Annotated in this window: 53 protein-coding genes and 2 pseudogenes; 44 read left to right on the top strand and 11 right to left on the bottom strand. The window is 46.4% G+C overall.

Annotated elements, in window-relative coordinates:
* The first annotated feature begins 89 nt into the window (after positions 1-89).
* The 8 genes from JGK22_RS12530 (at position 90) to JGK22_RS12495 (ending at position 13,755) form a co-directional block, all read left to right on the top strand.
* Positions 90-2,327 carry a PAS domain S-box protein gene (locus JGK22_RS12530; RefSeq protein ID WP_293183176.1) on the top strand — a complete coding sequence of 746 codons (2,238 nt, stop codon included), beginning with the start codon at positions 90-92 and terminating at the stop codon, positions 2,325-2,327.
* Between the two features lie 149 nt (positions 2,328-2,476).
* Positions 2,477-2,806: a hypothetical protein gene (locus JGK22_RS12525; RefSeq protein ID WP_293143313.1), complete on the top strand. Its 330-nt coding sequence runs from the start codon at positions 2,477-2,479 to the stop codon at positions 2,804-2,806.
* 521 nt (positions 2,807-3,327) lie between these two features.
* On the top strand, positions 3,328-4,857 hold the full coding sequence (psbB, locus tag JGK22_RS12520) for a photosystem II chlorophyll-binding protein CP47 (RefSeq protein ID WP_293183178.1): 1,530 nt from the start codon (positions 3,328-3,330) through the stop codon (positions 4,855-4,857).
* A 409-nt stretch (positions 4,858-5,266) separates the two neighbouring features.
* A complete protein-coding gene (locus tag JGK22_RS12515; RefSeq protein ID WP_083622085.1) occupies positions 5,267-5,362 on the top strand; it encodes a photosystem II reaction center protein T in 96 nt (31 codons plus the stop codon).
* Between the two features lie 394 nt (positions 5,363-5,756).
* Positions 5,757-6,368: a transcriptional regulator NrdR gene (gene nrdR, locus JGK22_RS12510; protein WP_293183214.1), complete on the top strand. Its 612-nt coding sequence runs from the start codon at positions 5,757-5,759 to the stop codon at positions 6,366-6,368.
* A 343-nt stretch (positions 6,369-6,711) separates the two neighbouring features.
* Positions 6,712-7,899, top strand: a complete 1,188-nt coding sequence (locus tag JGK22_RS12505; protein WP_293183180.1) for a 30S ribosomal protein S1 — start codon at positions 6,712-6,714, stop codon at positions 7,897-7,899.
* A gap of 635 nt (positions 7,900-8,534) precedes the next feature.
* Positions 8,535-12,737, top strand: coding sequence for a chemotaxis protein CheB (locus JGK22_RS12500; RefSeq protein WP_293219061.1), 4,203 nt, complete (start codon positions 8,535-8,537; stop codon positions 12,735-12,737).
* A 274-nt stretch (positions 12,738-13,011) separates the two neighbouring features.
* On the top strand, positions 13,012-13,755 hold the full coding sequence (locus JGK22_RS12495; protein ID WP_293192233.1) for an HAD family hydrolase: 744 nt from the start codon (positions 13,012-13,014) through the stop codon (positions 13,753-13,755).
* 130 nt (positions 13,756-13,885) lie between these two features.
* On the opposite strand, the gene JGK22_RS12490 is transcribed toward JGK22_RS12495, so the two are convergent.
* Positions 13,886-14,377 carry a GNAT family N-acetyltransferase gene (locus JGK22_RS12490; protein WP_293183186.1) on the bottom strand — a complete coding sequence of 164 codons (492 nt, stop codon included), beginning with the start codon at positions 14,375-14,377 and terminating at the stop codon, positions 13,886-13,888.
* Positions 14,378-14,783: 406 nt separating this feature from the next.
* The gene (gene tsaD, locus JGK22_RS12485) at positions 14,784-15,866 is read right to left on the bottom strand and encodes a tRNA (adenosine(37)-N6)-threonylcarbamoyltransferase complex transferase subunit TsaD (RefSeq protein WP_293183188.1); all 1,083 of its coding nucleotides are present in this window, start codon (positions 15,864-15,866) and stop codon (positions 14,784-14,786) included.
* A gap of 342 nt (positions 15,867-16,208) precedes the next feature.
* Between tsaD and JGK22_RS12480 the strand changes: the two genes are divergently transcribed.
* The 4 genes from JGK22_RS12480 to ilvN all read left to right on the top strand — a co-directional run bounded on the left by JGK22_RS12480 (position 16,209) and on the right by ilvN (position 19,018).
* Entirely contained in the window at positions 16,209-16,697 is a 489-nt protein-coding gene (locus JGK22_RS12480; RefSeq protein ID WP_293183190.1) for a Photosystem I reaction center subunit III, read from the top strand.
* A gap of 122 nt (positions 16,698-16,819) precedes the next feature.
* Entirely contained in the window at positions 16,820-16,948 is a 129-nt protein-coding gene (gene psaJ / locus JGK22_RS12475; RefSeq protein WP_293183192.1) for a photosystem I reaction center subunit IX, read from the top strand.
* Positions 16,949-17,260: 312 nt separating this feature from the next.
* Entirely contained in the window at positions 17,261-18,073 is an 813-nt protein-coding gene (locus JGK22_RS12470; RefSeq protein WP_293183194.1) for a carbon-nitrogen hydrolase family protein, read from the top strand.
* 426 nt (positions 18,074-18,499) lie between these two features.
* Positions 18,500-19,018 carry an acetolactate synthase small subunit gene (gene ilvN / locus JGK22_RS12465; RefSeq protein ID WP_293128958.1) on the top strand — a complete coding sequence of 173 codons (519 nt, stop codon included), beginning with the start codon at positions 18,500-18,502 and terminating at the stop codon, positions 19,016-19,018.
* A gap of 301 nt (positions 19,019-19,319) precedes the next feature.
* Here ilvN and JGK22_RS12460 read toward each other — a convergent pair whose 3' ends face one another.
* A complete protein-coding gene (locus JGK22_RS12460) occupies positions 19,320-22,859 on the bottom strand; it encodes a GGDEF domain-containing phosphodiesterase (RefSeq protein WP_293205701.1) in 3,540 nt (1,179 codons plus the stop codon).
* Positions 22,860-23,125: 266 nt separating this feature from the next.
* Between JGK22_RS12460 and JGK22_RS12455 the strand changes: the two genes are divergently transcribed.
* The 5 genes from JGK22_RS12455 to JGK22_RS12435 all read left to right on the top strand — a co-directional run bounded on the left by JGK22_RS12455 (position 23,126) and on the right by JGK22_RS12435 (position 29,968).
* Positions 23,126-24,133 (top strand): zinc-dependent alcohol dehydrogenase family protein, encoded by a 1,008-nt coding sequence (locus tag JGK22_RS12455; RefSeq protein WP_293196658.1) that lies wholly within the window; start codon positions 23,126-23,128, stop codon positions 24,131-24,133.
* Positions 24,134-24,621: 488 nt separating this feature from the next.
* Entirely contained in the window at positions 24,622-27,450 is a 2,829-nt protein-coding gene (locus tag JGK22_RS12450; RefSeq protein ID WP_293196657.1) for a CHAT domain-containing protein, read from the top strand.
* The gene (locus JGK22_RS12445) at positions 27,447-27,911 is read left to right on the top strand and encodes a hypothetical protein (protein WP_293196656.1); all 465 of its coding nucleotides are present in this window, start codon (positions 27,447-27,449) and stop codon (positions 27,909-27,911) included. Before JGK22_RS12450 ends, JGK22_RS12445 begins: the two co-directional genes overlap by 4 nt.
* Positions 27,904-29,274 carry a hypothetical protein gene (locus JGK22_RS12440; protein ID WP_293312968.1) on the top strand — a complete coding sequence of 457 codons (1,371 nt, stop codon included), beginning with the start codon at positions 27,904-27,906 and terminating at the stop codon, positions 29,272-29,274. The genes JGK22_RS12445 and JGK22_RS12440 overlap by 8 nt, the downstream gene beginning before the upstream one ends.
* Positions 29,275-29,398: 124 nt before the next feature.
* A complete protein-coding gene (locus JGK22_RS12435) occupies positions 29,399-29,968 on the top strand; it encodes a Uma2 family endonuclease (protein ID WP_293205705.1) in 570 nt (189 codons plus the stop codon).
* Positions 29,969-30,087: 119 nt separating this feature from the next.
* Here JGK22_RS12435 and argJ read toward each other — a convergent pair whose 3' ends face one another.
* From argJ to JGK22_RS12415, 4 genes are all read right to left on the bottom strand, one after another.
* A complete protein-coding gene (argJ, locus tag JGK22_RS12430) occupies positions 30,088-31,329 on the bottom strand; it encodes a bifunctional ornithine acetyltransferase/N-acetylglutamate synthase (protein WP_293183208.1) in 1,242 nt (413 codons plus the stop codon).
* A 537-nt stretch (positions 31,330-31,866) separates the two neighbouring features.
* The gene (locus JGK22_RS12425; RefSeq protein WP_293312982.1) at positions 31,867-32,007 is read right to left on the bottom strand and encodes a hypothetical protein; all 141 of its coding nucleotides are present in this window, start codon (positions 32,005-32,007) and stop codon (positions 31,867-31,869) included.
* A 66-nt stretch (positions 32,008-32,073) separates the two neighbouring features.
* A complete protein-coding gene (locus JGK22_RS12420) occupies positions 32,074-32,268 on the bottom strand; it encodes a hypothetical protein (RefSeq protein WP_293183210.1) in 195 nt (64 codons plus the stop codon).
* A 161-nt stretch (positions 32,269-32,429) separates the two neighbouring features.
* A complete protein-coding gene (locus JGK22_RS12415) occupies positions 32,430-33,872 on the bottom strand; it encodes a serine/threonine-protein kinase (protein WP_293183212.1) in 1,443 nt (480 codons plus the stop codon).
* 132 nt (positions 33,873-34,004) lie between these two features.
* Between JGK22_RS12415 and JGK22_RS12410 the strand changes: the two genes are divergently transcribed.
* Positions 34,005-34,139: a hypothetical protein gene (locus JGK22_RS12410; RefSeq protein WP_293312966.1), complete on the top strand. Its 135-nt coding sequence runs from the start codon at positions 34,005-34,007 to the stop codon at positions 34,137-34,139.
* 318 nt (positions 34,140-34,457) lie between these two features.
* Here the strand turns inward: JGK22_RS12410 and JGK22_RS12405 are convergent, their stop codons facing one another.
* Complete coding sequence (locus JGK22_RS12405) at positions 34,458-35,462, bottom strand: LysR family transcriptional regulator (RefSeq protein WP_293182570.1); 1,005 nt, start codon at positions 35,460-35,462, stop codon at positions 34,458-34,460.
* Between the two features lie 300 nt (positions 35,463-35,762).
* On the opposite strand from JGK22_RS12405, the gene JGK22_RS12400 reads away from it, so the two are divergent.
* From JGK22_RS12400 to JGK22_RS12365, 8 genes are all read left to right on the top strand, one after another.
* Positions 35,763-36,476 (top strand): NnrU family protein, encoded by a 714-nt coding sequence (locus JGK22_RS12400; protein WP_293182568.1) that lies wholly within the window; start codon positions 35,763-35,765, stop codon positions 36,474-36,476.
* Between the two features lie 45 nt (positions 36,477-36,521).
* The gene (locus JGK22_RS12395; protein WP_293182566.1) at positions 36,522-36,899 is read left to right on the top strand and encodes a thioredoxin domain-containing protein; all 378 of its coding nucleotides are present in this window, start codon (positions 36,522-36,524) and stop codon (positions 36,897-36,899) included.
* A 274-nt stretch (positions 36,900-37,173) separates the two neighbouring features.
* Entirely contained in the window at positions 37,174-37,392 is a 219-nt protein-coding gene (locus JGK22_RS12390) for a hypothetical protein (protein ID WP_293182564.1), read from the top strand.
* A gap of 123 nt (positions 37,393-37,515) precedes the next feature.
* A complete protein-coding gene (locus JGK22_RS12385; RefSeq protein WP_293182562.1) occupies positions 37,516-39,561 on the top strand; it encodes an NAD(P)H-quinone oxidoreductase subunit 5 in 2,046 nt (681 codons plus the stop codon).
* A gap of 508 nt (positions 39,562-40,069) precedes the next feature.
* The gene (gene ndhD1 / locus JGK22_RS12380; protein WP_293219062.1) at positions 40,070-41,656 is read left to right on the top strand and encodes a photosynthetic/respiratory NAD(P)H-quinone oxidoreductase subunit D1; all 1,587 of its coding nucleotides are present in this window, start codon (positions 40,070-40,072) and stop codon (positions 41,654-41,656) included.
* A gap of 440 nt (positions 41,657-42,096) precedes the next feature.
* On the top strand, positions 42,097-42,912 hold the full coding sequence (locus JGK22_RS12375) for a DUF4375 domain-containing protein (RefSeq protein WP_293213041.1): 816 nt from the start codon (positions 42,097-42,099) through the stop codon (positions 42,910-42,912).
* 116 nt (positions 42,913-43,028) lie between these two features.
* The gene (locus JGK22_RS12370; RefSeq protein WP_293219063.1) at positions 43,029-43,292 is read left to right on the top strand and encodes a hypothetical protein; all 264 of its coding nucleotides are present in this window, start codon (positions 43,029-43,031) and stop codon (positions 43,290-43,292) included.
* The gene (locus JGK22_RS12365; RefSeq protein WP_293213039.1) at positions 43,276-43,623 is read left to right on the top strand and encodes a type II toxin-antitoxin system RelE/ParE family toxin; all 348 of its coding nucleotides are present in this window, start codon (positions 43,276-43,278) and stop codon (positions 43,621-43,623) included. Before JGK22_RS12370 ends, JGK22_RS12365 begins: the two co-directional genes overlap by 17 nt.
* Positions 43,624-43,770: 147 nt before the next feature.
* On the opposite strand, the gene JGK22_RS12360 is transcribed toward JGK22_RS12365, so the two are convergent.
* Entirely contained in the window at positions 43,771-44,688 is a 918-nt protein-coding gene (locus JGK22_RS12360) for a LysR family transcriptional regulator (RefSeq protein ID WP_293192200.1), read from the bottom strand.
* Positions 44,689-44,773: 85 nt separating this feature from the next.
* Between JGK22_RS12360 and JGK22_RS12355 the strand changes: the two genes are divergently transcribed.
* The 10 genes from JGK22_RS12355 (at position 44,774) to JGK22_RS12310 (ending at position 50,406) form a co-directional block, all read left to right on the top strand.
* Complete coding sequence (locus tag JGK22_RS12355; RefSeq protein WP_293182542.1) at positions 44,774-45,151, top strand: hypothetical protein; 378 nt, start codon at positions 44,774-44,776, stop codon at positions 45,149-45,151.
* 70 nt (positions 45,152-45,221) lie between these two features.
* A complete protein-coding gene (locus JGK22_RS12350) occupies positions 45,222-45,926 on the top strand; it encodes a DUF4079 domain-containing protein (protein ID WP_293182540.1) in 705 nt (234 codons plus the stop codon).
* A 15-nt stretch (positions 45,927-45,941) separates the two neighbouring features.
* Positions 45,942-46,295, top strand: coding sequence for a cupin domain-containing protein (locus JGK22_RS12345; protein WP_293182538.1), 354 nt, complete (start codon positions 45,942-45,944; stop codon positions 46,293-46,295).
* A gap of 149 nt (positions 46,296-46,444) precedes the next feature.
* Positions 46,445-47,491 (top strand): DMT family transporter, encoded by a 1,047-nt coding sequence (locus tag JGK22_RS12340; RefSeq protein WP_293219067.1) that lies wholly within the window; start codon positions 46,445-46,447, stop codon positions 47,489-47,491.
* Positions 47,492-47,513: 22 nt separating this feature from the next.
* Positions 47,514-48,074, top strand: coding sequence for a DM13 domain-containing protein (locus tag JGK22_RS12335; RefSeq protein ID WP_293219069.1), 561 nt, complete (start codon positions 47,514-47,516; stop codon positions 48,072-48,074).
* Between the two features lie 74 nt (positions 48,075-48,148).
* The gene (locus JGK22_RS12330) at positions 48,149-48,625 is read left to right on the top strand and encodes an ester cyclase (RefSeq protein WP_293192192.1); all 477 of its coding nucleotides are present in this window, start codon (positions 48,149-48,151) and stop codon (positions 48,623-48,625) included.
* 24 nt (positions 48,626-48,649) lie between these two features.
* Positions 48,650-49,111 (top strand): GNAT family N-acetyltransferase, encoded by a 462-nt coding sequence (locus tag JGK22_RS12325; RefSeq protein WP_293219071.1) that lies wholly within the window; start codon positions 48,650-48,652, stop codon positions 49,109-49,111.
* Positions 49,112-49,205: 94 nt separating this feature from the next.
* Positions 49,206-49,628: an ester cyclase gene (locus JGK22_RS12320; RefSeq protein ID WP_293219073.1), complete on the top strand. Its 423-nt coding sequence runs from the start codon at positions 49,206-49,208 to the stop codon at positions 49,626-49,628.
* Between the two features lie 59 nt (positions 49,629-49,687).
* Positions 49,688-50,017, top strand: a complete 330-nt coding sequence (locus tag JGK22_RS12315; protein ID WP_293192183.1) for a TfoX/Sxy family protein — start codon at positions 49,688-49,690, stop codon at positions 50,015-50,017.
* On the top strand, positions 50,014-50,406 hold the full coding sequence (locus JGK22_RS12310) for a VOC family protein (protein WP_293219075.1): 393 nt from the start codon (positions 50,014-50,016) through the stop codon (positions 50,404-50,406). Before JGK22_RS12315 ends, JGK22_RS12310 begins: the two co-directional genes overlap by 4 nt.
* A 62-nt stretch (positions 50,407-50,468) precedes the next feature.
* Here JGK22_RS12310 and JGK22_RS12305 read toward each other — a convergent pair.
* Together JGK22_RS12305 and JGK22_RS12300 are read right to left on the bottom strand one after the other, a co-directional pair.
* Positions 50,469-50,804: pseudogene (locus JGK22_RS12305) on the bottom strand (response regulator); the annotation flags it as partial.
* A 75-nt stretch (positions 50,805-50,879) separates the two neighbouring features.
* A pseudogene (locus JGK22_RS12300) lies at positions 50,880-51,176 on the bottom strand (helix-turn-helix domain-containing protein); the annotation flags it as partial.
* A 129-nt stretch (positions 51,177-51,305) separates the two neighbouring features.
* Between JGK22_RS12300 and JGK22_RS12295 the strand changes: the two are divergent.
* From JGK22_RS12295 to JGK22_RS12260, 8 genes are all read left to right on the top strand, one after another.
* Positions 51,306-52,277, top strand: a complete 972-nt coding sequence (locus JGK22_RS12295; RefSeq protein ID WP_293312963.1) for an SMP-30/gluconolactonase/LRE family protein — start codon at positions 51,306-51,308, stop codon at positions 52,275-52,277.
* 15 nt (positions 52,278-52,292) lie between these two features.
* On the top strand, positions 52,293-52,853 hold the full coding sequence (locus tag JGK22_RS12290) for an antibiotic biosynthesis monooxygenase (protein ID WP_293187077.1): 561 nt from the start codon (positions 52,293-52,295) through the stop codon (positions 52,851-52,853).
* Positions 52,854-53,030: 177 nt separating this feature from the next.
* Positions 53,031-53,687, top strand: a complete 657-nt coding sequence (locus tag JGK22_RS12285) for an SDR family NAD(P)-dependent oxidoreductase (RefSeq protein ID WP_293187076.1) — start codon at positions 53,031-53,033, stop codon at positions 53,685-53,687.
* 244 nt (positions 53,688-53,931) lie between these two features.
* Positions 53,932-54,402, top strand: coding sequence for an SRPBCC family protein (locus JGK22_RS12280; protein ID WP_293187075.1), 471 nt, complete (start codon positions 53,932-53,934; stop codon positions 54,400-54,402).
* Between the two features lie 64 nt (positions 54,403-54,466).
* Positions 54,467-55,369 (top strand): AraC family transcriptional regulator, encoded by a 903-nt coding sequence (locus tag JGK22_RS12275; RefSeq protein WP_293312961.1) that lies wholly within the window; start codon positions 54,467-54,469, stop codon positions 55,367-55,369.
* A gap of 191 nt (positions 55,370-55,560) precedes the next feature.
* A complete protein-coding gene (locus JGK22_RS12270; protein WP_293312960.1) occupies positions 55,561-56,004 on the top strand; it encodes a DUF6640 family protein in 444 nt (147 codons plus the stop codon).
* Between the two features lie 168 nt (positions 56,005-56,172).
* Positions 56,173-56,814: an isochorismatase family protein gene (locus JGK22_RS12265; protein ID WP_293199330.1), complete on the top strand. Its 642-nt coding sequence runs from the start codon at positions 56,173-56,175 to the stop codon at positions 56,812-56,814.
* A gap of 332 nt (positions 56,815-57,146) precedes the next feature.
* Positions 57,147-57,611, top strand: coding sequence for a hypothetical protein (locus JGK22_RS12260; RefSeq protein WP_293207558.1), 465 nt, complete (start codon positions 57,147-57,149; stop codon positions 57,609-57,611).
* Positions 57,612-57,671: the final 60 nt, after the last annotated feature.

Raw genomic sequence — 57,671 nt, 5'->3', positions numbered from 1 at the left:
GCCTTCTCATATTCTTGTATGTTGGGTTAAGACACTCCCAATCAACCTACTTTATGTGAGCCATTTCGTTGATTTTCAAACATAAAAATATGCAGACTCAGCCAAAAAGCAAAGTATTAATCGTAGACGACCAACCCGCTAATATTAACATATTATCATATTTCTTAGTGGAATACGGATTTGAGATTTTTGTAGCTACAACGGGAGAAAAAGCGCTGGATAGAGTCACAAAAATCTTGCCAGATATCATTTTGCTAGATGTGATGATGCCGGGAATAGACGGATTTGAAACCTGCCGCCGCCTGAAATCAATAGATGAAGTTAAGGACATTCCCGTAATTTTTATGACAGCTCTTTCCGAGGCTGCGGATAAAGTGAAAGGGTTGACTTTGGGTGCAGTAGACTACATCACTAAACCGCTGGAGCACGAAGAGACGATCGCCCGCATCAACGTTCACCTACAACTGCGAAACCTCACCAAACAATTAGAACAACAAAATATGCTGTTGCGATCGGAAGTGCGATCGCGCCAATTAGCCGAGTTAGCCCTGCGCTTTTCCGAAGAAAAATTTGCCAAAGCTTTTCGCAGCAGCCCCGCCGCCATGACAATCGCCACACTGGAAAAGGGATACTTAACGGAAGTCAACCAGAGCTTTTGCAACCTCACCGGCTATTTTCCCGAGGAAATCTTGGGAAAAACCGATCGCCAAATCAATTTATGGGAGAATTTGGGCGATCGCGATCGTTTCTTAGAAATCTTGCACATATCCGGCAGTATTTACAAACAAGAATTCCAGTTTCGTACCAAGTTCGACAATATCAAGTGTGTCCTCATATCCGCAGAAATCATTAGCATTGGCGACACCAACTGCATTCTAATGATGACTTACGACATTACCGAGCAAAAGCTTGCACAAGAAACCTCATACCGCCGCGAACAAGAATTCAGGGCCTTAGCGGAAAATTCCCCGGATATGATTGCCCGATTTGACAAGCAACTGCGCCACCTTTACGTCAATCCAGCAGCCGAATTAGCGACAGGAATCCCCGCCGCAGCATTCACGGGTAAAACCCATCGAGAGTTAGGAATGTCTGAGGAAGTGGTGATGCTCTCGGAAGCAGCTTTGTGCGCCGTATTCGCTAACGGCACCGAACAGTGCTTTGAGTTTAATTTTCTCACAAAATCAGGCACTAAATTTTATCAAGTTTGCATGGTTCCTGAATTTAAGCGCGATCGGATAATTGCATCTGTCTTATCTGTCAGCCGCGACATCACCGCTGTCAAACAAGCCGAACTGGAACTGCGAAAAAGCGAACTGCGGGAACGAGAAAAAGCTACTCAATTAAAATTAACATTAGACAATCTCCGACGCACCCAATCCCAACTGATTCAAACGGAAAAAATGTTAAGTCTCGGGAGAATGGTAGCAGGAGTTGCCCACGAAATTAACAATCCCAATAGTTTTATTTTGGGCAATATCAATCCAGCCCGCCACTATTTCCAAGATTTAAACAACCTCCTGGAACTTTACAAAAACAAATATCCAGAACCCGGAGCCGAAATACAACAACTCGCTGAGAGTATAGATTTAGATTTTTTGCAAAAAGATTGGTCGCGGCTAATGCAGTCAATCGAGTCTGGAGCATCGCGCATCCAACAAATTGTTGAATCGTTAAAGTTTTTCACAAAGCTCGACGAATCCGGCATCAAAGAAGTAGATATCAATCAAAATCTCGATCACACTTTACTATTCGTCCAGCACCGAGCGGGAGGTAAAGGTGTTAGCAAAAAAAGCGGGAGCAGCATTATTTCTCAAGAGATTGAGGTAATAAAAAACTACGGCAACCTGCCGGAAGTTCCCTGTTACAGCAGTCAGTTGAATCAGGTGTTTGCCAGTTTGCTAAATAATGCCATTGATGCCCTAGAAACTCAACCTTACCCCAAAATAGAGATTCATACTGAGCTGGAAACAGCAGAATGTTCGGGAGTTGGCAAAGGCAAAGCAGCAAGAGCTTACAATCAGTTGTCAGCGACAATTACTCCCGAAAATTCTCCCAGTCAATTCGCAGTGATTCGGATTGCTGACAACGGTATTGGCATGAGTGAAGCAGTGGTAAAAAAGATGTTTGACCCGTTTTTTACCACAAAACCTGTAGGGAGTGGCACGGGATTGGGTTTATCTATCAGTCACCAAATTGTTGTCGAACAACACGGCGGTCAAATTAGTTGTATTTCTGCTCCCGGTAAAGGGACAGAATTCGTTGTGAAGATTCCTTTACAACAGGTAACTTGCGATCGGGAAACTCGACACCCGGTTTCTTTGTAAGTCAGTCAGTAGGATGCCGATCGCAGGGGAAAATTCTTAAGTAGGCGATCGCCACATTATTGTACCCGCACTCGGCACCCTAACATAACTTCCTTCTTGCTTCGGCCGAATGCTATAACAAAAAAATAATTAACAAGCGCACACAGCAAATGAAATATTTCTTCTTATCCGACGGCTGGAAAGTGGGGCGCGTCTGGGGAGTTGGCGGCGAGTGGACAGCAGCCGGCTGGAGGCGCCAGCCAGACATCCAACAGCTCAAGCTCTCCCTGTTGGATCGCAACGAAAAAATGTGGCTCTACCGCGTAGAAGACGCCGTGCTCATGGTAGAAGTCAAACCCTGTGCCCCTCCCGATCCCGCAGATCCGGCAAAAAATATCGGCAGCGTCACCCTCACCAGACTGATCGATGCCGAGCAAGTCCTCGAACGCCTCGGGACGATCGCCACCCGCTGCGAAATCGAGAACCCGCAATTAATGTAAGGCCGAACATATTGCAATCGGTTCTAACACTCGATACACTTCTTTAAATAACTTTCATTTTTATGCCTCCACCCCTGTGAGGGTTTAAAACAGTAGCCGAAAAATCTAGACTTGTCTAGATTTTTCAGACTTTGACGATCGCCGAGCAATAAATCGTTATAAACTGGAAAAACGCTTGATTGGTGCGGGTTGCTAAAGCTGACTGGGCATGAAAACCACAGAAACACACTTGGCACAAATTAATCATCAAAAAATCAAATATGGAAGTCCTCTGCTAATAAGGGCAGTCTCTAACTGGGAAGATTAGGCCAACCTGAGCAATCAGGAAGCTTATAGCACTTGATCTAGGCTAAACATAGACCGCTAAGTTTGATTTACAGATTTCTGTAGGTTTTTAGAAGCGGTAGAAAGGATTCGGCACTCGTCAGAATTTACAGCCCGCAGGTAACTGCACGGCATTGAGAATCTGATTTTTCCGTCAAAATAGACATCATCACTTACACCTTGGAGAACCGCAGTCAATGGGACTACCCTGGTATCGCGTACACACAGTCGTCTTAAATGACCCAGGTCGATTGATTTCTGTACACTTAATGCACACTGCCCTCGTGGCTGGTTGGGCCGGCTCAATGGCCCTTTACGAACTAGCAGTTTTTGACCCCACAGACCCAGTTCTTAACCCGATGTGGCGTCAAGGGATGTTCGTGCTACCCTTCATGGCTCGCTTAGGAGTCACCGGTTCTTGGGGCGGTTGGAGCCTCACCGGCGAAACTAACGTCGATCCGGGCTTCTGGTCTGTTGAAGGCGTTGCTGTTGCTCACATCATCCTCTCCGGTTTGCTGTTTTTAGCAGCAGTCTGGCACTGGGTATTCTGGGATTTGGAACTCTTCAGAGATCCTCGCACCGGCGAACCAGCCCTCGACTTGCCAAAAATGTTTGGCATTCACTTGTTCCTCTCCGGCTTGCTGTGCTTCGGCTTCGGGGCATTTCACCTTTCCGGACTTTTTGGCCCGGGAATGTGGGTTTCCGACCCCTACGGCTTGACCGGTCACGTCCAACCAGTGGCGCCTGCTTGGGGCCCTGAAGGCTTCGATCCGTTCAATCCCGGTGGCATCGTCGCTCACCACATTGCAGCGGGTGTAGTCGGCGTAATTGCCGGTTTGTTCCACTTGACTGTGCGGCCGCCGGAACGTCTTTACAAAGCCCTGCGGATGGGTAACATCGAAACTGTACTTTCTAGCAGTATTGCTGCTGTGTTCTTTGCAGCTTTCGTGGTTGCGGGTACGATGTGGTACGGTTCTGCTGCTACTCCGATCGAGCTTTTCGGCCCGACTCGCTATCAGTGGGACGGCAACTATTTCCAACAAGAGATCGATCGCAGAGCTCAAGCTAGCTTGGCCGCCGGTCAAAGCTTCCAACAAGCTTACGAGCAAATTCCCGAAAAATTGGCTTTCTACGACTACGTGGGCAACTCTCCTGCTAAAGGTGGTTTGTTCCGTGCTGGCGCGATGGTCAACGGCGACGGTATTGCTAAAACTTGGTTGGGCCATGCAGTATTTACTGACAACGAAGGTCGGGTATTGTCGGTACGACGCCTCCCGAACTTCTTTGAAACTTTCCCAGTAATTTTGACGGACAAAGATGGGGTCGTTCGCGCTGACATCCCCTTCCGCCGTGCTGAATCAAAATACAGCTTTGAACAAAGCGGAGTTACTGTCAGCTTCTACGGTGGCGAACTGAACGGTCAAACTTTTAAGAATCCTTTAGATGTTAAGAAGTTTGCTCGCGCCGCCCAACAGGGTGAAGTATTTGAATTCGATCGCGAAACCTTGAATTCTGACGGTGTTTTCCGTACTTCAACTCGCGGTTGGTTTACTTTCGGACACGTTTGCTTTGCTTTGCTGTTCTTCTTCGGCCATATCTGGCACGGTTCTCGGACTATTTTCCGCGACGTGTTTGCTGGAGTTGAGGCTGACCTGGAAGAACAAGTCGAGTGGGGCTTGTTCCAAAAACTGGGCGACAAGAGCACAAGAAGAGAAGAATCTATCTAGTTTTCTGCCGCCGAAGAGTACATCGGGAAACTTCCCCGGTGCACAAAAACCCGGTTTCTTCAAGAAACCGGGTTTTTTTAGTTATTGACACTCCCCGACCTTAAGGTACGGGGATTCTTAAGACATTTCTGTCAAAATATCCCGCGCAAGCGTGGGTTCCCAGGCTGACTACATTTGCAGCCTAGCTGCGTAGTCATATCTCCTCAAAAATGTTTTGGGCGTAGACTTTCCCCCAGTCCGGGGGTAGGTTTTTACATCTTGTCTGGTCTAGTTATTCTACCATATTCATTTGTTAAGATGGATTTGTTATTTTACTTAACAATGTAAAAAAGTCGTCCGATCGGGACGGGGTTTTCAACCCAATTTTCTGATAAAATAATACGGCAAGGGAAGATAGGGAAAATTTAACATGGAAAGCGTTGCTTACATTTTGATTCTGGCTTTAGCCTTAGGTGTACTATTTTTTGCGATAGCCTTTCGGGAACCACCCCGGATTGGCAAATAATTAGCTATACGCTGGCAGCCAAGGGGTGTCAACAATGGCCTCAAAACCTTTGTATCTCTTGTTTATAGCAGAGTCTCGATCCCCTAAATCCCCCTTAAGAAGGGGGACTTTGAGAGAATTTCCGCCCCCTCGATAGTCAGGGGACGAAAGATAAAACTGCTGTCCTCCCGGATAGTGGGGGGACGCAAGACACTCTTGTCCCCCCGACCTAAGGGGGGCTAGGGGGGATCGGGCCTAGCCATCAAACAGCAGTCTAGAACTAGGTTTTAGCTCAAGTTGAGACACATCCTCAGCACTGTATCCTCAGTAATTTTTCTAGTCCAGCTATTCATCAGACCCCCGGGCGGTTAGATGAATGGCAATTTGCTGGCAACACCTGTTAAAATCAGCAATCATGCGCTGTTCCTCCTGCCAACACACAAATAGCCGCGTTCTCGAATCGCGTTCAGCCGAATCTGGTCAAAGCATCCGTCGGCGGCGCGAATGTTTGAGCTGTCAGCACCGCTTCACAACTTACGAACGCATAGAATTTGTGCCGATTACGGTGATTAAGCGGGACGGGAAGCGCGAATCTTTCGATCGGTCAAAATTAGTCAGAGGACTGGTTCGGGCCTGCGAAAAAACAGGTTTGTCTTCGGGACAGCTCGAAACCCTCGCAGAAGAAATCGAAGCCCAACTGCAAGGTCGATCGCTCCGGGAAGTCACGAGTTCTAACATTGGAGAATTAGTATTATTACATTTGCGGCCACTCAGCGAAGTCGCTTATGTCCGTTTCGCCTCTGTATATCGGCAATTTCGGGGCATTCGAGATTTTGTCGATACCCTGAATCACCTTCAGAGTCCCCTTGACGCAGCTTTGTGCCCAGAAACTGGGCCAGAAAATGAATCGGATTTGTCGGAACCGGATGAGTCGTGCGATCGAGCAAACCAGGAATCCTGCGTTATGTCAATTCCGGTTGCACCCTCAGTTGACTCAGGACACGGCAATGCCGTATCCCTACCCTAAAATAATCCATCGGGTAGGGACACGGCACTGCCGTGTCCGGATGCTTCTCAGGCAACTCAGGACACGGCAATGCCGTTTCCCTACCTAAATTAATTTAAAAGCAGTATGCCGATAAGGTATAATAATCCACTGGACTCTGAATGTTAAAAATCAAACGCTTTAACACAGAGTTGGAATTAAGAGCAATGGCAAGCGCCGGTGTACGGTTGCACCGGGCAAAAGTTGGCAAAAACTGACTTTCGTAAAAGATTTTGCAAGAAGTTAACCACTTTTTCAGCAAAATCTCTAGTATCTGCCTGCAAACGAAAAACATGAAGGAGAGAAATCCTAGGAAACTATTCGCATGGTCAATACCAAAACCACAGTCAAAGACATCGGCTTTACTCACGAAGATTTTGCGGCCTTACTTGATAAATATGACTATCACTTTAGCCCCGGCGATGTAGTAGCGGGTACAGTTTTTAGTATAGAACCGAGGGGCGCTCTGATTGATATCGGTGCTAAAACAGCAGCGTACATTCCCATTCAGGAAATGTCGATCAATCGAGTCGAAAGCCCTGAAGAGGTATTGCAATCAAACGAAACCAGAGAATTTTTCATCCTCACCGATGAAAATGAAGACGGACAATTAACCTTGTCCATTCGACGCATTGAGTATATGCGCGCCTGGGAAAGAGTGCGACAACTGCAAGCAGAAGACGCTACAGTTCGATCGCAAGTATTTGCCACTAACCGTGGCGGCGCACTGGTGAGAATAGAAGGGTTGCGAGGCTTCATTCCCGGTTCTCACATCAGCACCCGCAAACCGAAGGAAGAATTAGTCGCCGAAGAATTACCCTTGAAATTCTTAGAGGTAGACGAAGACCGCAACCGCCTAGTATTAAGTCATCGTCGCGCCTTAGTTGAGCGCAAGATGAACCGCCTCGAAGTCGGGGAAGTGGTCATCGGTACAGTACGCGGTATCAAGCCCTACGGTGCTTTTATCGACATCGGCGGCGTCAGCGGCTTGCTACACATCTCGGAAATTTCGCACGATCACATCGATACGCCTCATAGCGTGTTTAATGTCAACGACGAAGTGAAGGTGATGATCATTGACTTGGATGCCGAAAGAGGCCGGATTTCTCTCTCCACCAAACAGTTGGAACCGGAACCGGGCGCGATGGTCAAAAATCGTGAATTGGTATACGAGAAAGCTGAGGAAATGGCTGCTAAGTTCCGTGAAAAAATGCTGGCCCAAAAGCAAGCTAAAGCTGGGATAGAAGTTCCTGCTGATTCAACTGATGCCGATGAACTCTCCGATGAAATACTCGAAGATGTGCCCTCAGCAATGGAAGAAGATTTGCCGGAAGAAACAACCGCAGCAGTCACGGAAGCTACACCCGAAGTAGTCACGGAAGCTACACCCGAACCAGTCACGGAAGCTACATCCGAACCAGTTACGGAAGCTACATCCGAACCAGTTACGGAAGCTACACCCGAAGCAACATTAGAGGTATCCTCAGAAATACCTCCGGTGACAGTCGAATAATATCGGCATCACCAAGAAATTGGGTTTGAAGCCCCGTCCTTCCAGGACGGCTTTGTGCCAGAATGTAGGTGGTTGAAATCCCCGCCGTATAGTGCAGCGATATATACTCATCAGAGTTGAAACCGGGACTGCTCAAGAAATAGGGAAAGACTGAAGGGCAATGGTTATAATCCAACCTGGAAGCAAAACAAAAGTATTGTTAGTTAAAACAAAACGATACATATAGTCGGGATAGGGCATTGCCACGACTCTAAACGGACATGGAGGAAGAGTAAGACAACCGGGCGTTGCATCATCCGATGAAGTGTCAAGAATCCCCGCTCGTTTACGACGGGGAGTATGTCAATGTTATTAATTAAGGAGGGTATACCCTCTTTTTTTTTAAGTAAATTTTTACAAAGAAAGAATATGAGTCAATCGATCTTCTGTTAACAAAGAGATTGAGAAAATTTGTAGGGGTAGTGGACGGTGCGTGCCTACCCTCCTCTCCTCATCCACTATTTTGTAGGTGTTTCAGGGATGGGGCGGGCACGGGGGCACCGCCCCTACAGGAATAGGGCGGGCACGGGGGCACCGCCCCTACAGAAAATTAAACAGCCCTGATTGACAAATACGGGGTTTTTCAGGAGATTTCTATGAGCACCTCCGAGACAAATATACCCGAATCGATCGCACCATCGGCGATCGACGAGGCAGAGCAAAACACAGTAGAAGCCCCGTTTCCCATCGTTGGGATTGTCGCCTCAGCCGGAGGGCTAGAAGCATTCACAGAGTTTCTGGGCCACTTACCTGCCGATACGGGCATGGCATTTGTGCTAATTCAGCACCTCGATCCCAATTACAAAAGCCTGTTAAGCGAAATCCTCGCCACAAAGACAGAAATGCCTGTTAGTCAGGTGGAAGACGGCACGACTGTAGAGCCAAATCAAGTATATATAATTCCGCCTAACACTAAGATGACTCTCGTGGAAGGGGTGCTGAAACTTACACCCCGCGAGAAAGTTTATGGAAAATATATGCCGGGAGATGCGTTTCTGGTGTCCTTGGCTGTCGATCGCGGACACAAGGCGATCGCCATAATATTATCCGGGGGAGACGGAGACGGTTCGCTGGGAATCAAGGCAATCAAAGCAGCCGGTGGCTTGACATTTGCTCAATGCGAAGCCTCGGCAAAATTCGATAGTATGCCGAATACCGCAGTTGCCACAGGTGATGTAGACTTCGTTCTGCCCCCTCAACAAATTGCTCAGGAATTGGCAAATCTCAGTGGCAATCCCTGGATTTCTTGCCCGATATCGACGATCGCGGTTGCAGTATCACCCGAACAAAGTGATGTCCGGGCAACTATTTTGGGACTGTTGCGATCGACCACAGGCGTTGATTTTACCCACTATAAAGTCGCTACGGTCGATCGACGCATCCAGCGACGGATGCTGTTATACAAGCTGGAACGATTGGCAGATTACGCCCAATATCTGCGAGACTATCCGGCTGAAGTCCATGCTCTGTATCAAGAAATCCTGATCCACGTCACCAGTTTTTTTCGCGATCCAGAAGCCTTTGAACAGTTAAAAGAGCTGGTTTTTCCCACGATTACCCAAAATAAATCGGCAGAAATTCCCATCCGGATTTGGGTGGCGGGATGTTCCACGGGAGAAGAAGTTTACTCGATCGCGATTTGTTTGTTAGAGTTTTTGAGCGATCGAGCTCCCCTACCACAGATCCAGATTTTTGCCACAGATATTAGCGAAGCGGCGATTAGCAAAGCAAGGTCTGGCTTCTACTTAGAAAACCAGATGATCGACGTTTCAGCAGAGCGCCGGGCTCGCTTCTTTCTGGTGGAAGGAGGAGGCTATAAAATCAACAAAACAGTCCGCGAGCTGTGTATATTTGCCAGACAAAACTTAGGCAGCGACCCGCCTTTTTCCAATCTCGATCTAATTAGCTGTCGCAATGTGCTGATTTACTTAGCAGAGCCGTTGCAAAAACGAGTGATTCCGATTTTTCATTACAGTCTTAACCCGACTGGCTTTCTCCTATTAGGCACTTCTGAGAGTATCGGAAAATTCTCATCCTTATTTGATTCAGTACACACAAAGTGCAAAATTTATGCTAAAAAATTGACTGAAAATAGTCCGATATTTTCGTTTTCGACGAGTTCTTATCCCGTCGCTAAAGTAGATGAATCTGAGCAAATGAATGAAAACGATCCAGATTCATTTGACTTACAGCGATACACAGACCAACTGATTTTGAATCGCTATGCCCCAGCAGGTGTGGTTGTCAACGAACAGATGAACATTCTGCAAGTGCGGGGAGACACCAATGCTTACTTGAGACTGACACCAGGGATTCCCAGCTTAAACTTGCTGACAATGGCAAGGAAAGGCTTGCTGATCGAGCTTCGCACTGCAATTTATCAGGCACTGATGCAGAACGTAATTGTCAGAAAAGAAGGGATCGGGGTGGAAACGGGCGATCGATCGAGTCTCGTCAATCTTGAGGTGATTCCGTTCCAGCCTGCGACAGTCGAATCACGCTACTTGTTGATTCTATTTGAAGAAGCTTTAGCCACTGCGATTAACCTCAATAACGTCAATTCTGAGAGTTTGGAGCCTGGTGATTTAGAGGCTGAGATTGTGCGGCTGAGGCAGACGCTTGTCACCGCTAACGAAGAAAAACTTGCGGCTCAAGCGCATCTGCAAGCGGTAATTCATGAGCAGGAAAATCTCAACCAAGATATCAAAGTTGCCAACGAAGAAATCCTATCGAGCAACGAGGAGTTGCAAAGCACCAACGAGGAACTAGAAACTGCCAAAGAAGAGATTCAAGCTACCAACGAGGAACTGATCACCACCAATGAGGAACTTCGCAGTCGAAATATTGAACAACACCAGGTCAATAATGACTTAATAAATTTGCTTGGTAGTATCAATATCCCGATTTTAATCCTGACAAATGATTTACAGATTCGACGCTTTACGCCAATGGCAAAGCAACTTTTTAATCTGATTACTACAGATATTGGACGACCTTTTAGCGATATTCGTTCCTCTCTTGATGTTCCTAATTTGGAAGCAATGATTTTGGAGGTGATTGATACTCTCCAGACGAAAGAACAAGAAGTCCAAACTCTAGCGGGATATTGGTACAACCTCCGCATTCGTCCTTATCGCACGACGGAAAACCTGATTGACGGTGTGGTAATGGTTTGGATCGATATTGATGCTCTGAAACGTAGTGCCAAAACCTTAGAGTTGGCCCGAAATTATGCTGAAACGATCGTCGAAACTGTTCAAATACCTTTAGTCGTGCTGGATGCTAATTTACAAGTGAACACTGCCAATCGATGTTTCTATGAAACATTTCAGGTTTCATCCCCAGAAACAGCGGAATTTTCGCTGTTTGAATTGGGAAATGGGCAATGGAATATCCCGAAACTGCGATCGATCTTGGAAGATATTCTGGTGAGTGATGTTCAGCTTCAAAACTTTGAGTTAGATCACGTATTTGAGCAGATTGGCCAGAAAACTATGCTGCTGAATGCTTGTAAACTGCAACGCGAAGACCAAGGTTTAATGATTTTGTTGTCGATCGAGGATATCACCGATCGCAGACAGTTTGAGATAGAGCGATCGCAGCTATTGATGCAGGAGAAGTCAGCCCGTCAACAAGCAGAAACCAGCAACCGTGCTAAAGATGAATTTCTGGCAAATCTCTCCCATGAACTCCGTAACCCCCTAACTCCGATCCTGGGATGGGCAAAATTGCTGCGCTCTGGCAAGCTGAATGAAGCAACGGCTAGTCGCGCCCTAGAGGTGATTGAGCGGAGTGCGATCGCCCAAAATCAGTTAATTGAAGATATTCTGGATATTTCCCGGATTACGAGCGGTAAGCTTCATCTCGATATTAGTCCGATCGATCTGGTGGTGGTGGCGCAAAATGCGATCGACGGGGTTCAATTATCAGCGGATGCCAAAAACATCCAAATGGTTGCTCAGTTGAGTTCTGCGACTGTTTTAGGCGATGCTGACAGGTTGCAACAAGTCCTATGGAATCTGCTATCTAACTCGATTAAGTTTACCCCATCGGGTGGACGAGTGGAAATTGTCTTAGAGGCGATCGACAGTCATGCTCAAATTCGAGTCAGCGACACCGGAAAAGGCATTCTGGCAGAATTTTTGCCGTATATATTCGATCGTTTCCATCAAGGAGATTCCAGCACTACCAAGGCTAATCAAGGGCTAGGATTAGGTTTGTCGATCGTGCGTCATCTAGTAGAGTTGCATGGGGGAACAGTGCGGGCGGATAGTCCGGGTGAAGGACAAGGAACTACGATAATTTTGAGGTTGCCGCTAGTTTTAATAGCCCAAGAATCAATACAACCTAGTAATTTGCAGCCAACTGTATTTACACTACCCCTAAACACATTGAAAGATAGTAACCGCTGCCTTGAAGGCTTGCATATCTTAAGCGTAGATGATGATATCGATACCCGTGAGTTATTGAAATTTGTGCTGGAAGACTCCGGGGCCGAGGTGTTGACGGTGGGTTCTGCAAAAGAGGCGATCGCGGCTTTGAAGGAAAACCTTGACAAATATGACGTGCTGATATCTGATATTGGAATGCCAGAAGAAGATGGATATTCTTTGATGGAACAAGTGCGATCTCTTGATGCCGAAGCTGGTGGAAATATTCCAGCCATTGCGCTTACTGCTTATGCTAGCGATGGAGAACGGCAAAAGGCGATCGATGCAGGTTTCAACAAGCATATTGCTAAGCCTGTGAAGCCTGTTCAACTCGCATTAATCATTGCGGAGCTAGCGGGAATATCTTAAATAATCTTGGACATAAGAGTCGGCGGTTGAAACCGCGTCTATACAAACAAAACCCGCCTCCGCGGGTTGAAGAATGCCGGTTAAAATTACCTTGTTTTCTTCAGTCCGCGGAGGCGGACATCGTTTGTGTAGACGCGGTTTCAACCGCCGTCTAATCTCAGACATCGTTGATATAGACGCGGTTGCAACCGTACGTCCGATCTAAAAACAATTGCCAAAAATAGCACAATATGAGACAATACAATAAAATACAAAAATTAAGGAGTTTTGATTCTTGGTAACTATTAAATGTCGAGGCATTAGCTTCTCTAATATTCAAGCCGTAATCTTTGACAAAGATGGTACTCTAGAGGATTCTCAAGAATTTTTGAGACATTTAGGGCTGAAACGATCGCGCCTCGTAGATGCTCAAATCCCAGGCGTTGGAGAGCCATTACAAATGGCTTTCGGCATCGAAGTTGGTAAAATCGACCCCACGGGCTTGCTAGCAGTCGGTAGCCGCCGGGAAAACGAAATTGTGGCGGCAGGATATATCGCGGAAACTGGCAGAGGATGGATAGAATCTTTAACTATTGCTCAACGCGCTTTTGATGAAGCCGACCAAATGTTAAAAAGTAGTCCACCTTCTCCTTTGTTTGTTGGCAGTTTGGAAGTATTAAAATCTCTGTGTGAAGCTGGCTTGAAACTAGGAATTCTTTCGGCTGCGACAACAAAAGCGGTAGAAAAACTTGTGAAAGCTCACCAATTAAGCGAATATATTCAGTTAGAAATGGGTGTAGATTCTGTACATCTGAATAAACCCGATCCGAAACTATTTTTGTTAGCTTGTGAAAGACTAGGAGTAAATCCCGCAGAAACTTTGATGGTGGGAGATTCGGCGGGTGATATTCAGATGGGGAAAGATGCTGGCGCGGCTGGCTGCATCGGGATTTGTTGGGGGAATGCCCAGGTTAGTCATTTGGAAAAGGCTGATGTGGCGATCGCATCTTTGGATGAAATTACAATTTTAGCAGATTGAGCAAACATTCAGATCAATGGAGACGGAGGAGACGGCAGTGCCGTGTCCCTACCGCGATCAATTGTAGGGACACGGCACTGCCGTCTCCTCGCTTGTCACCTGACGGCGCAGCCGGAATTGATATCAGTCCCTACAAACAACGCAAACCCAAAATTATCACATCTCTTTCAACGCCATCAAGTTCGGCGACTTGCGGCATATATCCCCACTGCTGAAACCCAAATTTCTGGAACAACGTTAGACTCGGCTGATTGTGAGCAAAAATTATTGCCATCAGGGTTTTAAGTCTCAATTCTGGACTCCGCGCAATTGCCGATTGCAATAATTTTTGTCCAATTCCGCAGCTTTGGCGATCGGGCGCGACGTAGATACTAATTTCTGCGGTATGCTGATAGGCTGCACGTCCGTAGAAAAGCTGAAAACTCAGCCAGCCGACGATTTTTTTTTCTGATTCCATTACCCAAATCGGCAAAGAATAGGGCGAGTGTTCTCTGTACCATGCGAGGCGGCTTTCGACTGAGACTGGTTTTAAATCTGCTGTGGCCATTCTCCCCGGTATTGCTGCATTGTATATTTGGACAATTGCGGATAAATCGCTTTCTACTGCGTCGCGGATTTTCATGATTTAAGAAAGAGTTGACAGTTGACAGTTGAGAGTCGTAGGGTGTGTCGCCCTCAAACATTCCCAAACAAATATCGACAATCTTATGGCGACGCACTTGGTACAATTTATCTCTTGCAAAAATACAAAGCACTCCGCCCCAACCCTCCCCTTGAATCAGGGGAGGGGGTAAGATTATTCTTGTTTCCCCCCTTGATAAGGGGGGACTAAGGGGGGTAAATTTGACTTTTGCAAGAGTTCTAATTTATAAAAAATTTTGCTACCATAAATTTTCGAGTTTGTTGCATCAAATATGGTATAAGGTTCGTCGCTACAAGATTTGCGATCGACTTTTAGGCATTTTTGAGGGCGACACACCCTACAAATACTTCCTTTGTACAGACGCGGTTTCAACTGTACGTCGGATCTAAGCATCAACATTCAGATTGTACAGTTCCATGATATCGCTAACAGCCATCCGCGAATTGGCTCCCAATGTTAGCGGTGATGTGTGTCCTCGCTGAAAGTGTTCTGCCGCCGCACAGCCGATCATTGCTGCGTTGTCCGTGCAATATTTTAATGGGGGAAACAATACTCGCAAGTTGTGCTTAACTGCGGCTGCTTGTAAATGTTTTCGGAGTCCGCTGTTGGCTGCGACTCCGCCGCCGACTACTATGGTAGTGAGTCCGAAATTTAGCGCACAGTCGATCGCTCTTTTGGTTAAACCCTTCGCTACTGTTTCCTGAAAACTCGCCGCAATATCATTAATTGTAGAGGCAGCCAAGACGCCTTCGCCACCGGCATTAATATCTAGTTTTTTGAGTTTCTGCACTAACTGCAAAACTGCTGTTTTCAACCCGCTAAAACTGCTGTCGTAGGGATGATATCCGCCACCAGGTAGGGAAATTCTGCCTTCAGGTAGGGGGTATGCTTGGGGATTTCCCAGGGCGGCCAATTTGTCCATCAGCGGCCCGCCGGGATATCCTAGCTGCAACAGTCTGGCGACTTTATCAAAAGCTTCGCCCGCCGCATCGTCGCGCGTTTGTCCGACTGTTTCGTAAACGCCGCAATCTTTAACATAAATTAAACTGGTGTGTCCCCCGGAAACTAACAAGCACAAAAACGGCGGCTGCAAGTCTGGTTCGATTAAGTAAGAAGCGTAGATGTGCCCTTCGAGGTGGTGGACGCCTAAAAAAGGTTTTTGGTGGACTATTGCCAAGCTTTTCGCCGCTGTCAGCCCGACTAACAATGCACCTACTAAACCGGGGGCACAAGTCGCTGCAATGCCGTCAATTTCTGACCAACTCAGGTTGGCTTCACTCAGACACTGGGCAATTACCTGATTTAGCATTTCTAGGTGACTCCGCGAAGCCACTTCCGGGACTACCCCACCGTACTGCTCGTGGATTTTAATTTGTGATGCTACAACATTGCTGCAAACTTGACGATTCTTAACAATTGCCGCTGCTGTTTCGTCACAACTTGTTTCGATCGCGAAAATGGTTGCCATTAACTGGTAATTTTATTTGATAGGTTAGCTATTGCTAGCTTAACGAATTCGGCGCAAGTCCCCCGGCTCGATCTGTTCTCAGGTTATTGCTTGCGGATATTTGCCAGCCGTTGGAGTGGGTCGGAGGCGATCGAATTATAATGCAAGCTGTGGAATATCCTAGCGGTATTACTAAGCTCTCGCACTGACCTATGAAACCCGAATCCCTCATTCTTTTGGGCTTTGCCGCCTCTATGATGGAGACTTTACACCCTCAGCAAGTGCGGTAATCTGGATTCGCGATCGGCAAGTTGAAATGCTTGTACAAAAACTTATTGTTTTGTAACAAAAGGAAACAATTTCATGCGACGATTGTTTGCTGCAATTTTAGTGGTTAGTCTGTGGATCAGTTTTGTTCCAGTTGCTTCGGCTTACAATTTAGTGCCGTGCAAGGACTCTCCCGAATTCAAGGAACTGGCTAAAAATGCACGTTCTACCAATGGCGATCCGGCATCTGCCAAGGCAAGATTCGAGATGTATTCTCAAGCTATGTGCGGCCCGGAAGGATACCCGCACTTAATCGTAGACGGCAGCTTGGACAAGGCTGGCGACTTTTTGATTCCTAGCGTGCTGTTCTTGTATATTGCTGGTTGGATTGGTTGGGTAGGCCGCGCTTATCTGCAAATTGCCAAAAAATCTGCAACTCCAGAGGAAAAAGAGATTATTATCGACGTTCCTGTGGCAATCTCCTGTATGCTGACTGGCTTTTTGTGGCCTCTGGCAGCACTCAAAGAAATCACCACTGGTGAAATGTTTGCCAAGGACGACGAAATTACTGTTTCCCCCCGCTAAAATAGGGAAATGGAGCCAAGGCTAATAGCTAACAGTTAATCGATTAACTGCAAGTTAGCAATTAGTGTCTTACCGAGCGATCGGCAATTACCAACTGTCTCGAATTTTCAGGAGCAGAATTCATGCAATATTTTCTCAAGTTTCTTTCAAGCGCACCAGTATTGGCAGCACTTTGGTTCTCTATTCAAGCTGCGGGTTTGATTGAATTTAACCGCTTTTTCCCTGACTTGCTTTTCCATCCGATGCCTTAAGATTTGACCGGAATTAGGTCTCAAAAATTAGGGCAAAAAAGTTGAGAGTTTTGAGTTTTGAGTGATGAGTTAAAGGTTAATTTAAAGCTCAAACATCAAAACTCTCAAACTCTATAGACTTTCTCAGTAACATGAAGTGGGCATAGGGCATGGGGCATAGGGCATGGGGCATGGGGCATAGGGTATGGGGCATGGGGCATGGGGCATGGGGCATAGCTACTAAGAACCAAGAACCAAGAACCAAGAACCAATAACAACTAACAACTAACAACTGACAACTGACAACTGACTAATGACTAATATTGTGAATCGATGAAGTCTTATCTCGCCGCAGCAATTCAAATGACTAGCTTGCCTGACCTGCAAAAAAATTTGGTGCAGGCAGAGGAATTAATCGACCTGGCAGTGCGTCGGGGTGCGGAGTTAGTTTCCTTACCAGAAAATTTCTCGTTTATGGGAGAAGAGGAGGAGAAGATTGCTCAAGCAGAGGCGATCGGACTCCAAAGCGAAAAATTCCTCAAAACCATGGCCCAGCGGTTCCAGGTGACGATTCTGGGCGGCGGATTTCCCGTGCCGACGGATGGGGGGAAGGTATACAATACTTGCTTGCTAGTAGACCCAAACGGTAGCGAAGTGGCAAGGTACAAAAAAGTACATTTGTTTGATGTAAATGTGCCAGACGGGATTACTTACAGGGAATCAAACACGGTGAAAGCTGGTGAAGATTTGCCGCCGGTTTATGTGTCGCCGGAGTTGGGGACGCTGGGACTTTCGGTGTGCTATGACGTGCGGTTCCCGGAAGTTTACAGGCATTTGTCGCACAAGGGTGCTGATGTTTTGTTCGTGCCGGCGGCGTTTACTGCTTACACTGGCAAGGATCATTGGAAGGTTTTGTTGCAAGCGAGGGCGATCGAGAATACTTGTTATACGATCGCCCCAGCGCAGACTGGACACCACTACGGCCGCCGTCAAACTCACGGTCACGCGATGATTGTAGACCCTTGGGGTGCGGTTTTGGCGGATGCCGGAGAGGAACCGGGTGTGGCGATCGCAGAGATTAATCCCGATCGGCTAGAACAAGTCCGCCGCCAAATGCCCTCATTGCAACACCGGGTTTTTATGTAAGTTATGGTGGCTTGGTACTTCGCAGTTTTGTCACCAATTGGTGTCAAAATTGCAGTTTTCGCCAGCCACCAGACTTGAAAAGTTTTTTCTGCCATCGAGTAATTGTGTACGTTCGTACACAAAAAACTTGGATCGGGTGCCGTCAGCACCGGGTTGGGGCGGGTTTAAGGTTGAGATCGAGCCGATCCCCCCTAACCCCCCTTAAGAAGGGGGGGACAGGAGTGCTATCAAAGTCCCCCTTGTTAAGGGGGATTTAGGGGGATCGAGACTGCGGTAAAAGCGAAATTTATCAAGAGCTTTTTTCTCGGACATGAAGGGCCAATAACTCGGGATAAAATGTCTAAGGCAGGTTCAATGGGCGTGCACTTCTGCTAAAAGGCGAATGGGCGACAGTAGAATTGCACAAAATGCGTCTTTTTTGGAGAAATGAAACACACTCTTTCGGTTTTAGTTGAAGATGAAGCGGGTGTCCTCACTCGAATTGCTGGTTTATTTGCCCGTCGGGGTTTTAATATTGAAAGTCTGGCAGTTGGCCCAGCAGAGCAAGTGGGAGTGTCTCGGATTACGATGGTTGTACCGGGAGATGACCAGATTATCGAGCAGTTGACCAAGCAACTGTACAAGTTGATTAATGTGCTTAAAGTTCAGGATATAACGGAAATTCCGTGTGTGGAACGGGAGTTGATGTTGCTGAAAGTTAATGCTGCTAGCGGGACGCGATCGGAGATCATTGAGTTAGCTCAGATTTTTAGAGCGCGAGTGGTGGATATTGGTGATGATACGCTGACTTTGGAAGTTGTCGGAGATCCGGGTAAGATGGTGGCGATCGTCCAGGTTCTAAATAGATTTGGGATTAAGGAAATTGCTCGTACTGGAAAAATTGCTATGACTCGGGAGTCGGGCGTAAATACGGAGTTTCTCAAGTCTTTGGAAGCGAAAGTTTAAAGAAGAAGGAAGAAGGAAGAAGGAAGAAGGAAGAAGGAAGAAGGAAAAAGTCAACCCCCATGCCCCCCTGACAGGTGTAGGTTTTCCCCTGGCAAAACCCAGCAAATCTAGACAGTGCAAAGGTTTTGGGCTTTTGCCTCTTAAAATTTCAAACTCTTATGGGATAAGGCTTTTACCCAAAAACCTACACCCGTCAGATGCCCCCCCCAAGGGGGGAAATTCAGGAAGAAGGAAGAATGTTTTAACTTCTAATTCCCAATTCCCGATTCCCAATTCCCGATTCCCAATTCCCAATTCGCGATTACCATTTGGGTTGACTTTCGATCAAACCTGTGGCTGTGATGGTGTCTACAGGCTTTGAGAAAAAGTATCCCTGTCCGTATTCGCATTGCAGCGCTCTGAGCAAGTTAAGCTGTTCGATGGTTTCTATTCCTTCAGCGATCGCATCCATGCCTAAATGACTGGCTAAGATCAAAATAGTCTGTACAATAGCTTCGTTTCCTTCATCTTCAGTCATGCGGCTCACAAAAGCTCGATCGATCTTTAAGGCATCAGTGGGAAAAGTGTGCAGGCGGCTCAAAGAAGAATAGCCTGTGCCAAAATCGTCAATATATAATTCAATTTCTAAATTTTTCAATTGGGAGAGGATAGCGGCGGCTGATTCGGCATTGTCCACGATCACGCCTTCGGTAATTTCTAACTTTAAAGTGCGGGGGTCAAGGTGAGTTTCTTGTAAAATCTCACGAATGCGATCGATTAAATCCGGCTGTTTAAATTGTTCGTTAGAAAGGTTGACGCTGACTGTCAACGGCGGATTTGCGGGGAATTTTTCGTGCCACTCGTGGATCTGACAGCAAGCCGATCGCATCATCCACCAACCAATAGGTACAATCAATCTAGTTTCTTCTGCTACTAAAATAAACTCACCGGGAGCTACTAAACCGCGCTGGGGGTGATACCATCGCAGCAGCGCTTCAAAACCGCTGATTCTACCGCTAGTTAGAGAGACGATGGGCTGGTAGTAAAGCTGAAATTCCTGGGAGTCTAGAGCGCGCCGCAATTCGTTTTCCAGTTGCAAAAGGGCGACGGCGCGAGTGTGCATACTTAAGTCGAAAACTTCGTGGCGAGCTTTGCCCAATCCCTTTGCGTGATACATGGCAGCATCTGCATCTCGCAGCAGTTCTTCTGGTCGATCGTACAATATTCGGAATGGGACGGGAACAGGAGAGTCGGGAGATAGGCAAGACAAAGCAGTTTCCCGATCGACATGGACGAGATTTCCTGGACTAGAAAATTCGGAAAAATTGTTGGGATCCTGTGGCAAACCGGAACAAACAATGCCAATGCTAGCACTGCTAAAAACTTGATATTCGTTGAGGTAAAAAGGCTGTGCCAGTTCCGCTTGCACTCGTTCGGCAATGTGGATCGCATCATCGGTGTTTTTGATATTTTCCAGCAAAATAGCGAATTCGTCGCCGCCGAGACGGGCAACAGTATCTCCAGCCCGCAAACAGATTTCCAGGCGCTGGGCGATCGCGATCAGCAAGCGATCGCCCACTAAATGCCCCAAACTGTCATTAACCACCTTAAAGCGGTCTAGATCGATAAACAGCACCGCAAACAAAACCTCGGGACGGCGTTTTGAAAGCTCGATCGCGTGTCCCAAACGATCCATAAATAAAGCTCGGTTGGGCAAACCCGTCAGCGTATCGTGCAAAGCATCGTGTACTAACTTCTCTTCAGCTATTTTCCGCAGAGTGATATCTTCGACAGTACCTTCGTAGTAAAGCAAATTGCCACCAGCGTCGCGAACAGCCCGGCCGTTTTCGGAAACCCAGATAGTAGTTCCGTCAGCGCGGTAAACTTGGGACTCGAACTCAGACACAGAACCGTGTTTTTCGATCGCACCCAAGAACTCGACGCGGCGGTTGGGATCGAGGTAGAGTTGGTGCTCGATATCGTGGATGTTTGCGATCAGTTGGGTTGCCGACTCGTAGCCGTAAATTCTGGCTAAAGCCGGATTGGCACTGATATAGCGTCCGTCAGCACTCGTTTGAAAAATTCCCTCGATCGCGTTTTCAAAGATGCTGCGGTATTTTTCTTCGGCTTGTTGCAGCGCGAATTCTGCCTGCTTGCGATCGCTGATATCTGTCAGCGTGCCGAGATAGCCCAGAACTGCTCCATTGTTGTCAATTTCCGGCACTGCTTGCCAAAATACCCAGGTTGTGAGGTCGCCGTTGCAAAAGCGGTACTCTAACTTACAAGGCAATTTATCTTTGACAGCGCGATACCACTGGCTCAAAATGCGATCGCGGTCTTCGGGATGCAAACTTTGGGCCCAACCTTCGCCCAATGCCTTTGGCGCAGTCAGTCCCGCCATCTCCAAAAATCGCTCGTTGACATACAAACAATCTCCCGCAGCGTCGGCGCGGAAAATCCCGACTGGCAGTATTTTAGCTAAAGTGTAATAGCGGTATTCGCTTTCTAGCAGGGCGCTGGCAGCTACTTTAGTCTCTGTGATATCAAACATTGCGCCTTGAAGGATGACGGAGTTGCTGGCTCGATCGCGAACTGCGATCGCTCGATCGCGGAACCAGACAATTTTACCGTTGCGGGCGATCGCGCGGTATTCTGACACCAGCGGCCCGTCGCTAAAAATATCTTCTCCCTCGGTAAATTTCTGTGTAGCGTTTTCAACTAACACGCGATCGCGGTCTTCTGGGTGAACGAGTTTCAGCCACAGATCTGGGTCTGCCTTCCATTCAGCTACAGAATAACCGAGAAAAGTCTCAATTTGCGGGCTGATGTAAAGTTTGGCAGCGCTGCGGTTGAGGGGAGAAATGTAGGTGACAGCCGGCATTTGTTCTACAAGCGCGCAGTATTTCGCTTCTACGGTGCAGAGTGCTGCTTCTAGGCGCTGCCGCTCCAATTCGGCAGCCGCCCGTCCGGCAAAGATGCTAATAATTAGCTGAAATTTGGCAAGATGTGATTCTAGTAGGGGGCGATCGTGGAAAATACAAATAATGCCCAAAGGTTCGCCGTAGGAGTTTTTCAGCAAGATTCCCAGGAAGCTGCGCGAACCTGTAACGATCGGTCTGCGGTCTTCAGGAAAGGTTTCCATGAGGCGGTCTGGACAGGAGTACATTCCCTGCTCAAACACCAGCGCTTCGGGAGTATTGGCAGTGTTGCACTCAAAGTTTGGCTGTGGCTGTCCGTCGCTCCAAAAACTGATAACTTGTAATTTATCGGGAGTTAGATCGGCGCGTTCGATCGATTTAATCGATTTGGCAGCAATGGCGCTGCGAACTCCTAGTGCTGAGGCTAAGTGGGGAACTAAGGTATCAAAGAATTGTGTCCCCCCGGGCGAATTAGTACCTGCCAGGATGTCACCTAGCAAGTCTTCCTCTAATTGCGGGGAAGTGGTGGCTTTGGGAGGGTTGTCGTTAGGAGGGCTATCGGCATTTTGGTCGATCGAACCCTCGATGCTCAGACTAACGGTTTTGCTGGTGGAAGGCCCTACAAGAGGCGAAGAATTCACAGTTGGGCGTTGTTGCTGGGCTAAGAATAGATTGTAGCCAATACCTAACAGTTTACCCAAGAAGCTGTCAGCGATCGCCAACAGATTTGAGTTGGGGAAAATCAACAAGTTTTTCCTAATTTTCAATCTCGCAGATAAATCTGGCTGTAATTCTGCCAACTGCGGTTGCTCTTCGGCAGTTGGCAGACTGGGATGCCTTCGGTGCCACTTGAGATAAATCGCGATCGCGAAGACTAAAGTCGCCGATAATCCCAGAAGGTATGCAAGAATCTCAAAGTAAAAAAATAAATCTAGCTCGAACATCGATTAGCACCGCTCGACAATTATAGTAGTTAGCAGAAAGAATTGGTTTAAAGCCGGAATCCCGATCGGGAGAAATTAAAATCAGATTATTCATCACTCCAATCCTCGGACTTCGAGATAGAGGTAGCTGTCCCAAGTCAACTGTCAATTGTCAGTTGAATTAAAGGCAGTCTATATTATTAAAAATAACTAAGTATCGTCACGGATGAGTAACGAATACAAGGTAGGATTGGAGGTGAAGGCGAAAATAGAGTTAATACCCTGCTATGAAAGCGATCGTTTTTGAAACTCCCGGAAGCCCATCCGTATTGAAACTGCAAGATATCTCAGCCCCTACTATACAAACAGAAACTGAAGTTTTGGTGCGGTTGCGGGCGGCGGGGATCAATCCGATAGATACTAAGTTGCGATCGCGCGGCACATTTTACCCCGAGAAAACTCCTCACGTTTTGGGGTGCGACGGTGCTGGAGTGGTAGAAGCTATCGGTGCTGAGGTGCAGAGTGTCCAAGTCGGAGACGAGGTTTTTTTCTGCCACGGGGGTTTAGGCGGGTCGATCGGTACTTACGCTGAGTTTGCCGTTGTAGACGAACGTTTTCTCGCCATCAAGCCTGCTGCTTTAAGTTTTGTTGAGGCGGCGGCTGCACCCTTAGTTCTAATTACAGCATGGGAGTCGCTGTACGATCGAGGGCGCTTGCAAGCCGGTCAGAAAGTGCTCATTCTAGCAGGTGCAGGCGGTGTCGGCCACGTCGCGGTACAGTTGGCTTCGTTGCAGGGTGCTGAGGTTTGCACTACTGTTAGTTCCGAAGCAAAAGCCGAGTTTGTACGGCAGTTAGGTGCAGATTCAGTTATTTTATACAAAAATACGGATGTTGTCGATCGGGTTTTGGCTTGGACTGAGGGCCAAGGAGTTGATTTGGCTTTTGATACAGTCGGGGGAGAAACTTTTTACCAAACTATTCCGGCTGTGAAGATTTACGGAGATTTGGTAACAATTTTGGAACCAGATCCGGCTTTGGGCAATTTGAAAACAGCGAGAATGCGGAATCTGCGGATTAGTCTGGAGTTAATGTTAACTCCGATGCTGCAAAATTTGGTGGAGGAACAGCAACAGCAGGCAAAGATTTTGCAGCAGTGTGCTCGTTTGTGCGATCGTAATTTGCTCAAAATTCACGTCAGCCAAACTTTCCCGCTAGAACAAGCTCAAGCAGCGCATGAGTTGTTAGAAAAAGGTTCAGTAACGGGTAAAATAGTGCTTGAAATTGCGGGCGATTGAGATTCCCGGCGAATCGAATTCGGCCTGGGGCGACTAATAAATGAATTGAGAGAGCGCCGCTCCCCAAAATTCTTACTATAGCGGTTATCAGAAACATAAGGTAAGTTGTTGGGCTTAAGCCCTCTTAGAGGTAAGTTGTTGGGCTTAAGCCCTCTTAGAGGTAAGTTGTTGGGCTTAAGCCCTCTTAGAGGTAAGTTGTTGGGCTTAAGCCCTCTTAGAGGTACGTTGTTGGGCTTAAGCCCTCTTAGAGGTACGTTATTGGGCTTAAGCCCTCTTAGAGGTACGTTGTTGGGCTTAAGCCCTCTTAGAGGTACGTTGTTGGGCTTAAGCCCTCTTAGAGGTACGTTGTTGGGCTTAAGCCCTCTTAGAGGTACGTTGTTGGGCTTCAGCCCTCTTAGTTGAAATGGTTATATAAGCTACCAGTCATACCTCATCTTTTTGAGAAAGGCTATACAATAACAAAAACAAACCGCCTCACCATCTCACCAATGTTAGATAAAATCTGGCGATTCCTCAAACAATTAATTCAGCGGCTATTCGGCACCAATCCTACAATTCAACCGCCACCACCTCAACCTGCGCCAACTTTGACTGATGCGGAATACGAGGCGAAGTTGATGGAACTTCTCGAAGGGGTGAATCAGGGCTGGGGAAGAGGCGATGTTGCGGGATTCTTAATCGCAAAACGGATTAAAAATGGTGATTTGGCGGCTTGGTTGCGGAGGTTTGGGGTGCGATTGTTGGAGGGCGCGCAGGGGAGTACAGCGTCTACGGATGCGGTGGTATCGCTTCAGGAATTGGCGCGCAGGTTGGAGTTGTTGAGTGGAGTTGCGGGTGGGGAATTGGGAGAGGTGGCGGGGAATGTTGGTAGGGAGATTTTGGTTGAGTTTCCGCTAGTTTCGGATGAGGGGGAGGAGGATGTTGATGGAGAGGCTGAGAAATGGAAAAAGCGAGGAACTGAGCAATTTATGAAAGGGGATTTTGAAGGGGCGCTGAACTCCTGTGACAAAGCCTTAGAATTCAAACCAGATTTTCACGTTGGCTGGTACAATCGGGGCTGTGTACTGGGTAAATTAGGCAGATTTGAAGATGCGATCGCCTCCTACGACAAAGCCTTAGAAATCAAACCAGATTTTCACTTTGCCTGGGACAATCGGGGCATTATACTTTGCGATAATTTAAACAAATATGAAGAGGCGATCGCCTCCTTCAAAAAAACCTTGAAATTCAAACCAGATTCTTACGAAGCGTGGCACAATCAGGGCGTTGCACTTCGTAATTTAGGCAGGCTTGAAGATGCGATCGCCTCCTACGATAAAGCCTTAGAAATCAAACCAGATAAAGACGAAGCCTGGATTAATCGGGGTGTTGCAGTCAGTAACGCACCTGGATATAGCCAGCTAGTTTATGAAATATTACAAGCAAACTTCCCTAAATCTCCACCAGTAACCAGAACTCTCTTAACTCATAACCTGAAACAGCGCGGCTATGAAGGACAAGTATTAACATTAAAAGCAGGCTTAGAGTATTGCCTACAAAATAGCCACCCCGAAGGATTCGGAAAACTGCATCAAACACTAGGAAATGCTCATTACAGCCGAGGACAACTCAATTTTCCCAACACCTATTGGAATAAAGCCGCCGCCAGCTACCAAGAAGCCCTCAAAACTCTCACACCAGATACTTTCCTCCAACTGCATCTACAAGTATTGCAGAAATTAATCAAAACTTTAGTCAGCTTAAAACAAACTGACGAAGCCAATAAATTACAGCGAGATGCAACCGATTTATTGCAACGCTTGCTGAAACAGCAAAACTATTCGCAACTCACCCAACAGCAACTCACCGACAAATTAGTTAGCTTTGAACAATTAACCGTAAATATATTCATCCAATCAGGGCAGTTTACCCAAGCCTTAGCCACAGCCGAAACAGATAAAAACGTCTGCCTATCTTGGCTGCTGGATGCCTTGCCAATTCCCGATTATGAAACCGAAGAGACAGTCACTCACGCCCAAATTCAGCAACTCCTCAATCCCACAACTTGCGCCATTTACTGGCATCTCAGCGACGCATCCCTGACCACATTCATCATTAAATCCGATGGCTTGTTGTCTCCCGAAACCTGTTTCAGCGATTTTCCAGATGAACTTGAAGAATGGGTGAAGGAGTGGAATCAACAATATACCGATTATCAATCTAAGGAGAAAACAAGTCAAGTAAATCATCCTTGGCGCGGGGGAATGGCAAGTAAATTTTCCCGACTCAATGCAATCCTGAAAATTGATGCGATTGAACAGCAATTAGAGGGAATTACGGAGTTAATTTTGATTCCGCACCGGGACTTGCACCGCTTTCCGATTCATGCTTTGTTTAGTCGGGATTTTGTGGTTAGTTATTTGCCTAGCGCCGCCGTTGGGATTAGTTTGCAACATCGGTTTACCCCCCCCAACCCCCCCCTTAGCAAGGGGGGGGCTAAAGAGAACACTCCAATCTCTCCCTCACAAACTGAGACCTTGAACACTCCAGTCCCCCCCTTAGCAAGGGGGGCTAGGGGGGTTCTTTCCATCCTCAGCATCGAAAATCCGCACAGCACAATTACCGATAAAAACGGCCAACCAAAAAGACTCGCCCCTCTCCCCGCCGCCGAAATCGAATCGGAAATTATTTGCCGAATGTTCGACAATTCCACCCGACTCGAAGAAGACGCAGCCACTCTCGATGAAGTCGAAAGATTATTGCAACAATCACACAATATTTTTCACTTCACCGGCCACGGCAGCTATAATTTCGATCATCCGCTAGAATCGACTTTATACCTCAGCAACACCCACCGATTAACAGTCAGAGAAATTATCCAACTTGACCTCAGCAACTACCAATTAATCTGCCTTCCAGCCTGCGAAACCGCATTGACAGACAAACAAACGATTCTCGCCGAATATGTAGGATTGACTAGCGGTTTTATGCGCGCGGGAGTTGGCTGTGTCGTCAGTACCCTGTGGCCCATAGAATCCGGTGCGAGTACGTTATTAATGATTTATTTCTACCAACGGTGGCGAGAAGCCGGCGATTCTCTACCCGTGGCTTTAGCAAATGCTCAAAAATGGCTACGAGAAGCCACCCGCGAGGATTTAGCCGCCTGGTATCAAGGGGAAATTGACAAGATTTCCGCAAACAGCGCCGAACTTTCTGAAGTTGAATTTATGCTACGCCGATTCTTTAACACGAATCGCCAAGCATTAGCTACAATGGAATTAGATCAACCCTATCAGCATCCCTACTACTGGGCTGCTTTCACCATCACAGGATTATGAAAGACACGCAAAACGAGATTTTCAAAGCTTTTATTATCGCCCTAGTCCAACAAACTGAACCTTTGCCCGCAGCAGTCCAATCCGAGTGCAATAAAATCGGTGAAGCTTTCACGATTATCGATATTGCAAAACTTGCCGAATTGCATCCACCTCTGCTAGCCGCCTATGAAGAAGCTGACACTTGGTTAGTGAATCATAGCAACGAACGCAGCAAAGGATTAGATGTTTTACCGGATGCTGAATTTGAAAATAACAATACTACTAATATTGAAACTGATAACAGCGCTAGCGACATCAGCGACTTGACAAATTTGCCAGAAATTATCAAGAAAATCGAGGAAAAAATTGAGCCGCGCGGGTTTGGAGGATTCCTCAGAAAGATTTTGCAAGCTGGGGACTCTGTGCAAGCAAGTCGAGATACAATCTTATTGTCGATCGCAGATGGATTTGTCCATGAGTAAGGAAAATTGGCTAATCTACCCGACTGTCGATTTGTTTGTCTACGATTTAGCAGACGGTATCGGGCAAAATGAGGACAAGATTAGCCAAAATCGCGCACAGTTTTGGCAAAAGATTTATGGCGACAAAATCTCTGCGCCACAATTAGCAAAACTCAAGCAAGCTGAAACAGAAACTGCTGAGTATATTGAGTTACTGGGCGACAAAAAATTAGCAGCATTTGAGTCTCCCCTCGATGGCTATGCTTATCCCGTGAAAATCGGCGATACTTATGCGGCACAATTTGACTTGTCTGGGAAAATCGAATCCGACAAGGAAAACACATTTAAACCGAAAGAAATTGACTGTTTAGAATGGCTGAAACAACAAGTAATTTCCCGTGTCAATCCACCTGCGACAATTGGTCAAAGTTGGCTGGTTTGGGGACAATTGACTGCTAATGACCAAGATGCTTTAGCAACTGCTAAAAATTGCTATAGTAAACTGAATCTATTCCCCAATGCTAAATGGGAGAGAGACTTAAAAGCTGAGGGTAAATTTTTAGGTGCTGATTTTTACGAATTGTGGCTACCACCGGGGGATAGGGGCAATATCAGTCAAAATTATCATGTCTTAATTTGCTTGTTTCCTTACAATAATGGTCAATCAATTGCCGATATTAGCAAGACTGTCGCTAAACTTTATGTGCATCTAATGCGATTGTTTGCCTTCCGCAATAAGGTGATTTGGGCTTACACTCAAAGCCGCCAACTTAAGGCTGATTTGAAAGATGCTTCGCGGACGATTCAAGACATTGTTCAGCAATTACCGCAACAGGTGAATGCGCCGAAAGTTGACTTGAAAGAATTGCAGCAAAGTTTGGTTGATTCCTTGACAATCTTCTCGGTTTATGCTAATTATATTAGCAGATTGGAAGAGCAAGAAAATACAATCAAAACTAATCTTAAAAATTATAAAAGACGGTTGGAAACTATCGGTGAGGATATGGGAAGTGATGCTGAAGCTTTCAAGTTTATGGCCAGTTTCAGCGATTTTGCTAAGGAGAAGTATGTTTGGCAAGTGGCGGCGGATAATCGGAGTTTGAGTGCGGGTTTGAGGTTGTTGGAAAATGCGATTCAGACGATTGAGGGGATTATTGAGATTGAGAGGGCTAAGAGCGATCGCACTTTAAATGTTACGATTGGGGCTGTTGGTGTGGGAATTGGCACCAGCGGGGTAGCCGCCAGCGTTTATGCTAGTCAAATTAGGAGTCCTGCCAGCCCCACAAATCCGATAAATGTGAATGTAGTTTTTGGGTTGAGTATGGGTTTGGGAATTGTAGCAGGTGCGATCGTCCTGATAATGATAGGCAAGAAATGGCGCTAAAATAGATTAGCGGCGATTTTAGAGGAATCGGCGCAGCAATCGGCGATTGAAATCGCTTCTTATCAAACAAAGTCCGCCTGCGCGGACTGAAGAGAGAAGAAGAGAAGAGAAGAGAGGTAATAAAATGACAACCGTTACTTTAAACTTAGATAGTGTCGAGTTAACAGACGAACAGTTTTACCGTTTATGCCAGATGAATCGAGATTGGCAATTTGAACGGACAACGAAAGGGGAAATCATTATTATGTCACCAGTAGGCGGAGTCAGCGGCAATCGAGAAGCCAATTTAATTGGCTTAGTCTGGATGTGGAATCAACGAACTCAGCTAGGGATAGTGTTTAGTTCTTCAACTATTTTTCGGCTTCCTAATAATGGAGATAGATCCCCTGATGCGGCTTGGGTTAGCTTGGAAAGATGGTCGGCTTTAACTGATGAACAAAGGGAGAAGTTTCCGCCGATTTGTCCTGATTTTGTCATAGAATTGCGATCGCGCACAGATTCGCTAAAGCCGCTTCAGGAGAAAATGCAGGAATATCTCAACAGCGGTTTGCGCTTGGGTTGGTTGATTAATCCTCAAGACGAACAAGTGGAAATTTATCGCGCTAATCGTGAGGTGGAAATTGTACAGTTTCCGGTTAGTTTGTCCGGCGAAGATGTGTTGCCTGGATTTGTGCTGAGTTTGCCGATGGTTTGATTGAGAATTAGAGGAATCAGTCTCTTTCAACCGCCCGGGCTGTGTCGCCGCGATTTCAACCGCCCGGGCTGTGGATGCACAGTTTGCAACCGCCCGGGCTTCTGAAATTACGATCGCCCTTAAGTCGTATACTCCGCATTAATCTTCACGTAGTCGTAACTCAAATCGCATCCCCAAGCCTTCGCGAAACCGCCGCCATTCCCGACAGCAACCTGAATTAAAACCGTGTCTTCCTTCAGATATTCACCAGCAGCAGCAGCCTTCATATAATTACTCGCAGCAGATTTATCGAACTCCTTCGGCTGTCCGTTTTCCATCATCAAAAAATCTCCCAATTGAATCCGCAAATTCTCTTGTTCAAAAGCAACGCCCGCGCGCCCCGCCGCCGCCGCAATTCTTCCCCAATTCGGATCGCGTCCAAAAATAGCAGCTTTCACCAAAGAAGAACCGACGATTGTTTTGGCAATTTTACTCGCAGAAACTTCGTCGGCGGCGCCACTAACTTGTACTTCCACCAAACAAGTTGCACCTTCGCCGTCACGGGCGATCGCCTTTGCCAAATGCACGCAAACTTCTGTTAGCATCGCCTCTAATTTTTCAGCATCCGCGCCCTTTTCTGTAATCGCAGGCGTGCGGGATTGGCCGTTAGTCAAAGCAATTAGCGAATCGTTGGTACTGGTATCGCCGTCAACAGTAATTTGATTGAAACTTCTGTTTGCCGCCCGAGTCAGCATTTCCTGCCACAAATGTGACGACACTGCTGCATCACACGTTACAAATGCCAGCATTGTTGCCATATTCGGGTGAATCATTCCCGAACCTTTGCAAATGCCGCCGATACGCACGGGACGATCGCCAAACATGGTTTCCAGGGCGATCGTTTTCGGCACTAAATCAGTCGTACAAATAGCCTTAGCAGCCGCATCAGAACCAGTTTCCGAGGCCTCAGCAACCAATCGCGGAATTCCCGCCCTCAGCGGCTCCATTTTAATCCGCTGCCCGATCACGCCAGTGGATGCCAAAAGAATCGATTCTGAAGGAATATTCAGCGCTTCGCCCAACAATTTCGCGCTTTCGAGGGCATCTGCTAAACCTAATTCGCCAGTAGCAGCATTTGCTTGTCCGGCATTGCACAAAATTGCTTTGGCGCTGGGTTTAGCTTGCAAGCGCTGGCGGCAGTAGTCCACGCAAGCAGCCCGGACTGTGGATGTGGTGAAGACTCCCGCGGCGATCGCGTCCACCTCTGACAAAATTAAACTTAAATCCGGCAAGCCAGAAGGCTTCAAACCCGCTGTAATTCCCGATGCTCGATATCCTCTCGGTGCTGTAACTCCGCCGCCAATTTCCTTCCAGTCCGACATGATGACCTCCCTAGAGCGTTCTATTCTATTGAGAGGGGATTATATCATTTTAGATTTTAGATTTTAGATTTTAGATTTTAGATTGCCAACAAATGACGAATCAATGAGTTGTTTTTTTGTCGTTTAATCGTTCTTTCCCCGATGCGCGATCTCAAATCCTGTAGCATTGGAATTATTAATCTCTCTATTCTCTCTCTGTGTTCTCTGCGGCCTCTGTGGTTAAATCATTCCGATGCAACCGGAAACGATATGAAAATATAGTTGAGCAATATTAGAAAATTTTGGGACGGGCTAGAAGCCCATCCCACAAGAAAAAAGATTTTTGTGGGATGGGCTTCTAGCCCGTCCTAACTATTTTTGCAAGAGGTCTATTATATTTCATTATTTGTGTTAAATCAATTCCCTAAAACTAATCGCGACTTATTCTGTAGAGATCTAACTCAAGAACAAGTCGCGACGATTTTGTAACTGTCATTATTAATTTTTAGCTGGCAAACAACAAACTCGATTCAACTATCTCGCTGTTGAAAAAACGAGTTATTTGCGATCGACACTCGCCGCAAAACCAATATCTAAACCAACTTCAGCAGCCGCGCGGCTCAGCATAGATTCCTGACGGTTTTTGATGAGGTGTTGGTGGCGCATCATCAGACTGCGCGCTTGTTGTTGGGTAGACATCACTGGTTTTCTCCAAATGTAGGTAATAGGTTTGCGGGCAATTGGGGAAATTAATTGAGCTTTGCCTTAGCTCATGGTGGCGTTGCTGCGATCGTAACTGGCTTGAAGGCTGGGCTGCGGCTTGCCTTGAATGTGGCCCCAGTAGTGAGTATTTTCCATTCCGACTTCGCTGGCGGTGCGGTTGAGCATGGATTGCTGCCGGTTCTTCACCATTTGGTGGTGGCGCATCATCAGAGAGCGGGCTTGATTTTCGGTAGACATATCCGGTTCCTCCGTTTTCCTCGATCGATCTTGGGCTGCTTTTTGTTCCTATTTATAACTATACTAGATATTTCTGTATCTAAAGCTACAAAGTTAAAATTGTAATAAAAGTTTACAATAAGGCAAGAAGTGCGATCGAGAATGCGGGAGTACCGCGAGGCTTAAAAAATATTAGAAAGTAACTTATAAATTAAGCGAAAAATAGCTGTTGCCGCGATCGCCCCTAAAGCAGCCAACCATCCCACAAACAACACGCCTGTGAAAGGAGAATTTGGATAAATCGTAACAGCAGCGCGCAAAGCCGGGAAAAACCACAGTACAGCCAGAGTACCTGCACTAATAATCAGCATCTCAGTTTGCTCGATCGCCCTGCGGTACTGGCCGAAAATTAGCCCCCCGACAATCATCCCCAACAATCCGATACTCACACTTGGATTCGGCAGCAAACTCGTCAGGGCGATCGCCAGCAACCCCCCTTCAAAACCCGTAAACGCAGCCCCACCCAAAATATCCCAAATCGAAAAAGCCCTTCGCGGCCCCGATTGCAGGTTTCCCGGAGGAGTCGCCACCACAGGAGGCACAGGAGGCTGCTGAGTTGGTTGGGGGGTCGGAGTGGGTTGGGGAGGCGGCTGCACCACCATCGTAGGCTGTTGAGAATTGTATTTCAGAGCCGCTTCCACCTCGATCGCCGATTGATAGCGCTGGCTGGGAGCCGGTAACAACATTCGATCGAGAACTTCAGCCAAACGCGGGCTTACCTGTACGTGCGATCGCCAATTCCACTCATTTTCATAACTATCAAACAATTCCGTCGGCTGCAAACCGCTGAGCAAAGTAATGCAAGTCACAGCCAAAGCATAAAAATCCGTTGCGGGATAAACCTCTTGTCCGTTCATCTGTTCGGGCGGAGCATAACCCAAAGAATAAATACCAGTCGAAGCCTTAGAAGCACCCGCAGTTTGCGTCACCTGTTTGACAGCCCCAAAATCTAATAAATAAAGCCGACCACTTTTAGCCCGCATAATATTAGCAGGTTTAATATCCCGGTGAATCGAACCGCGCGAGTGTACAAAATCGAGAACCTTCAAAATTTCCCGCAGCACCTCCATCGTTTCCGCTTCCGAAAACTTGCCTTTAACAACAAGTTCTTCCTCCAAATTGTGACCGTCAATAAATTCTTGAACCAGATAGAAAAACTGATCGTTTTTCCCAGGCTGCAAACTCGGAACAGTCAGCTCAAAAAACGCCAGCAAACTCGGAATTTGCGAATGTTCGTTTCCCAGTTCTTCCAGCACCGCCGCTTCCCGTTCAAACAGAGTTTGAGCGATTTTTAGCTGTGCCGGAGTCATATTTGCCGACGGCTGCAAAAGTTTAGCAACGCACTGCCGCATCGCCGGAGTATAGCGGTCTCTGGCCAAAAATGCCGCCCCAAAACCGCCTTGACCCAGCAACCTGACTGGCAAATAGCGCCCGCTCAAAATTAGGGGCATTCCACAGGCCTTGCAATACCTTTGCTGCACCGTTTTCAGCAGGGAACTGTCATCGAGGTCGGAAAAATTGTTTTGAGGGCGCGGGCAGCCCGGGCGGGTGCAGTAAACTTCCATTTTGGTTTGCTAATTGGTCATAGGGCATTGGGCATTGGGCATTGGTCATCGGGCATTGGGCATTGGGCATTGGGCATTGGGCATTGGGCATTGGGCATTGGGCATTGGGCATTGGTAATTGGTAATTGGTAATTGGGAATTGGTAATTGGGAATTGGTAATTGGTAATTGGGAATTGGGAATTGGGAATTGGGAATTGGGAATTGGGAATTGGGAATTGGGAATTGGGAATTGGGAATTGGGAATTGGTAATTGGTTTAATTCCTAATTCTAGGTGGTCAAACTTTTTCATACTACTCCAGTTTCTTTTACCCTCTTTAATCTAGTTTTGGTATTAGGTTTTGGCATCAAAAAAGCCAATTATATCATGTCCGGTTAATCAGTTATCATTTCAGTGCGAGCGTCTCGCTCGTTCGCTATAGACGCTCGCACTCGCAATAAATATAAGCCATCGCTCGGACATGATATTACCGATTCTCGATTCGCGATTCGCGATTCCCAATTTGCTAATTTTACCAGGGATTATCAAACCAGATTTTAATCTCTAAACTACGCGCGAACTGCTGAGGGCCAGCAACTTAATAAATCAACTTCCCCCTGAGTTGGGAGTTGCTATTTCTATCAGTCCCAAATCGATCGCCGGAGGTTCTTTCTTTTCCTGGGTACTCGAATAAGTAGCAAATGTTGGCAAAATTTCATTGCTGAAAGCCTCTGCTGCTTTAGAACGGTAGCGGTTGGGGTTGTAAATCAGCGACAAAATTCGAGTTACCAAAACTTCGTCCATTTTAGATTTGTGCAAGACGCCCATCATCAACTCTTTTTCGATCGCCGAAACCGACACAAAAGCAGCGCCCAACCCGGACTGAACAGCATTTTTAATGGCTTCGATGGAATTGAGCTCCATCTCGATTTTCAGGCGGCGCGTGTCAATGCCGCAGCGAGTCAGTACCTGATCGATGACTTTGCGGATAGTAGACTGCGAATCGAGGGAAATAAACTGCAATTTATAAAGGTCTTCTTTTTCGATGCTTTCTTGTTGTACCATCGGGTGAGACGGAGGGAGAATTAGAGCCAGTTCGTCCTCAGCGTAAGGAACAATTTCTAAAGCTTCTACAAGTTCGGTAGGGATTTCTCCGCCAACAATTGCCAAATCGATTTGCCCGTTGGCCACACTCCACGCCGTGCGGCGGGTCGAATGCACGTGAAGCTGTACCGCTACATCGGGGTACTTTTGCCGAAACATCCCAATCATTCGGGGTAGCAAGTATGTCCCCGTGGTTTGAGAAGCGCCGACGATCAAAGTACCGCCTTGGAGATTTTGCAAGTCTTCGAGAGCTCGACAAGTTTCTTGACAAAGCGATAAAATTTTCTCGCCGTAACTCAGCAGCAGGTGTCCGGCTTCGGTCAGTTGAGCCCGCCGCCCCCCCCGATCGAACAGCGGCACGTCCAACTGTCTCTCTAGGTTCTGCACTTGCAAGCTAACTGCTGGCTGGGATACGTAGAGGCTGTCGGCGGCGCGTTTGAAGCTTCCTTCAGAGGCGATCGCCTTGAGAATGCGTAACTGGTCTAAAGTGAAAGGAAGGTCAGACATATATCTAAATTGTCAGGAAAGCGGTTGTCAGTTGTCAGTGGGCAGTTGTCAGTGGGCAGTGGGCAGTTGGCATTTGGCAGTTGGCATTTGGCAGTTGAGAGTTGACGGTTGACGGTTGACGGTTGACGGTTGTCAGGAAAGCAGTTGAGAGTTGACGGTTGACTGCTGAGAACTAACAACTGACAACTAACAACTAACAACTAACAACTAACAACTGCCAACCGTCAACTGACAATTGCTCCCATAGATACTTTGTGACACAATTTGGCCGCGAATCAATAACTTTTCTTAATATTTGCAATGACGATCGACTTAGCGCTTGACTCCCACTTAGTTATTCTCGGACTTTTATTTGGTTTTGCGATCGCCCACAGCGGTTTAGCAGCCCTCCGCCCAAAAGGTGAAAAGCTGATCGGGCCGAGACTTTACCGCGTTTTGTTTGCCCTTGTCAGTTTGCCGCTGGCGGTGATTTTGGTTGTCTACTTTTTCAACCACCGCTACGACGGCGTGCAACTTTGGCAAGTACAGGGCGCGCCCGGAGTTAAACCAGTGGTTTGGATACTGTCGGCAATTTCCTTTCTGTTTCTGTACCCAGCAACCTTCAACCTCCTAGAAATTGCCGCCATCCAAAAGCCGGAAGTTCACCTCTACCAAGCCGGGATCATTCGCATTACCCGTCACCCGCAAATGGTGGGACAGGTGATTTGGTGCGTAGCCCACACCCTCTGGATTGGTACTAGCTTTACCCTCGTCACTTCCATCGGTTTGATACTTCACCACCTGTTCGGAGTGTGGCACGGCGACAGCCGACTGCGGGCTCGTTTTGGCGAATCCTTTGAAACCATCAAATCTCAAACCTCAATTATTCCATTTTTGGCAATCCTGCAAAAGCGTCAAACCCTTGACTTGCTTGAGTTCCTGCGCCCTTCCTACCTAGGCGTAGTCATTTTTACAGGCCTGCTGTGGAAAATTCATCCTTTTCTGATGCGTGTCACTGCGAACATATACTGGTAGCATGATCCCTAGGATAGAAAAAAAATTATTAAATTTTGAGGGATCATGGTGTTGTCGGTTAGCGAACGCACTTTTGCACAAGAGGTATTTCAAGCCTCTACCCCCGTTTTAGTTCACTTTTGGGCACCTTGGTGCGGTTTGTGCCGCGCGATCGACCCCACGCTTACAAGTTTTGAAGCACAGTGGGCAGGAAAAGTCAAGCTCCTAGGGGTGAATGCCGATCAAAGTTTGAAGTTGGCAAATACTTACCGACTGAGCAGTCTGCCCACACTGATTTTGTTTGAGGGCGATCGAGTTCTATTTAGATTTGAAAATTATCAAGGTCGCGAGGAACTGCGACGCACTCTGGATTCCTGGATGCTCGCCACTCAGAATTCTCCCCAGACTCAACGCTTACAACCTCAGGAAGCATTGAACAGGTAACATTTCAAAAGCATTGGGCTCTTGTTTAGCTAGATCGGCGGGAATCCCCACACTATATCGTTTACAGATTGGTGTGGGATGAAAGCTAGGTTGATTGAGGTGGGGTGGTTGACCAATCCCGTAGGGCTCTTAGGCCATCATCACTGAAATGGACAATCTTCGATATAATTAGACAGACAGTGGGGCTGGACGTGTTCCTCACTTGAAAATGCTGTAGAGGGAAACAAATTGGAGTACCCCGAAGGAAGATCTTGATATCCTTAACAGGACTCAGATGCCCAAACTATATTGCTTGCAATTAGTGTGGGAGCGTCACAAAGCATTCGCCTCTTGCGTAGAAAGCATTGGGAATTCCCGATTTATCGATCGACCATCCGATCCAAAATCAATGTCGCAGTCTTGGAATCACAGGGCTGCGACATTTGTCTATCTATCTTTTGGCATAGATTTAAGGCGAACTAGATCGATCGCCAACACAAGCAGCAATTCTTAAGGATTGTCGATCGGCAATACTTAAGAATTGTAGAGAGTCTTTCTGCCCAGTCGCGCAAGCGTGTGTCACAATTATTAACAGTTTTGGCAATATCTAGTAGAAACTTTAAACTACCTATCAGTCATGGAACCGCTTTATCAATACGCCTGGCTGATTCCAGTCCTGCCACTGGCAGGCGCAATGCTAGTAGGTTTAGGCTTAATCACCTTTAACCAGGCAACCAACAAACTCCGACAAGCGAATGCGATTTTAATCCTTTCGACCCTCGGAGGGTCAGCGGTAATGTCTTTCGCATTGCTGTGGAGTCAACTACAGGGCCACGCACCCTACACCCGAACCATTCAGTGGGCCTCTGCTGGGGACTTCTCGCTGAACATGGGCTATATCATCGACCCCCTCACGTCGGTAATGCTGGCGATCGTCACCACGGTCGCCTTTTTGGTGATGATTTACACCGACGGCTACATGGCACACGATGACGGGTACGTGAGATTTTACGCCTACCTGAGCATCTTCAGCGCCTCAATGCTAGGTCTAGTAATCAGCCCGAACATCGTTCAGATTTACATTTTCTGGGAACTGGTAGGTATGTGTTCGTACCTGCTAGTCGGATTTTGGTACGATCGCAAACCAGCAGCAGACGCCTGCCAAAAAGCCTTCGTCACCAACCGCGTCGGCGACTTCGGCTTGCTGCTAGGCATCCTAGGCATTTACTGGGCCACCGGCAGCTTTGAATTTGACGTGATGGGCGAACGGCTGCACTCCCTAGTCGAATCCGGTGCTTTGAGCGCAACTCTCGCAACCATCTTCGGAGTCCTGATATTTTTGGGCCCAGCAGCCAAATCAGCTCAATTCCCTCTCCACGTCTGGCTTCCAGACGCAATGGAAGGCCCGACACCAATTTCAGCCCTAATCCACGCCGCGACAATGGTAGCAGCCGGCGTCTTCCTGATCGCTCGGATGTACCCAGTATTTGAAGGACTGCCCGCAGTCATGAATTTGATCGCCTGCACCGGCTGTTTTACAGCATTCATGGGTGCTTCGATCGCAATTACCCAAAATGACATCAAAAAAGGCTTAGCCTACTCCACCATCTCCCAATTGGGCTACATGGTGATGGCAATGGGAGTCGGCGCCTACAGTGCCGGACTCTTCCACCTAATGACCCACGCTTACTTCAAAGCAATGCTGTTCCTGTGTTCAGGTTCAGTCATTCACGGCATGGAAGATGTCGTCGGGCACAACCCCGCCCTCGCTCAAGACATGAGAGTCATGGGCGGCTTGCGGAAATATATGCCGATTACCGCTACTTGCTTTTTAATCGGAAACTTAGCAATCTGTGGCATTCCGCCCTTTGCAGGTTTCTGGTCAAAAGACGAAATCCTCGCCCAAGCTTTCCATGCAAATCCCGCTCTGTGGGCTGTGAGTTGGGTGACTGCGGGGATGACCGCGTTTTATATGTTTCGGATGTATTTCAGCACCTTTGAGGGCGAATTCCGGGGCAATAACAACGCCATCAAGCAACAACTTCTCCAACCGGGTTTGGTTTTCGGCCCTGGGGCGATGAACGTTAAGGAATTGGCATCAACTGGCGAAAATCATGACGCACACGACCATTTTCCTCACGAGTCTCCGCTGACAATGGCTCTGCCGTTAGTGTTGTTGGCTGTACCTTCTGTGTTTATCGGTTTTCTCGGTACGCCGTTTGCCAATTATTTCGAGCAGTTTGTGCGTGCGCCAGGGGAGTCTCTGGAAGAAGTTTTGGCACACGCCGCTGAGTTCGATTTGACGGAATTTCTAATCATGGGCGGAAGTTCTGTAGGTATTGCCTTGTTGGGCATTACTTTGGCTTCTCTGATGTATTTGAGCCGGAAAATCGATGCTGGTGCGATCGCCCAAAAAATCAAACCACTTTACGAGTTCTCCCTCAACAAGTGGTATCTCGACGATATCAACGAGGTTCTCTTCGTCAAAGGCAGCCGCCGTTTAGCGCGGCAAGTCATGGAAGTGGATTTGCGAGTCGTCGATGGTATCGTCAACCTGACAGGGTTTCTCACCCTGGTTACGGGCGAAGGTTTGAAATACTTTGAAAACGGTCGCGCTCAATTTTATGCCCTGATTGTGTTTGTCGCAGTTCTGGGTTTTGCGATCGTTTCTGGAGTAGGTTAAATCTGTAGGGAAACGGCATTGCCGTGTCCTCCGGGTAGGGCAACGGCAATGCCGTCTCCTCCGGGTAGGGCAACGGCATTGCCTGTGAGTCTCAACTTAAGGTAAAACCGAGAGTCCGACAGGGAATGATATCATATCCACTCTTCATCGTCCTGTATTCATCTCTCTTATCTCCCTCTGTGTTCTCTGCGTTCTCTGTGGTTAAATCATTCCGATCCAACCGGAAACGATATGAATTCCCTGGTGGACTGACAGCTTAAGTTGACACGAAGAAGGGCATTGCCATTTCCCACCAGAAGATATTTTAAGAACGGGTATTAGCTCAATAACTCAGAATTGACAATTAGCCAATAGAAATAAATCTTTGATTAAACTCAAATTGTGCGATCGCACAAATCGTCGCAAACATTACAAAAAAAATAGTTTCGTATAAAGAAAGTATAAAATTTAGACCAAAATCGCCAAAATGTGTTTAAACCTAATAATTGATGGATAATTTTAAAACGCAATGGATACAGCTAACTTTCCCTGGTTAACAACAACAATTCTGTTTCCCATTGCTGCGGCCTTGCTAATTCCTTTGATTCCCGATAAGGATGGCAAGACGGTGCGGTGGTATGCACTAATTGTGGGTTTGATCGATTTTGCCCTACTTGTTTACGCTTTTTGCACTCAGTACGACTTCAGCAATCCAGACTTGCAACTGGTAGAAAGTTATACTTGGGTGCAGCAACTTGATTTAAATTGGTCAGTCGGTGCTGACGGTTTGTCAATGCCGTTGATTTTGCTGACAGGTTTTATTACTACCCTGGCGACTTTAGCAGCTTGGCCAGTCACACTTAAACCAAAGCTATTTTACTTTTTGATGCTGACAATGTACGGCGGGCAAATCGCAGTTTTTGCCGTACAGGATATGTTGCTGTTTTTCCTGGTTTGGGAACTAGAATTAGTCCCGATTTACCTGATTTTGTCAATCTGGGGCGGCAAAAAGCGCCTCTACGCAGCAACTAAGTTTATCCTTTACACCGCAGGCGGTTCGCTGTTTATTTTGGTTGGCGCCCTGACAATGGCGTTTTATGGCGATACAGTGACTTTCGATATGCGGGCGATCGCAGCCAAAGAATTCGCCCCCAATGTAGAATTGCTCCTGTACACAGGATTTTTAATAGCCTACGGCGTCAAACTGCCAATTTTTCCCCTGCACACTTGGCTCCCTGACGCCCACGGCGAAGCAACCGCACCCGCCCATATGTTGCTAGCAGGAATTCTCCTGAAAATGGGCGGCTACGCCTTGCTGCGGATGAATGCCGGAATGCTCCCGGATGCTCACGCTACCTTCGCACCCCTCTTAGTAATTTTGGGTGTAGTAAACATTGTTTACGCCGCCTTAACCTCCTTTGCTCAGCGGAATTTGAAGCGCAAAATTGCTTATTCTTCAATTTCCCACATGGGGTTTGTGCTGATTGGGATAGCTTCGTTTACCGATTTGGGAACTAGCGGCGCCATGCTGCAAATGGTTTCCCACGGTTTGATCGGGGCCAGTTTGTTCTTCATGGTAGGCTGCACGTACGATCGCACGCACACCCTCATGCTCGACGAAATGGGCGGAGTAGGCAAGAAAATGCGTAAGGTTTTCGCCATGTGGACAGCTTGCTCTATGGCATCTTTAGCTTTGCCGGGAATGAGCGGTTTTGTCGCAGAATTGATGGTATTTGTAGGCTTTGCAACCAGCGACGCTTACAATCCGGTGTTCAAGGTTTGCGTGGTATTTCTGGCTGCTGTTGGCGTAATTTTGACTCCGATTTACCTGCTGTCGATGCTGCGTGAGATTTTCTACGGTTCTGAAAATAAGGAATTGGTGGAACACGAAGAATTGGTGGATGCGGAACCGCGAGAAGTGTTTATTATTGCTGCGCTGTTAGTGCCGATTATTGGCATTGGTTTGTATCCGAAGATGCTGACTCAGGTTTACGATGCGACGACTGTTCAGTTGACTGCAAGATTGCGCGATTCTGTGCCTTCGTTGGTGGCTAAGGCTGCTGCGGATCGAACTGTGTCTCTGCGCGCTCCGGCGATCGAGCCGAGTAAGTTGTAATTTGCACTGGATGCGAGAAAGAAAACCCCCAAACTCAGTTTAAAAATCGGGTTTGGGGGTTTTCTATATACTTTAATCTTGGAGGCAGAAACCGGGTTGTTTTACTAAAATACTGCATCATAATCTTTAAAACTTGTGAAAAACCCGGTTTCTTTGGTATTTATGCGTGCGGGACTATACTTCTTAAAACAAATTATTTAAATGGGGAGTTTTTAACCGCAGATATCAGCAGATAAACACAGATGAACGCTGATAGGGTTTCCAGAAGTCTTGGTCTGCGTTCGGAAGTTAATTCGCTCAACTTTCCAAGAAGCAGCGATCGGCGATAATAGATAGGATAGCATTTTGATTGTAGCTGTTGGAAGATGAGAATCTAACCTTCAATGCAAAGTTTGTTGGTACTCAGCTAGAAAGTTATAGCCCAATAGGGGGACGAAAAAATGAGTGAGGATATAGTAGGATCGAAAGATGCTGTCGTGGTATCGGCGGAAAGCATGAAGAGCGATGATATCCGCGCGACGATCCAATCAAATATTGACTTTGTGAATGCACTATTTGAAGAGCTTCTGAATCCCTCAGAAATTTCTCACCACGCACTCCTCAGTTACTACGTCGATTACTACCTCGCGCAGGTGAACAATGGCGGTTTTGCTCAGTTTGTCTATAACACAAGGTGGAAGCCTGCGGTCATTGCGCTAGTCAAAGAAGGCCTTCAGCAAATCGGCGCGACACAACATACCGATCTTTTTGCAAAAGGAGAGGCGTTGGTTACAGCAGGAAAGACAAAGTTAGCATCGTTCTTTTCGAGTGGGTTATTCGGCGAAAATGCTGAGAGAGACAGGCTAAATGGCATAAATGAGAACTTTTATTCGATCGAACAAGAGGAGAGTCTCGAACGATTAAATGCTAACTGGTTAAAAGCGCGCCCCGGTCTGATTGTTGTAGCAGAAGATCGAATCCAACAGGAAGTCACTCGACGAGCATTGAGTATTTCCGATCGCGAGGCCCGGCTCGCCCAGGCCCGTGCTGCCGAGCCGAGATACATGAAACTGATACGAGCCTTGTGCGATGCAGCCGGCCATACGCTTGAGCGCGTTACGGCAGGCGATACTATGAATGAGTACGGTGGTGAAAGAATACTCGCTTGGCACTTTATTACTGACAATGGGCATCACTTCATGATGGAGGCTGACGGGAAGGCAATGATGTTTTCTGGAAAGTCCAAGGAACAGATTGCGGAGCTGGTAGTGGTATAACTATGCGGCCAAATTAATAGTTAGGTTGATGCACTATTTTTTTTAGTCTTTACTCTTAATTTTTATTGTTTCGATATTTGCTAGAATAGAAGCGAATACTAACCAAACTGCAACTCATGCTAAAAACCATCGAAGGCATTTATCAGAATGGGCAGATTCAGCTCGCCTCGCTACCACAAGATATTAGCGATCGCTCTCAAGTTCTCGTCACCTTTCTCGATCCAAACAAAATAGATCCAATTAAACTGCGCCAACTGATCGATCAATTAGAAACAATCGCAGGTATTCAGCAAGGTTTCGAGGAACTCAACGCCGGACTTACTCGCCCTATCGAAAATTTTGTCCAAGAAATGCAGCAGAAATATGACATTTCAGGTTGAAATTACCCCGATCGCCTCTTCTGAGATTGAGCAAGCCTACCGCTGGTATCGAGAGCGCAATCCCGATTTTGCCGATCGCTGGTTTCGAGGTTTGATGAATGAAATCGCAACACTCCAAGAAAAACCTCGGCGCTGTGGCTTAGCAGTTGAAAGCGAGATTTTTCCTGAAGAAGTTCGGCAGTTACTTTATGGGAAATCCAAAAACATTTACCGGGTCTTGTTTGCGATTCGAGATACTACGGTTTATGTATTGTATGTCCGCCATAGCGCTCGATCGCCCTTAACGGCAGATGACTTGAATGAACTAGAAGGTGGAGTTGAGAATTTTTAGGAACCGATCGTGCCTCGATCGTCATACCCAAGACTTCAAAATTACCAATCGATCGCCGTAAAATTCGGTGGGATAGCCCTTTTCTTTTTTAGTCTTAATTGTTCTTGTTTCTATAATTGCCAGAAGAGAATAGAATACTAATTAATCTCAAACCCACGGATCGAGCTTAAATTCTGCCTCTAAAAAATCAATAAAACAAGTTATTTTTGCTGGATAAAAACGGCTGCGACGATATACCCCATTAATTGGTAACGGAGTTGGTTGATAATCCTCCAACACAACCTTGAGATCGCCCCGGTAAATTTCATCACCAAACATCCAGACCGGCGCTACCGCAATCCCCAAACCCGATAACACTGCTGCTCGAATCGCCACAGAACTATTAGTTTGAAAACAACCCCCAACTTGCACCTTGATAGTGCCATCTGTTCCTTGAAAATGCCATTCATTGCCTGTTGACAGATGCGTATAGACAATACAATCACGATCCACTAAATCATCCGGTGTTTGAGGTTCTCCCGCTTGCTCAAAATAGCCTGTTGTTGCCACTGTGACGCGGCGAGTCGTGCCAATGCGATGGCTAATCAGGGAACTATCGGGACGATTACCAATGCGGATCAACAGGTCTAATCCATTCTCTACAATGTCCACAAAACTATCGGCCATCATCAGATCGATCTTGACATCGGGATAGCGTTTCATAAAGGCTTTTAAACGGGGGACAATCTGCTTTTCCCCAAACAGCACGGGACAGCCCAATCGCAAAATACCTGTTGCTCGTTCTTTTCCTGTTAAACTGGCCTCCGCTTCGGCGACGGTTTCCAAAATTTGCTGACAGTATTGATAGTATCTTTTCCCCTCCTCAGTCAAACTCAAGTTGGTAGTTGAACGAGTGATTAATTGTACCCCCAGATATTTTTCCAGAGCGGCGATTTGCTTGCTAATTGTCGGTTGCGTCGTCTGTTGTTCCCGCGCTACGGCCGAAAAACTCTTCATTTCGATCGCCCGAACGAAAGTCTGCATACAGGCAATTCGATCCATACCGTACCTATTCCAAAATGGCATATAGTATATTCTATTATGCCTCCTTCTCAAAAAAATTGAAATAGATGATGATGTTCGCATCAACCATTCTCACCAAAAAACGAAGATGTTAAAACTCAAATCCCTCAGTCCTCTGTTCGCCACCCTCGCTATTGCTAGCGCTATCAGTGCGGGAGATGTAGCTGTACATAGCTTTTTGCCAAAATTCCAAAATACGGCAATAGCAGCCCCGGAAATAACGGTTCAGGAAAAGATCCAGATTATTACTAAAAGTAAAGGACAAGTTGGTAGTGGCGACCAATTGCGACGATTTTTCTATGGTGATTTATTACCATTAGGAGTACAACCCGGTGGGGCAGGCATGGTGGTCAATCTCTACAACAAGGCCAACAATGTTACCTTCTCTTACTGTGCAACCTTTGATGTTGTTGTCGCTGTGAAACAAGGGAGAGTAGCGAGTTTTCCCGCCGCTGAAGTGAAGTAATTTGCCTGTTCCCTTGCTGAGTGTAAGTAAGGGAAAATTCGCGATATATATAATTGAATGGATATTTAACATGGAACTTCAAGACTTCTTTGCATTGTTACATCCGGCGATCGCCATTATCGTGGTTTTTCCCTTAATCGGCATTGTGGTGAATCGCGCCCTACTCACCCGTCAACGTCGTCTGCAAGTTGCCGGTGGCGAAAAAAGTAAAATTCCGCCCGTAGTAGGTTCCGAGCACGTAGCGATCGGTAGTTGGTTGAGCCGCTCAGTTGTAGGGGTTGCCCTACTGGGAATGGCCTATCCCATTTTTTCAAAAATGCTCAGTAACGACACCCTTACTAAAGAACCATTTCGAGTCTTTTTTGTCATCGCCATTTTCCTGTTAAGCATTGCTTCTTTCACGCTACTATTTAAGGCAAATGTTAAACTATGGCGAGGCATTTTTGCCACTTTTACGGGAATGGGATTGATGATTTTAGGGTTTCAACCAGAAATCTTTCGTCGAGATAATGAATGGTTTGTTTCCCATTACTACTACGGTATTACAGCCGCTTTATTAATGATTTTTTCAGTGGCGATCGTCCAAGATATTTATCAGGATAGACAAAATCGCTGGCGCACCGCTCATATTATTCTCAATTGTTTTGCTCTACTGCTGTTTATCGGTCAGGGAATGACTGGTACAAGAGATTTACTAGAGATTCCCCTCCATTGGCAATCACAATACATTTATCAATGTGATTTCACCAATAAAACCTGTCCGCAACCCAAATAAAACGGTAATTTTCAAATGATGAAATCAAGAGTTTTTCCCCTGGAAGCTGATGTGCGTTTCTCGGATGAATCTGCTACGGTGACTGAAATTATTAAGACTAAAAATGCTAGTATCGCTATTTGGGGAGTCAAGCCTGGGCAAATTGTAGAAGCTCATTGTCACCCGGATGGACAAGATACCTGGGTGATGCTACGGGGCGCTTTGACGTATTATTTAGGGAATGGTCAAAGCCAAAGCTTGAATGCTGGTGAAGTTGCGATCGCAGACAAAAATCAGATTCATGGTGCAGTGAATGACAATAGTGAAGATGCTGTGTTTATCTCCATTTATTCTGCTCCCCAAATTGGCTATGAAAAGGCATCACTTTAAACTAATTTAATGTAAAGTTTTATAGTTTAAATGAGTCGTGAAACTCTCTTCTGTTTCGGTTTTTCGCGTTCTTCGCGTCTTCGCGGTTCGTTTAAAATTTTTGAATTATTGCCTGAATTCATTTTATAAAATCAACATCAATAAAAAGAATGAAAGTTGCCAATAAAGTGCATATAATTTTAATGAAAGTTCCTGCCCCGATGTATCTTGGCATAGCTGTTTTGATTTTTGCAACTTCTAATTCTGTTACTAAAAAAATAGTTGAGATTGGTCAAAATCATGCGATCGATGGCAGAAATCCCATCTCACTGTGCAATGTTTTATTTGTGGGTAATATCTGTGCTTTGGGGTTAATGACTCTAATTTTTCATCAAGATTGGCAACCGCAGACTCTGAAAGCTTTGACTGGTAAAGATTGGATTAGTTTAACCATTACAGGTATTTTATCGGGGGCGATCGTTCCTGCGTTAATTTTTCAAGCCCTCGGACAGACAAATATTACTAATATCGTGTTAATTGGGCGTATCGAACCAATTTTAACCCTGGTGTTGGGTGTTTGGCTGTTGGGATCGCGGGTCAATTTTTGGGCAAGTGCAGGGGCTCTGGTTTCCTTGGCTGGGGTGATAGTGACTGCTTTTTTAGGGAGTTCAGGGCCGATGATGACGATGGCTGGATTTCAAATTGGAATAGGAGAAATTTGTGTGGCGATCGCAGCGATCATTGGTTCCATTGCTACCGTCGTTGGTAAACTGCAATTACAATCGATTCCCTTGGGAATTTTTACAATTTATCGCAATATTCTGGGGACGGTAATTTTTTTCCTATTGGCTAATCTCCTTTACGGGCCAAACCATTTTGCAGAAGTGTTATCTCCTTTTCTGTGGCAATGGATGATAATCTATGCGGCGGTTATTGTCGTCCTGGGTCAATTATGTTGGTTGGCTGGTTTAAAAAATGCAACTTCAACGGAACTCAATTTAGCCAGTTTATTGAATCCAATTGCAGCTATAGTTATGGGATATTTAATTTTAGGGGAAGCTCCTACTTTAGCTCAATATTTAGGGGGAAGTTTGTTGTTTGTGGGGATTGTCTTGGGTTTTATTGGCAACCTATATGAGGCTAAAATAAATCGACAATTAGTTGACCTCAATCCTCGGGATGCTATGGAAACTGCGATCGGTTTCCGGGGAGTTTAATGCTTTAAGGAGGAAGCTTTTTATGAAACGCCGCTATTTCAACTTTGCTAGTATTACCTTTGTGTCAACAATTGCGATCGGCTGCATCAAAACCGCTGGCGATCGAACTGCTATTGCGTCATCCGGTACTTCTGAAACAATGCCAACGCCTGTGGCAGCTTCCCCTCCAACTAAGCCAGTGACGACACCCGCAACGGCTCAACCCGCAAAAGTTCTAACTTCTGGCACTTTTGTCGATGGCGAACACCCCACCAAAGGCACTGCCCGCATTGTCCAGAAAGGGGATGAGCGCATTCTGGAACTCGATCGAGCATTTCAAACCTCAACGTCTGGTCCTGATTTGGTCGTGATTTTGCACAAATCGCCCGATGTTATTGGCTCGACAGTTCCCCCAGCCTATCCCATCAAGAAAGGGGACTATGTGTCGATCGCGCCACTCAAGTCATACAGCGGTGCTCAAAGCTATGTGATTCCTGCCAGCATCAACTCAGAAGATTTTGCTTCGGCGGCAATTTGGTGTCGCAAGTTCAATGCCACCTTTGGTGCTGCCAGACTTCAGAGATTGAGTTCCGCAAGGCTCTGACCAATAATTTCTTGATGCTACAAGAAAGAGGATTTATCCGTGGAATCAATCAAAAATCAAAAATCAAAAGTCGAATGACTGACCAAAACAAAGCAATCGTTCTCCAGTTCTACAAAGCTTTTGACGATCGCAAAATGGAACAAGCCTTAGAACTGTTAGCGCCGAATTTTATTGCTCGCATGGCCGGAATGCCAAAGCCATTAAACGGGGAGGAGTTCAAGCAGTTCGGGATGTCGTTTTATCTAGCTTTCAGTCAGGGTGAACACGTTTTTGATGAGGTCATAGTTGCAGGTGATAAAGTGGTGACGTGCGGAAAATTCACAGCAACACACCTCGGAGAATTTCAAGGTTTGCCACCCACGGGAAAACAAATTAGCTTAGCTGTTATGCACATCGATCGCATCGAAAACGGCAAAATCGCGGAGCATTGGGGCCAGGGCGATGCACTGGGATTAATGCAACAGTTAGGGATTGTATTCTTGCCTGGGCCAAAGCTAATACCGCACATTTTGAGAGGTGCTGTGTCTAAACTGTTTCAGAAATCTGCCTAGATTTGCATACCCACGGAGTTTGCTATGATTCGCCCGATCGCGCCCGATGACACGACTGCATTAATCGCCTTAGTTGAGGCAATTGGATTCGAGCCGCACGAGACCGAAGAACTCGCCCTCATGCTGGCAGACCACTTCGACGGCAAAAATAGCCAAGACATCTGGCTCACCGACGATGACGACGGGCTGGTGGGGGTCGCCTATGTTGCGCCGGAACGAATGACCGAGGGGACGTGGAATCTATATCTAATTGCCGTCCACCCCGATCGTCAGCAGCAAGGACGCGGTGCAGCACTGCTAGCCCACGTCGAACAGATGTTAGCGCAGCGCGGCGATCGCGTGCTACTTGTGGAAACATCGGGACTGGAGAGCTTCGAGTACGTTCGATCGTTCTACCGCAAGAGCGGTTACGACGAGGAAGCACGAATCCGCGAGTTCTACAAGGCGGGCGAGGACAAGATCGTTTTCCGTAAAGCGCTGAACTAACTTGTTGCATAATCAACGCCTACGTCGATAAAATCATTCAGACTTTTGAAATTGTATACTGCCCTATTAAGGACTAATCTCCGGAGAAAAACCGATGAACGAACCTGATAAAAACAAGCAGATCGTCCAGAACTTTATCCAAGTGGTTTGGAACGGTCGCAATCTCTCGGCATTGAAAGATTTATGGGCAGAAGATTGTGTAAACCATGCGATGCTAGGAACAGACAATCGCGGTCTTAATGCGCTGCGGATCTATCATGATTCATTCTTTGATGATTTTTTCTCCGCTTTCCCCGACATCGAGATTGAGATCGTGCAGCAGGTTGTCGAAGGCGATCGAATCGCGACATATATCACTAGCCAAGGTACACACAGTGGCACGTTTTATGGCACTCCACCAACAGGTAAAACTATTTCAACATCCGTAATCCGGATCGATCGCGTTCGAGACGGAAAAATTGCCGAACATTGGTCTGTTTCCGATGCGGCAGGTTTAATGCAACAACTTCAATCCTGAATTCCAGCAATTTGAGAATGTGTTGTCTACATTCGCTAGGAGAATATATGTCCTCGGACTTGAACTTTGTTGAATATATTCTGGATCAAATAAACCAAGCGGGGCAAGTCTCTTTCAAAAAAATGTTTGGCGAATATGCGATCTACTGCGACGAGAAAGTCGTCGCGCTTGTTTGCGATAACCAACTGTTCATAAAGGCGACTGCTGGTGGGCGATCGATGATTGATAGTATCGTAGAAGCCCCCCCATACCCAGGTGCAAAACCATACTTTCTGATTGGAGAACAGCTTGACGATCGGCATTGGATGTCGAATCTTATTCGTTTGACAGCAAGTGAGCTTCCGGCCCCAAAACCAAAGAAATCAAAGTTCAAAAAGGCAAAAATATGAAATTTGGTTACACCATTATCTACGTCTCGTCGGTTGCAGATGCACTGACCTTTTACAAGGAGGCATTCGGCTTTGAAACGCGCTTTTTGCATGAGTCTGGCGAGTATGGCGAGTTGAACACGGGCGAAACGGTTCTTGCTTTTGCCTCCCATGCGATGGGTGAAATGAATCTTGACGGACATTATCAAAAAAGCGATCTCAGTGCTACACCCTTTGGAGTTGAGCTGGCGTTTGTCGCCGATGATGTAGCATCTGCCTATACCAAGGCAATTGCTGCTGGAGCGGTTTCTGTCAAGGAGCCGACCATAAAGCCTTGGGGTCAAGTGGTTGCATATGTTCGTTCTAGAGAAGGATCATTAATTGAGCTTTGTTCTCCGATCGGCGACTAACAACGCCCATGCACAACGACCGTAAAAACTTAATCGGCGTTGATTGGGAATATTGGGCTGCTTTAGTTATCTACTAGCGACCCAGTTAAACTAGCTAGAGAGCAAACTAATTCTGCGATATCCACAGGCTGAGTCAGACAAATCTGGAAACCAGAGCGAAGAGCTTGCCGACGATCGCCAGAACTTGCAACAGCGATCAGTGCGATCGTGGCAATTTGCTTGCCTTGCGCTGACTCCAGCTCTTTGATTTGATGAACGAGCGTGTATACTTGGTCGTCTGGCATATCTGTGTCAATGACTAAGGCTTGAGGTTGTGTTAGATCGAAAGTCTGTAGCGCCTCGATTGTGGAGGTAGCGATCGCTACTTGTACCCCGTGAGATTCCAGTTCCGATCGCAAAAAACCTCCCATTTCTGGACTAACAATAAGAACGCGCAAGCCTGTCAAATCCCGTAAACCAAACTTAAATTCAGGCAGTTGATTTTTTCCCCATTCACACATTAACTCGATGATCGGGCTGAGAGTTTCACCTAAAGGCGTGATGGAGTATTCTACTCGTCGAGGCATCTCACGATAGGCTTCTCGATCGATCAAACCATCTTTTTCCAACTCCCGCAATTGCTGCGTCAAAATTTTTGCGGAGATTCCAGGAATAAGATGTTTCAGTTCTCCAAAGCTTTTCCTGTGCTGCCTTAGCCACCACAGAATCACACTTTTCCACTTTCCACTAATGCGTTCAATCGTCAGCTCAACTGGACATCCAAATTTCATAGGTAAAACATTTCCATTAGTATCCATTTGGTAACTATAGATGTGACTGTGCTACTCTCGATTCAGCGTTGGGTGAGTGCCCTTCGCGCAAATAATATCGAAGTCTCGTCGCACTGTCCATTCTTTTCAGTGTCTGACCAACTTGTGGATTGTCTGACTATACTCGAAAAAGGAACGATCGCAATGTCTACACCAATTGGATTACCGCCTATCTTTGAAAGCACTCCTATAGAGTTGGTGCCAAGCCAACAAATCGCTGAATTTCCTGCCAATACATTTCTAGAAAGTATTGCGATCGACTCTGACAATACGTTATTTATTGCCAACCATTTTGAAGGAAAGATCGTTCGCATCGGGCAAGATCGAATCCCCGTAACTCATGCCACGATCTCAGGTAAGGCAGCAGGTCTAGCTTTTCTGTCAGAAACAGAACTATTGCTGACAGGTTGGAATCAAGACGGAATTTCCACCATCTTTAAAGTTTCATCTCAAGGTTCAGTAGAAACTTTACTAACAATGCCAGATGCAATCTTCCTGAATGGAATCACGCATTTGACTGGTAGTCGCTATGCGATCGCTGATTCCTATCGAGGTGCGATTTGGGAATTAGATGTAGCCCAAGTCAGCACTCGCATTTGGCTCGAACATCCTTTGTTGGCGCGAACCTCCGCAGAGCAAGAAATTCCCGGAGCTAATGGACTCAAAATCTTTAACAATGTGTTTTATGTATCGAATACCCAAAAGCAGCATATTGTTCGGATTCCGATTCTCGAAGATGCTGAGCCAGGGGAACCAACAATTTTTATCGATCGCGTAAACATTGACGACTTTGCCTTCGATCGCAACGGTAATCTCTACGGCACTACACACATTTATAACAGTGTGGTCAAGATTACACCAGATGGTAAAATAACCACGATCGCCGAAGCAGAACAAGGAATGGCAGGAACTACAGCCTTAGCATTCGGTCGTACTGGGCGCGATCGCACCAGTATTTACGTGGTAAGCAACGGTGGTATGTCATATCCATTGCCATCAGGAATTGAGTCGGCAAAAGTTGTACGTCTAGAAATTGGTGCTGAAGGATTACCGCTAATCTAGTTGGAAGTTTTTTGCATGAATCCATTGAATCAATCTGACGATCCTCCAGTAACTGTTGATATTCTGCAACAAGTCAAGCCTGGTTGTGAGGATGAATTCGATCGAGTTTTGAGCGATATATTAGTCGCTGCTGCGGCATTTGAAGGACATTTGGGAGTGAATATCTTCCGTTCAAGCGATCGCAGCAACCGAGAATATCGCATCGTCTTCAAGTTCGACCATTTGAGTAATTTGACCAGTTGGGAAAATTCTCCAATTCGTCATCGGCTTTTGGAACGAATCAAGCGGCTAACTGTTAATTCCAAGTATCAACGGCTGACGGGGTTAGAGACATGGTTTACCTTGCCAATTCAAGGGGCGATCGTGCCACCGCCCCGTTACAAAATGGTACTCGTTACTTGGCTAGTGATTTTTCCATTGATTAACATCATTCCACCCTTCTTAAATCAATTGCTTTTTCCATTGCCAACTTTGTTACGCAGTGCGATCGGTGCAGCTTTCATGGTTTCGTTAATGACCTACATCATCATGCCACGGGTGACAAAGTTATTTGCTAAGTGGCTCTATCCAAAGTAGAATACTCTTAAGTTCATTCATGAACTAAGGTCACGATGAAACCACTTTGTACGGATTGCCAAAAGTCGATCGAATGTCAAGGCTATCTACGATAGGATGATTGGCAACATTAGAATTTGAGCTGTTGATGACACTCATTATCACACCGATAATTTTGAAGTAAATTCGGGTAAAAAAATGAATCAACCGATATGTGCGATCGCTGGATTTGGAGCAGGAGTGAGCATGGGCGTAGCCAAGGCATTTGCCAAGGAAGGCTACAGTTTGGCACTCATGGCTCGGAATTTGGAAAAACTAGAAGTAAATGCTCAAGAACTCCGTCAGGCAGGCTATACGGTTTATACCTTTGCAGCAGATGCCGGGAATCAAGAATCCTTAATTCAAGCTTTTACTGAGATTCGCAAATTGGCAGATCCAGAAGTATTGATTTATAATGCCGCCGTGATGGCGATGGGTAAGCCTAGCGAACTAACACCTGAGAAGTTAATCGCCGATTTTAATGTGAATGTCATTGGTGCCTTGGTTGCAGCACAGCAGGTGATTCCAGCGATGAAAACAAGTAAGAAAGGCACAATCTTGCTCACAGGTGGAGGTCTAGCATTATATCCAGATGCGGATTTAGTCTCTTTGGCGATCGGCAAATCAGGGCTAAGGAGTTTGACATTTTGTCTAGCTCAAGAATTGAAGGAGTTTGGGATTCATGTAGGTACTGTGACTATCTGTGGCACAGTAGAAGTCGGTACGCATTTCGATCCTGATGCGATCGCTAAATCTTATATTGCGCTACACAATCGATCGTCAGCAGATTCTGAAGTCGAAGTGATTTACAAATAATAATTTCTTCTGACAACCCTCAACTACTTTTCAACTACAAAAGACGATGGATACTACAAGTCCAGGAGAGCTGTTTGATATCAAATCCGGCTGCATCGGAATGATATAGAGTCCAAGGCAGTGCCGTTTCCCTACCGCGATGAATTGTAGGGACACGGCACTGCCTTGGACTCTGTCTTCTCCGTTTATATCATTCCGATGCAAACAGATTTGATATTAGATATTACAAAAAGGCGAAGATTTCATGAGCTTACTTTCAGCAACCATTAAGACTACCGTTACAGCTAGTCAAACAGCGGCTTTTGAGCATATTGTGCCTATTGACCTCACTTCTATATTTAAAGGTTATGGGCTGCTACCATCTGTCACGGGGATTAAGAACCAAGTTGGAAATTGGGACATCGCAGGGCAAACCCGCACTGTACATTTATCAGATAATAGCTCCGTCCAAGAGCTACTGACAAAATATGAGCATCCGCGATACTTTAGCTACACGGTTAGCGGTTTTACTGGGGTGCTGGGGTTTCTTACAACTTCTGCGAATGGCGAGTGGTGGTTTAGTATCAACTCATCAGGTCAGACTACGATCGAGTGGCGTTATACATTCAATGCACGGTCTGTTTTAGCGGTTCCAATCCTTTGGTTGATTACCAATTTACTCTGGCGCAACTATATGAATAATGCGCTGCAACGATCGAAAGCACTGATTGAGTAGAATATGACCTAACCAGCGATCGCATTCGGAATCGATCCAAGTCCTTACATCCAGAGTTTATAAAATGCCAGAAAAACAGCCCTTAACTATCGATTTTACTCAGAAAGATGATGTTATGAAAGTTGTCCCCCGATTGCCGCTGCGATCGAGCGAAAATTTGGGCTGGAATGAAATTCATGTTCAACAACATTGTCAACCCGCTTGGGAATCACCTGAATACGCTCACACTACACATATTGTGGTTGTCGGACTCAGTTCGGATTTGGTTCAGACAGAACGTTGGTTTGATGGACGCAGGCAGCAAGAGCAGATTGGCGGCGGAAATAATATTGCGATCGTCCCGGCAATGGTTCAGCATCGGAGCAGTTGGAATCAAGAAGCCTCCTTTTCCGTGTTATCCCTTGAACCCGATCGCTTGACTAAAATTGCCTATGAATCATTTACAACGGAGCGGATCGAACTCATTCCGCATTATGCAATGCAGGATACATTCATCGATCGCATTGGCAAGTCCCTGACAGCAGAACTTACAGAGGATCGATTTGGCAGTCAGTTATTGGTAGACTCCTTGAAGATCGCACTTTCAATTCATCTGTTGAGGCATTATTCAGATTGGCACAAACCCTTGCGCGACTACCAGGGAGGGATGCCGAAGTGGAAAATGCAACGAGCGATCGCATATATCCACGATCATTTAGCTGAAAATCTAACTATTGCAGCGATCGCCGATGAATTAGAGATGAGTCAATATTATTTCTCACGGTTATTTAAGCAATCGATCGGTGTATCACCCTATCGATATGTAATGGAGCAAAGAATCGAATCAGCAAAACATTTATTGAAAAAAACTCCACTACCAATTTCGATGATTGCCGATCGGGTTGGTTTTGCCAATCAAAATCAATTGACAATCCAATTTCGGAACTTGACGGGTACAACACCTAGCAACTATCGCAAACACTTTTGATGTCCAGCCTCATAGCAAGATTCTAATAAATGGGGCAAGAATCAATGATTAATCCGGATTTTTTCTGACGCGATCGTGAGTCAGCAGAAATCTTTGCTAGGCTTGACTGCGTACTGAGGTACGGCGGAAGATGAACTTTATCGTTTCACTTCCAAACTAAAACGATTCGGGTTAGCTTAAAGGAGACAAAAATGAGCAGAAAGTTGAATTTAAGTAGATTTGCCATCTCTCTCATAGCCGTTATTAGTTCCCTGAGTCCCTTCTTAGCCGATTTCAATGAAACTCATGTTTTCAATCCACTTTGGCCGCCACACGCCAAATTTCATAACGGACAAACGATGACTGTGGGTCTTATTTGCGGGATTATATCGCTTTATTTTCTATGGTTTCGCAAGGTTTCTACTGACATTGAAAACTTAAAGATGTCTTGCTTATTTGCGGCTCTTTACTGGATGGCAATGGCACCAGCAATTCTCTATCCTGGAACGGCATTCGCTGACCCAGAATATGGTGGTCTTCAATCATTTTCATTAGGGGGTTTCCCAATTACACAAGTTCACATGGATTTTCTATTTTTTATCATTTTGGGAATTTGCTACTACACGGAAAGCAATCGAATGAAAAAATCTTCATAAATTTCGTGAAATTTCATGGAACATACTAAGGTTTTCTCAAAGAGCCGGAAAACTTTGGCTGAGGCTGAACTCTAAAACGCTGCGATCGATTTGAACGATCGCAAGAATCATCTACTTCAAAGCTCAGTTTCAGACTTTATAGATCGTTCAAACAGAAGGAGAATCTCCATGAATTATGAAAAGTTCGAGATGCTTGACGACCAAAATGCCTGTGCGCTGCTGATTGACCACCAAGCAGGATTAATGTTATTTTGCGGTGATATTGACCCAATTCACCTTCGCAACAACTGCATCGCGCTGGCAAAAGTGCTTAAACTGCATAACATTCCGGTCGTGATGTCCGCTGCCGCGTTCGGACCCGCAGGGCCTCTGGGTCCGTTCCTACCGGAAATACTGAAGCTGTTCCCCGACGTACAGCCCATCTATCGCACCAAAATCAATTCGATGCACGATCCACGTATACGAGAAGCGATCGAAGCCACCGGTCGCAAAAAAGTGATCGCGGCTGGCATCACAGCAGACTTCTGTGTTGGGATTCCCGCAAAGACTCTGGCGGCGGAGGGCTACGATGTTCGACTTGTCATGGACGCTTCGGGGAACTATAGCAATCAGGTGCTGGCAGCCTCAACCGCCAACCTGACTCAATACGGCGTGAAGGTAACCAACTGGCTCAGTGTGGCTTGTGAACTTCAACAGGACTGGGCGATCGAGAAGACGGCACAAGGACTGCTGGAGATCTATCGCGAGCATCTGCCGGAGTGGTCTATGCTACAACTTACGTCGGACACCTGGAAATCCTTGCAGAAGTAGTTTTAGAGGTCGATTCTCCGAAACCGAGAAACACGGTCAATGACCCGCCGCTAATACGCAATCGACTTGGAAAAAGGTCGAGAATCGATAGGAATCGATCGCACCGAGTAGGATGCTCGGTCAGAAGCTGTCTTAGTGCGTCAGAACTTTAGTTAATTCTGAACGCTGCGATCGATTTGAACAATCGCAAGAATCACCTAACTGATTCTAGATATTCCGCAAGAAAGGTCTATCTTTTCATCCCATAACCAAGGTATTTTTTCTAGCCAAACCCGATAGTTTCGTTGCGCCTCGTTTCTTATTCCCTAACAATTTAACTGAGGTATATCAGTATGCATCGAGCAAAACTCGCCAGATGGTTGCTTATCACCGCAGCTATTTCCACCCTGACGATACCCATTGGAGTTGATGCAGTTTTGTTAGCAAACGGTCACATGAACAACCCGGCTTGGTTGCCTCACGCCAAACTCCACTGTGCCATGTCTTTCTTTGCGGCTGCCTCGTTGGGAAGTGCCGCTTTAGCAATTTTAAAAGTGCGTCCCACCAGCGATCGCTTTTCAATGGGTTTGGCTGCATTTCTCGGATCTGCGTTCTGGGTTGGGCTAATTGGCGCGGGGTTTTGGCCTGGAACATCCTATGGTTTCCTCAACGATCCGGTTCTGGGAACCGTTCGTGAGCCTGAATTGGGTGGTATCTCGATTTATCCAAATGTTGTGGCAGCAATGCTCACGATTGCGATCGCAGTCGTTGGTTATTGGTTAACTGGGCAGCAAAAATCAATTGAACGATCTAAGTAAAAGTTTGCACATCAAAAAAGGAAAATGAAATGAAAATTGGCATTATTGGTGCTGGCAACA

Origin of the sequence: Microcoleus sp. PH2017_08_TRC_O_A, from assembly GCF_020738665.1 — a bacterium.
In the GTDB taxonomy this organism is placed as follows: domain Bacteria; phylum Cyanobacteriota; class Cyanobacteriia; order Cyanobacteriales; family Microcoleaceae; genus Microcoleus.
The sequence above is the reverse complement of the archived record's forward strand: the minus strand, read 5'-3'. Positions and strand labels throughout refer to the sequence as shown.

What these genes read in the sequence shown, in the direction of transcription:
- ilvN (WP_293128958.1), top strand. Translation starts at nt 18,500, where the DNA reads ATGAAACACACTCTTTCGGTTTTAGTTGAAGATGAAGCGGGTGTCCTC.
- JGK22_RS12280 (WP_293187075.1), top strand. Translation starts at nt 53,932, where the DNA reads ATGAGCTTACTTTCAGCAACCATTAAGACTACCGTTACAGCTAGTCAA.
- JGK22_RS12370 (WP_293219063.1), top strand. Translation starts at nt 43,029, where the DNA reads ATGCTAAAAACCATCGAAGGCATTTATCAGAATGGGCAGATTCAGCTC.
- argJ (WP_293183208.1), bottom strand. Translation starts at nt 31,329, where the DNA reads ATGTCGGACTGGAAGGAAATTGGCGGCGGAGTTACAGCACCGAGAGGA.
- JGK22_RS12320 (WP_293219073.1), top strand. Translation starts at nt 49,206, where the DNA reads ATGAACGAACCTGATAAAAACAAGCAGATCGTCCAGAACTTTATCCAA.
- JGK22_RS12505 (WP_293183180.1), top strand. Translation starts at nt 6,712, where the DNA reads ATGGTCAATACCAAAACCACAGTCAAAGACATCGGCTTTACTCACGAA.
- JGK22_RS12440 (WP_293312968.1), top strand. Translation starts at nt 27,904, where the DNA reads ATGAGTAAGGAAAATTGGCTAATCTACCCGACTGTCGATTTGTTTGTC.
- JGK22_RS12275 (WP_293312961.1), top strand. Translation starts at nt 54,467, where the DNA reads ATGCCAGAAAAACAGCCCTTAACTATCGATTTTACTCAGAAAGATGAT.
- JGK22_RS12530 (WP_293183176.1), top strand. Translation starts at nt 90, where the DNA reads ATGCAGACTCAGCCAAAAAGCAAAGTATTAATCGTAGACGACCAACCC.
- JGK22_RS12285 (WP_293187076.1), top strand. Translation starts at nt 53,031, where the DNA reads ATGAATCAACCGATATGTGCGATCGCTGGATTTGGAGCAGGAGTGAGC.
- JGK22_RS12445 (WP_293196656.1), top strand. Translation starts at nt 27,447, where the DNA reads ATGAAAGACACGCAAAACGAGATTTTCAAAGCTTTTATTATCGCCCTA.
- JGK22_RS12310 (WP_293219075.1), top strand. Translation starts at nt 50,014, where the DNA reads ATGAAATTTGGTTACACCATTATCTACGTCTCGTCGGTTGCAGATGCA.
- JGK22_RS12265 (WP_293199330.1), top strand. Translation starts at nt 56,173, where the DNA reads ATGAATTATGAAAAGTTCGAGATGCTTGACGACCAAAATGCCTGTGCG.
- JGK22_RS12405 (WP_293182570.1), bottom strand. Translation starts at nt 35,462, where the DNA reads ATGTCTGACCTTCCTTTCACTTTAGACCAGTTACGCATTCTCAAGGCG.
- JGK22_RS12490 (WP_293183186.1), bottom strand. Translation starts at nt 14,377, where the DNA reads ATGAAAATCCGCGACGCAGTAGAAAGCGATTTATCCGCAATTGTCCAA.
- JGK22_RS12325 (WP_293219071.1), top strand. Translation starts at nt 48,650, where the DNA reads ATGATTCGCCCGATCGCGCCCGATGACACGACTGCATTAATCGCCTTA.
- JGK22_RS12425 (WP_293312982.1), bottom strand. Translation starts at nt 32,007, where the DNA reads ATGTCTACCCAACAACAAGCGCGCAGTCTGATGATGCGCCACCAACAC.
- JGK22_RS12455 (WP_293196658.1), top strand. Translation starts at nt 23,126, where the DNA reads ATGAAAGCGATCGTTTTTGAAACTCCCGGAAGCCCATCCGTATTGAAA.
- JGK22_RS12395 (WP_293182566.1), top strand. Translation starts at nt 36,522, where the DNA reads ATGGTGTTGTCGGTTAGCGAACGCACTTTTGCACAAGAGGTATTTCAA.
- JGK22_RS12360 (WP_293192200.1), bottom strand. Translation starts at nt 44,688, where the DNA reads ATGCCATTTTGGAATAGGTACGGTATGGATCGAATTGCCTGTATGCAG.
- JGK22_RS12340 (WP_293219067.1), top strand. Translation starts at nt 46,445, where the DNA reads ATGAAAGTTGCCAATAAAGTGCATATAATTTTAATGAAAGTTCCTGCC.
- JGK22_RS12525 (WP_293143313.1), top strand. Translation starts at nt 2,477, where the DNA reads ATGAAATATTTCTTCTTATCCGACGGCTGGAAAGTGGGGCGCGTCTGG.
- tsaD (WP_293183188.1), bottom strand. Translation starts at nt 15,866, where the DNA reads ATGGCAACCATTTTCGCGATCGAAACAAGTTGTGACGAAACAGCAGCG.
- JGK22_RS12515 (WP_083622085.1), top strand. Translation starts at nt 5,267, where the DNA reads ATGGAAAGCGTTGCTTACATTTTGATTCTGGCTTTAGCCTTAGGTGTA.
- JGK22_RS12390 (WP_293182564.1), top strand. Translation starts at nt 37,174, where the DNA reads ATGCCCAAACTATATTGCTTGCAATTAGTGTGGGAGCGTCACAAAGCA.
- JGK22_RS12460 (WP_293205701.1), bottom strand. Translation starts at nt 22,859, where the DNA reads ATGTTCGAGCTAGATTTATTTTTTTACTTTGAGATTCTTGCATACCTT.
- JGK22_RS12420 (WP_293183210.1), bottom strand. Translation starts at nt 32,268, where the DNA reads ATGTCTACCGAAAATCAAGCCCGCTCTCTGATGATGCGCCACCACCAA.
- JGK22_RS12290 (WP_293187077.1), top strand. Translation starts at nt 52,293, where the DNA reads ATGAATCCATTGAATCAATCTGACGATCCTCCAGTAACTGTTGATATT.
- JGK22_RS12345 (WP_293182538.1), top strand. Translation starts at nt 45,942, where the DNA reads ATGATGAAATCAAGAGTTTTTCCCCTGGAAGCTGATGTGCGTTTCTCG.
- JGK22_RS12355 (WP_293182542.1), top strand. Translation starts at nt 44,774, where the DNA reads ATGTTAAAACTCAAATCCCTCAGTCCTCTGTTCGCCACCCTCGCTATT.
- JGK22_RS12435 (WP_293205705.1), top strand. Translation starts at nt 29,399, where the DNA reads ATGACAACCGTTACTTTAAACTTAGATAGTGTCGAGTTAACAGACGAA.
- psbB (WP_293183178.1), top strand. Translation starts at nt 3,328, where the DNA reads ATGGGACTACCCTGGTATCGCGTACACACAGTCGTCTTAAATGACCCA.
- JGK22_RS12415 (WP_293183212.1), bottom strand. Translation starts at nt 33,872, where the DNA reads ATGGAAGTTTACTGCACCCGCCCGGGCTGCCCGCGCCCTCAAAACAAT.
- JGK22_RS12330 (WP_293192192.1), top strand. Translation starts at nt 48,149, where the DNA reads ATGACTGACCAAAACAAAGCAATCGTTCTCCAGTTCTACAAAGCTTTT.
- JGK22_RS12385 (WP_293182562.1), top strand. Translation starts at nt 37,516, where the DNA reads ATGGAACCGCTTTATCAATACGCCTGGCTGATTCCAGTCCTGCCACTG.
- JGK22_RS12400 (WP_293182568.1), top strand. Translation starts at nt 35,763, where the DNA reads ATGACGATCGACTTAGCGCTTGACTCCCACTTAGTTATTCTCGGACTT.
- JGK22_RS12450 (WP_293196657.1), top strand. Translation starts at nt 24,622, where the DNA reads ATGTTAGATAAAATCTGGCGATTCCTCAAACAATTAATTCAGCGGCTA.
- JGK22_RS12375 (WP_293213041.1), top strand. Translation starts at nt 42,097, where the DNA reads ATGAGTGAGGATATAGTAGGATCGAAAGATGCTGTCGTGGTATCGGCG.
- JGK22_RS12335 (WP_293219069.1), top strand. Translation starts at nt 47,514, where the DNA reads ATGAAACGCCGCTATTTCAACTTTGCTAGTATTACCTTTGTGTCAACA.
- JGK22_RS12365 (WP_293213039.1), top strand. Translation starts at nt 43,276, where the DNA reads ATGACATTTCAGGTTGAAATTACCCCGATCGCCTCTTCTGAGATTGAG.
- JGK22_RS12470 (WP_293183194.1), top strand. Translation starts at nt 17,261, where the DNA reads ATGAAGTCTTATCTCGCCGCAGCAATTCAAATGACTAGCTTGCCTGAC.
- JGK22_RS12480 (WP_293183190.1), top strand. Translation starts at nt 16,209, where the DNA reads ATGCGACGATTGTTTGCTGCAATTTTAGTGGTTAGTCTGTGGATCAGT.
- ndhD1 (WP_293219062.1), top strand. Translation starts at nt 40,070, where the DNA reads ATGGATACAGCTAACTTTCCCTGGTTAACAACAACAATTCTGTTTCCC.
- JGK22_RS12350 (WP_293182540.1), top strand. Translation starts at nt 45,222, where the DNA reads ATGGAACTTCAAGACTTCTTTGCATTGTTACATCCGGCGATCGCCATT.
- JGK22_RS12270 (WP_293312960.1), top strand. Translation starts at nt 55,561, where the DNA reads ATGAGCAGAAAGTTGAATTTAAGTAGATTTGCCATCTCTCTCATAGCC.
- JGK22_RS12500 (WP_293219061.1), top strand. Translation starts at nt 8,535, where the DNA reads ATGAGCACCTCCGAGACAAATATACCCGAATCGATCGCACCATCGGCG.
- nrdR (WP_293183214.1), top strand. Translation starts at nt 5,757, where the DNA reads ATGCGCTGTTCCTCCTGCCAACACACAAATAGCCGCGTTCTCGAATCG.
- psaJ (WP_293183192.1), top strand. Translation starts at nt 16,820, where the DNA reads ATGCAATATTTTCTCAAGTTTCTTTCAAGCGCACCAGTATTGGCAGCA.
- JGK22_RS12260 (WP_293207558.1), top strand. Translation starts at nt 57,147, where the DNA reads ATGCATCGAGCAAAACTCGCCAGATGGTTGCTTATCACCGCAGCTATT.